Source organism: Puia sp. (genome assembly GCF_035546395.1).
Classification (GTDB): Bacteria; Bacteroidota; Bacteroidia; order Chitinophagales; family Chitinophagaceae; genus Puia.
The window spans coordinates 343,850-401,520 of record NZ_DASZXR010000006.1 but is presented as its reverse complement, the minus strand read 5'-3'; the positions used below and the strand labels follow the sequence as shown (position 1 = coordinate 401,520).

The window sequence follows — 57,671 nt, the reverse complement described above, 5'->3', positions numbered from 1 at the left end:
TCGTGGCCATCGACGGGGTTATGATGGAGGCCTTCCGCTGCGGCGGGTTTTGGCTTGAGATGGATGACGAACTGATGGCCGAACAGATCGAAGTCGACCCATTGGTCGCTGCTTCTGCCTTCTTCGCAGCCCAGAACGTCGCGATAAAATGCCCGGGTCTCGACGAGATCATAAACGGGGACTGCTACGTGGAAAGGAGTGATCTTTTTCATGTGGCCGAAAATACGATGGAATCCCCTATCTTAATGGGCAAATTTTAGCTATGACCAGGTGTTTTTTACCGGCATTGCTGCTTTGTATCGGACTTAGCGGCGTGGCGCAGAAGAGGATCGTTGTATATCAATCCGATTTCGGGCTGAAGGATGGGGCGGTGTCGGAGATGAAGGGGGTGGCGATGGGCGTTTCGCCCGATCTGAAGCTGTTCGATGTGACGCACGAGATCCCCGCCTATAATATCTGGGAGGCGGCTTACCGGTTGCAGCAGACGGTGCCTTACTGGCCGGCGGGAACGGTGTTTGTGTCGGTGGTGGACCCGGGTGTGGGAACATCGAGGAAGTCGGTGGTGTTGCTGACAAAGACCGGTCAATATATCGTGACGCCGGACAACGGCACGCTGACGTTGATCGCCGAATCGTTGGGTATTGCCGCGATCCGGGAGATCGATGAGGCGGTGAACCGGCGGCAGGATTCCAAAAAATCTTACACTTTTCATGGGCGCGATGTGTATTCGTATACGGGGGCGAGGTTGGCGGCGGGGGTGATCTCCTTTGAGCAGGTCGGGCCGATGCTGCCGAAGCAGGAAGTAGTGTCGATCGCCTATCAGCATGCGGTGATGGAGGGAACGGTGATCAGGGGGACGATCCCGGTGCTGGATGTTCAATTCGGGAATGTATGGACGAATATACCGGGCGAGCTGTTCCGGCAATTGGGGGTGAAATTCGGCGAGACGATCGAGGTGCGGGTGCTACATGGGGGTCGCGAAGTATACCGGGGGGATATGCCTTATTCGGCAACGTTTGGGGCGGTCGATCCGGGGAAACCCCTGGCTTATCTCAACAGCCTGCTGCAATTATCCTTTGCTTTGAACCAGGGCAATTTTGCGGCTAAACACGGGATCGGCAGTGGCGGGGACTGGACTGTGGAAGTCAGGAAGAAATCATAGATAAAGTTGGACCATGTGCCGCCAATAACGGGCTTTGTGGGATTCTCCGTCCCAGAGGTGGAGCGCGTTCCAGATACCTTTGTCCCAGAGAGCGTTGCTGATGGATTTGTTGTTGTCGAGAAAGACGTCTTTTTCGCCGACGACGAAGATGATCTCCATGGCTTTGAGCTGGCTGATCAATTCGGGATTGTTGAGGTTGGGGATGAATCGGCCGGGCATATTGAAGTAGATGTTCTCGTCGATATAGCCGTCGAAGAGATCGTCAAAATGCTCCATGGTGGTAGTGAGGTCATAGCGGCCGCTGAGACCGACCATTTTGTGAAAGAGGGTGGGATATTTAAAGGCGAGGTTGGCGGCGTGATAGGCGCCGAGGCTGCAGCCGGCGGCGACGAGTGTCGGATGGGAGTTCAGGCTTCTAACGAGCGGCAGGACTTCCTGCAGGAGGTATCTTTCATATTCGAGATGGCGGGTGATGCGTTGGGCGGGATGCAGGTCTTTTGAGTAGAAGCTTTCCCGGTCGATGCTGTCCAGGCAGAAGACCTGGAGAAAGCCCGATTCGATTTTTTTTCGCAGTGCGTCGATGACCTGCCAGTCCTCGTAGTCATAGAAGCGAGCCGTGCGGGTTGGGAAAAAAAGTACGGGGTCGCCGGCATGGCCGAAGACCAGCAGCTCCATGTCTCTTCCGAGATGGTTGCTGTTCCATTTGTAGTATTCTCTTTTCATGTGGTCCTCGCCGATAGGTATTGCCAAATGATCTCTTTCCATAAAGCATAGCCTTTGTCGTTGATGTGCAGTCCATCGGGGTCCAGAAATTCCCGTTTCGGATAGCCGGCGTTGTCGGTCATCCGGTTGTATATATTTATGAAGTACAGGTTGTTGGCCTGCCGTTTTATTTCTTCAGCGATGATCTTATTGGTATAGCGGATGCTATCGACGATGTTCCAGCGGGTGATGCTGGGCTTGATGGAGATGAATGCGAGGGGAATGTCGCCGAAGCGCTGGCGGGTGCGTGTCACCAGCTGTTGGAAGAAGATGAACACCTCTTCCGGATGACGCCCGTCACCGAGGTCGTTGTCACCGGCGTAGACGATGATCTGTTCGGGATTGAACGGGGAAACGAGGCGATCGAAGAACCAATCGCAGGCTGCGAGCGTGGAGCCGCCGAAACCCAGGTTCACGGGGTGGTAGCCTGCGAAGTCCTCGTTCAGGCTTTCCCAAAGCCGAATGGAGGAGCTGCCGTAGAAGAGCAGTTTGGGTTCGTAGGTGAGGGCTGCTCTTTCCTGTTCCAGTCTTTGCACTTCGTTTTCGTACCAGACCATAGAAGGGGTTTGCTTATCAAATATAAGCTATCGGGGCGAGAACCCTTTCCATGGGCGAATTGGTAAACTTAAGATAACAGGGATGCGGCGGATAGGGGACCGAGCAGGGATCGGCGCAGGCGGACCCTGAGACCGGCGATGATTGTCGTTGTCATAGAAAAATTTGATCGGTTTGAATGGACCGTATTTGTGTTGTTCCGTGGAGAAACTGTCTGCATAGGGGCCGAAGGGATGATCAACCGGTTTACGGGTGATGTCGGGCCAGTCTTTTGGGAAGGTTTTTTGCGGACGGGGACGGCTGTTGATAAAGGCGGCGACATCCCATGCCTCTTCATCAGACAGTGGCGGGGTATCTTTTGTACGATCGAAGGGCATATTCTCTTTTACATAGCCTGCCAGGCGGCTGAGCCGGTAGAGCCCGGCGCCGGTGTTGAAGCTGTTCTCGCCCCAAAGTGGCGGGTATGTATAACCGGTACTGTCGGCGTTTGGCGTGCCGGCGCCCTTGGCACCGTGACAGCGCTGACAGCTGGCCTGGTATATGGAGCGGCCTCTTTCCGGATCCGCGGCGCGGTTAAGGAAGGGAAGATCCCTAATGCCTGTGCCTTTGGGTTTTGTTCCTTTTGGGACGTTTTGCCCGAGCCATTTCATATAGGCGAGGATGGCGGCCATTTCCCGGCCGGCGGTGTCGAGGGGTTGACCGTTAAGACTTCTTTGGAGGCAGTCGTTGATCCGGCGGCATATGGTTTCCAATGACCCGCTGCGGTCCCGGTATTTCGGATAGGTGGAGAATACGCCGCCATAATTGTTCCCCCAATTCTTTGTGCCGGCTTCGAGGTGGCAGTTTTGGCAATTCATGCCGTTGGAGATAGCGGCTTTCTTTCCCTTAGGGCCGAGATAGCGGGAGGTATTGGCAATCAAATCCCGGCCGTACCGGATGAGCCTGCCTTCATCCGTGGCCGGGATCTGAGCCGTATCGGGCGGGTGCCAGACAAAGTCTTTTTTTACTCCGGTGTTACAGGAGCAGGCTATCACCAGAAGAATGGCGTACACCTTTGTCCCTATCGGCGACATATCCTAGCCGGCGAAGATGTAGTTGCAGCCGTGTTCCTGGGCGCGGCCGAGAGCCCATACGCCGGAGGGCATGGGCTGTACACCGGGGAGCAGGCCGGACAGCCAATCTTTTTTTACATCCGCGGGATCGGCTCCGGCTGCCAGGGCCGCGCTGTACACCGTTATTGCCATATCGCAAACGCAGAACATCACACCGCTGTCCTGCAGCTGATTGATGCCGATGTCCACGTTGCCGAGGCCGGGGATCGAGAAATCTCCGGTAGCGGGTTTCCAGAATGGGTTACGGGTGCTGGGGGCTTTTGTTTTCGGATCGTTGATCTTGAATACTTCGCCGAATTTATATTTTGACCAGATGCGATCTTCGAAGGCATAAGGGATGCCTTCGTGACGGAGGACCACCACGACATTCGTTTCCTTTTCGGGTGTGCCGGTGGCGGCATTGGTCAGCAGGAATACTTTGGGCCATGCGAAGGGCATAAGCTCATTTGGACGGGGTACGTCGAGGACCATGCGATGTTTGCCTTTGAGCTGGCTGAACCAGGCATCGGGGTCGGCGGAGGGGGAAGCGGGGTTGGTTGCCGGGGATGCGGACAGGGTGAAGGGGAGGTTCAGTGCTGTGAGGGCGGCGGCGCCGGCGGCTATTTTGCCGAGGAACTGGCGCCGGGGTGCATTCAATTCGGAAGGAGGGCGTTGCATAGATCGTTTTCCCGCAAAAATAGGGTGGCCCGGAGGGGCCGTCAATCGCATGATGATGCTGTTTACAGGATATTATCGCGGAGGGCTTTGGAGACGGCTTCGCGGCCGCAGTTGACATGGAGCTTGGAGTAGATGTTTCGGATGTGGCCGCGGACCGTGTCAAGGCTGATGTGGCATTGGCTGGCGATCATTTTATAGCTATAGCCTTTTACGAGGTATTTGAGCACTTCTTTTTCGCGTTCGGAGAGATGGTATTGAAGGCGGCCCGGGTTGGCGGGCCGGAAGAACTGAAGCACTTTCTTTGCGATGACGGGTGAGAGTGGGGCTCCGCCGTGGAGTACGTTCTCGATGGCTTCGAGCAGGTGGACGAAGGAGGTGTTCTTGAGGATATAGCCGTTGGCGCCGCCGCAGAGGCATTTGAACAGGCGATCGTCGTCTTCCAGCACGGTGTGCATGATGATGAAGGTCTCGGGCCGGTGTTCCTTTATAATGCGGAGGCCTTCGATGCCGTCCACTCCGGGCATGTCGATGTCCATGATCACCACGTCGGGTTGATGTTGCCGGACGACGTCCGCCGCCCGGGCGCAATTCTCATAGTCGCCGCAGACGGCGTACCCTTCTACGCCGCTTAGCAGTACGGTCAGCGTTTCGCGGAGCCGGGAGTTGTCTTCGAAGATGGCGATAGTGGTGGCCATAATGGGGGTTAAAATTAGCCGCGGAGGATCGATTGTCAATAGCATATTTATGCTATCCGGTATCCAGGATGATGGTGGTCCCTTGTTGGAAGCGGGATCGGACCTCCAGTTTCCAGCGGTGTTGGCGGGCGCGTTCGCGCATGTTCCGGAGGCCATTGCCGGTGGCATTGGCGACGGCGTCGAAGCCGGTGCCGTTATCGGCAATTTTCATGCACAGCGATCTTCCTGAGAGGTAGAATTGAACCATCGCGCGGGTGGCTTTTGAATGCCGGACCATATTGTTCAGGGCTTCCTTGAAGATCAGGTAGAAATCCCGGCGTTGCCGCATGGTCAGGCGGAGGCGTTCGACTTCGGGGATGATCTCGGCCCGGAGCTCGATCCTGTTTGCTTCGAGCAGGTTGGAGGCGTAGTGAAGCATCCTGGGCAGGGCTTCGCCCAGGGTATCGATCTCGGGGTTGATGCTCCAGACGATCTCACGCATGGATTCCGATACGAGCTGGCTGTCCTGGTAGATACGATCGAGGATGCTGCTGACGGCTTCTTCGTTGCTTAGCTGCCGCTGGGCCAGCAGGCTGCTGAGGGAAATATTTGTCAGGTTGGCGCCGACCTCGTCGTGGAGGTTGCGGGAGATCTCGCTGCGAATCTGGCGGGTGCGATCCGATTGTCTTTTTCGATAAATATAGAGGGCGATGATACCTGCTGCGGCGAGGCCTATGAGCAGGGCATAGAAGCCGGCCGTTTGAGCAAAGGGGGGATCGATGCGGAAGCTGATGGCGGCGATCGAAGGGGTTGCTGCTGTGTTTGCGGCTTTTTGGTTTGCTGCGACCTGGTTTGGCAGTGGGTTGCCGGCGGCGCGGACCTGGAAGGTATATCGTCCGGGGGGCAGATGACTGAAATTAATCTGACGTTGTTTGCCTGCCGACATCCAAACGGTATCGGCGCCGATGAGCCGGTAGAGGTAACGGGTGGAGGGGCCGTCGATGAGATCGACAGCGGCGTATTGGATGGAAATGTCGTTCTGCTGGGAGTGAAAGGCGAGGGGTTTGTCGCCCTCGGGGCGGCGGGGAGTCCCGTTGACCTGCATGGCCGTGATAACCATTCTTTTGGTGGTTTGGCCGGGGGAGATATTTGCGGGGTCGAAATAAAACCAGGCGCCGTGACCGCCGGCATACATTCGTTTCCCTGCACTATCGTAAAAGAAACTGCCTGTGGGATAGGTCACCGGGAGACCGTCTTTTGCCGTGTAGTTGGAGAAGGTTTCGGTGCGTGGATCGAAGCAGACGAGACCGCCTTCGGTCACCATCCAGAGTCGTTGCTGCCCGTCTTTGCGGATATCGGTTATGTGACAGTTGTTCAGCCCATGTTCGCGATCATAGTACGACACCGTTTTGCCGCGGGGATCGAATCTCAGGAGGCCCCCGGTGACATCACCCAGCCAGAGAACGGAATCGGCCTGGCAGCAGATGCCGCGGAGGGGGCCGGTGCGTTTTGGGTTGGTTGCAGGCAGGCCGACCTTTGTGAAATGCCGGGTTTTACGGTCCCAATGAACGAGGAGGGTGCTTGCGTCGTTTGTGAACCAGAGATCTTCGATCGCATCTTCTGTAACGTCTGTGGGATAGCGCAGCGGATAGCCATCGGCGGTATTGCCTGGGTACCAGGTGAAGTGATGGGTGCGTTGATCGTAGATGCAGCATCCTTTGCCTTTTCCAAGCCCCATCCATAACAGGCCATGGCTATCGAGGTATTGGGTGGTGATGGCGACGGAATCGAGTACCGGGGGTTTGTTTGCATAGCCGACCAGCCGGCCGGACTTACCTGTACCGGTCCTATACCAAAACAGACCGTTTTGGGTTCCCAGGAAAAGGGTGTCCTTGTTTTGCGGACTGACGTTCCAGACGAAGTTCGACCAGGTATCGTTACCGGTGCCGGTCAATTTGTGCTGGGTCTGGCGGCCGGTGGAAAGATCGATCCCGAAGAAGCCATCGCCGTATGTGCAGACCCAGAGAGTGTCGCCGAGGCGCTTGCAGGAAATCACTTCGTAGCGGGTGGGTCGTTGGGTTTGCCGATCGATGAGGCTTGTGCCGGTGAAATATTGACGGGAGGGTGAGATTTTTTGCAGGCCTTCCTTTGTCGTGGCCAGCCACCAGTTGCCCTGGTGATCCCGGAGGGCCGTTTGGTATTCGCTTTCCTCGAAGAGCAGGGGTGAGAGCGTTGTGAGGCGGGGAATGCCGGAGTTCCAGGTCAGGGGGATGATCAGCAGGCCGTAATTATGCAGGAGGAGCAGGATACGAAAGGAATCGATGGCCACCAATTGCTGGGACCAGGAGATGAAGGGATATTTGTTATAGGGAAAGAAGCAGCCACTTTCTTGCCGGCCCTGCTCATCGAGAATGAGCAGGCTATCCTTACCGGGTGGAATGGCCACCAGGTGCCGGTTGAATACCGGGAAGAGCCGGCCGGGTGGAAAGACGGCGGCGTCACCGACCGGCAGATAGGGTGGAGGATGCTGATAGCGAATAAGGCTATCGGAAGCCGAAGAGTAAAGCGCCCAGCCCGTATGGAGATAGAGCAGGACGTCCCCGTTGGAGAGCGGGATCATCTTTTCCACGAAGCTGAGCCTCTCTTTTGCCGCCGTGGATTCGGTGAACGGGGAGGGAATTATCTTTTTCAGCTGGTGGCGGGCATTGAAGATATAGATGCACGCGCTGGAGGCGGCCCAGCAGTTACCGCGAGCGTCGGCGACCAGTTGGGTGATGGTATTGTTGTAGAGATCGAGGGCGGGCTGGTGGTGGGAGTAGAAATTCCGGAAAGTGCCGGCGCCGGTGTTGAAGAAGCTGATGCCGGCCGAGGTGCCAACCGCAAGCTCGTTGCCTGGGAGTTTCAACAAGCAGTTGATGTAACTGTGAGGAAGGGAGTTCGTATCGGGTCCGTGCATGAAGTGGACCGTTTCCGTTCCGTCGAAGCGGTCGAGACCGTCGGGAGTGGCGATCCAGAGGAATCCATTGTCATCCTGGACGAGATCGGTGATAATGTTGCTGCTGAGGCCTTCGTTGATGGTCAGCTTTTCTACAAAATGAGGGATGCCCTGTGCGGTGGAGGCATTGGGAAGGGAAAAAAAGGTTAGCAGGCCGAGTACTATGATACGGCTACTTGTCATTGCTATAAAGGTAAACAATTAGGGGGCTAATCGAGGATTTCGGGGTGGCTGTTGATCCGATCGCTATGGAACTTGTTGATCCGGTCCAGCAGGCTGACGAGCAGGGCTTTTTCTTTTTTATCCAGGGCATCCAGGAAGGAGGTGTGAACGGGGGAGAGGCGGTGGTAGCCCTGTTCGAGAATCTTTCTCCCTTTGTCGGTGATACTGAGCAACGCGGAGCGGCGGTCGTCGGGGTCGGGTCTTTCGGCGATGAAGCCTTTTCCTGCGAGGCGTCGGGTGATCTCGACGCCGGTGGAGTTTTCGATCAGCAGTTCGCGGCAGAGTTCTTTCTTGTTGGGGTGGTCCATGATAGCGACGTGGACGACCGCGGAGAATTCCATGTCCTTTGTGAAGCCTAGATCTTTTATTATGGGTTTTGAAAAGAGGCGGAGGATGCGGTGGTTGCGGGCGATCAGGAGGGCGCCCCGGGCGGTGTCGTCGAGCGGTGTTGTTGTCTTAGGGGCTGGTTGTATGGGTGGCTGATTTTGGGACTGGGAGTGGTTTTCGGAATGGGCCGATGCTGGGTCGTTTGCCAGGACCCATTTTGCGAAACCTGTTACATCACCATCCGGGTGCTCGGTGGTGTATTTCTCCCAAGCTGATAATAAAGGGATTACAGATCTTGCCATGCCACTCATCGGTTGAAACGAATTTGATCCAAGTTACAAAAATAATTAAACAAAATTGTTTTAATTTATAACAAAGTTGTTTATTTTTGATTGAATAATTAGAACAAAATTGTTTTATATGGATCGGAGTCTTTTCTTTCTTCTTCTTTTTTTGTGTTTAGACTGGCGGTGGCGGGCTTTTCTCTGCGATCAGCTGGGATCCTTTATCGAGCGGATGATCGGATGAGCTATCTTGCTGAAAAATCGACGATGCGATATTTGTTTATCGGAATGCAGGCTATTTTTATCGGTGTGCCGGCTTTTTGTGGCCGGGCGATGGCCCAGGCTCCTGCTTTTGATTCGGGGTGGGTGGTTGCGGAGGGTGCGATCCAGCCGCAGCTGGTCTCTCATCAATTTGCTTTTACGGAAGGCGCGGCGGTGGATAAGGCGGGAAATGTGTTCTTTACCGATCAGCCGAATAATAAGATCTGGGAATATACCCTTGAGGGGGAGTTGGTGTTGTTCATGGACAGTGCGGGGCGGTCGAATGGGATGTATTTTGATCCTGGGGGACGGCTGGTGAGCTGTGCGGACGAGCAGGAGCAGTTGTGGGCGATCGGTCCGGACAGGCGAGTGAGAGTTTTGTTGCGGGATATCGGGGGCCGGCGGCTGAACGGCCCGAATGATCTTTGGATCGATGCGAAGGGGAATATTTTCTTTACGGACCCGTATTATCAGCGGCCTTATTGGAGCCGGACGCGTTCTGAGCTGGACGGAGAGAAGGTGTATTATCTGCCGCGTGGGGCAAAGCAGCCGGTGGCGGTCGTGGCTGATCTGAAGAAGCCGAATGGGATCGTAGGGACTCCGGACGGGAAAACGCTGTACGTGTCTGATCTTGGGGATGGGAAGACCTATGCGTATTCGATCGATCGCGGCCGGCTTTCGGACCGGCGGTTGTTTTGTATGCAAGGGTCCGATGGGATGACGCTGGACGAACGCGGGAATGTGTATCTGACGGGAAATGGGGTGACGGTGTATGATCGCCTGGGGAAAAAAATTGCGCATATTCCTGTTCCGGAGCAATGGACCGCGAATCTTTGTTTTGGGGGAAGGGATCGGAGGACTTTATTTATTACCGCTTCGCAGGGGTTATATCTGCTGCGGATGCGGGTGAAGGGAGTGGAATGAGCTTTTTTGGCCGGTTGTGCTGTGTGAACTGTTTAGTGGGCGACGAGGAACTGTTCGATCATTTCGCGGTAGGCTTGTAAGGAGTCGGGTTTGGCGACAACGTCCTGGGCTCCGAGCTCGAGGCATTCCTGGTAAAAATCCTTTACCTGGTAAGTAGAATAGACGATGGTCGAGATGTTCCGGTAACGTTCGCTTTCCTTTAGAAAAATAAGACTTTCCTTGCCTGTCATCTTGGGCATATTCTGGTCGAGGATGATCATGTCGGGCAAATCGTCGTCGGTGATTTTATCCAGCAGGGCCACCATCTCGAGTCCATTCTCGGCTGTGACGACCACGACTTCGGGGTCGATCCCCTGAATGACCTCCTCGAAGATCTGCCGGTCGTCGGCATCATCGTCCACCAGGACTATTTTCTTGTATTTCAACATATTCTTCATTTAACCCATCAATGATCGAGGGGTAATATGATATCAAATTGCGTTCCTTTCCCCTCGGTGCTATGGGCTGCGATGAGGCCGTTGTGCCGTTCGATGATCTTCTTTGTTATTGCCAATCCTATGCCCGTACCTTCAAACTTATCCTTTGAGTTCAGGCGTTGGAATAATTTGAAGACATCGTCCGAGAATTTCTCGTCAAATCCGATGCCGTTGTCGGCGAGAATAAGCCGGTAATATTTGCCTTTGGGATCATCGGGGCTGTCAAAAGACCGGTCCTGGATGCGCCGGACCTGGAGGGTGATCACGGGAGGAGTATCCGGACGGCTGAACTTCAGGGCATTGCTGAGCAGGTTATGCAGTACCTGGCGGAATTGTCCGGGGATGAGGTCGATTTCCGGAAGGGCGCCTGCGGTGATCGTTGCATGTTTTTCCCGGATGGCCACTTCGAAATCCTCGAGGGTTTCGGTGAACATGGTCTGCAGGTCCGTCCGCCGGAAAACGGGGACTTCCGCCGACAGTCGCGAATAGTTGAGGATATCGATGATGAGGGCCCGCATGCGTTCGGTGCTGCGGGTGATCTTTCCGAACCAGGTCTTTATGTCTTCCGGCAGTTGGCCGCTGAATCTATCCTGGATCGCTTTTGAGAACATGTGGATCTTTCTCAGGGGTTCCTGCAGGTCATGAGAAGCTATGGAAGCGAATTGCTGGAGGTCATGGTTGCTGGTTTCGAGCGCTTCGTTGAGCTCCTGCAATTGGGCCGTGCGTTCGGCGACCTCTTCCCGGGTGGTGATCAGCTCCAGGTAGCTTGCGCGCAATTTCTCTTCAGCCTGTTTGCGTTCCGTATTGTTGGTGAAGGTGGCTACGAATCCATCCATCATTTTTACGATAGTCACCTCGTACCATTTCCCTTCTTCGCTGAAATGGAGGAGGTCATGGTAGTTCCGGTCGCCATTGACCACTTCCTTGTATCTTATCATCAGATCGTTGACGAGAAGTTGTGGAAATTCATCGTTCAGACTTAGCCCCTTCAGGTCGTCGTTCGAACGGCGGACCATCGCATTAGCGGCGTAGTTGCTTGACAGGAGAGTGAAATCCACGATTTTGCCCTCGGGACCGCGTTTTGCCTGGAAGGCGAAGATGGCGCTGGGGCTGCTGTTGAATACCCCGCGGATGATATTGTTCAGGTCGGTGATCGTGGTGATATCGACGAAGGCGATGATGACGCCATCTTTCTTGCCATCGTGGGTGAGATAGGGCATGATCCGCATAAGCAGGTTCTTCCCGCTGTGGAGCTGGATCTCTTTTTCAATGGCGCGGCCGTGATTCAGGACGGATTGTACGTCGGAAAGCAGGGTTTCCGAACGGATGTTGTTCGAGATATGTGTGAGGGGACGGCCCAGATCGGTATCGATGAAATTGATCATTTTTACCGAGGCGGGATTGAATTTCCGAATGAGGAGCCTGGAGTCGAGGAAGACCTGGGCGATGTCGGTACTGCGGAAATAATTGTTGAGGTCGTCGTTGACCTCGAGCAGCTCTTTGATCTTTAGCTGGTGCTCGGTATTGAGCGTAATGAGCTCTTCATTAAGCGATTGCAGCTCTTCGTTGGAGCTTTGGAGCTCTTCGTTGGCGGAGAGGAGTTCTTCATTGGTGGACTGGAGCTCTTCGTTGGTGGATTCCAGGTCTTCGATCGCCAGTTGCAGATGGTTGCGGGCCTCCGTAAGCTCGGATTCCAGGGCCCGGACGTATTCTTCCTCGTGGCCCAGCAGTTCGTGGGCGGAATGGTTGTGCCCGTTGCCATTGTTGTGGCCATTGCCATTGTTGTGGCCGTTGCCGTGGTTATTGCCATTGCCATTACCGGGATGATCTTCGTGGACAGACTCCCGTAACATTATCATGGTATAGACATTGTCTGTGCCCTGGCCGCCGGGGCGGATGAAGATCTCCATGGAAGCGCTGCCTTCCTCCCTTTTAAAAATGATGTTCCGAAGGTGTATCTTTTCTCCTGTTCGCTCCGCTTTGCGGATCTCGGCGCTTAGAAGAACGGAGATGCCGGAAGGCACCATTCGCAGGATATTGAGGTGCAGCTGCCGGCGGGGAAGGGTCAGGAATTTCTCGTAGGGCCCGATGGTCTCCCTGATCTCGAAATTTTGGTCGATATAGAGCACTACGAAGTTGAGGTCCTCCATCAGCACCTGTCTGAAATCCTCCCAGAGAATGGCCTGGCCGCGGGTATCCCTTGGGGGGTTGGCCCCGTCGAGCTTCGCTTTCCGGGCGGTATAGCTTTCCAGAATGCTTTGCTGAAAATAGTAGCCGTGCTTCGACTCGGCCGTTTTCCGATAGATCTTCCAGCGGGCGCTGATCTCCTTTACGTCCTTTTTTATGATCGAGGAGTTCTCCGTGGGGCCGAGGAAGATGAATCCATCCTTTCCGGCAGCGAAGAGCAACAACGAGAATATGCGTTGTTGCATTGCCGGGCTGATATAGATCAGCATGTTGCGGCAGCTGATGAGATCGTTCTTAATGAACGGAGGGTCCTTTATAATGTTGTGCCGGGCGAAGACGATCTGCTTGCGGAGGCGAGGATTTATAATGTACGATCTGCCCGTTCGGGTGAAGTATTTGCGCAGCATCCGGGGTTCGATATCCTTTTCGATCGAGATGGGGTATTCCCCGATGGAGGCGAACTGGATGGCTTCCGGGTCGATATCCGATGCGAATATCTTTACCGTAAGGTTCTTCGAGGTAGCGTTCAATACTTCATCGACGATCATTGCGATGGTATAGGCTTCTTCACCGGTACTGCAGGCGGTGACCCAGATCTTTATCGTGTCGTCGTCTTCCTTGTCCTCGATGATGGCGGGGATGACCTTTGTTTTGAGAATTTCGAAGGCTTCCGGATCCCGGAAGAAGCGCGTGACGCCGATGAGGAAATCCTGACCCAGCTGTTTCACTTCTTCCTTGTTCTGCTGGAGGAAGCCGACATAGTTATCGGGATCCCGGAAGCTGCCCTGGAGCATGCGTTTGTTGATGCGGCGCATGATCGTCGGGGTCTTGTAAAATTGGAATTCTACGCCCGATTCCGCTCTGATCAGATCGAATACGGTCTTGAGGAACTGGTCGTCCTTTTTTTCGTTCCCGTACAAGATTGATGAGGGTGGGGAGATATGGTTGGCGATCTCCGCGTAGATGGCGGACGGGGGGAGGATAAAGTCTGCGCTACCCGCTGCAATTGCACTGTTGGGCATTCCATCGAATTTGGCGGTGGCGGGGTCCTGGACGATCACCAGGCCGCCTTCCCGTTTGATGGCTTCCGCGCCTTTTGTGCCGTCCGTTCCGGTGCCGGAAAGAATCACCGCGATTGCTTTTTCCCTTTTATCTTTTGCGAGAGAATCGAGAAAGACGTCCACCGCGTTGTTCGGCATTTTGTGATGCGCCTTTTCGGTCAACTGTAGCCGGCCTTTGCGGATGGTGATGAATTTTGTGTTTGGGATAACGTATACGCATTTTCGTTCGATCTCCTGGTCATCCGTGGCCTCAAAAACCTTCATATCCGTGTGCCGGGCCACCAGCTCGACCAACAGGCTTTTGTAATCCGGCGACAGGTGCTGGATGATGATGAACGAGCTATCGGGTGTACCGGGCATGCTGTCGAAGAGCTCATGGATGGCTTCGAGGCCGCCTGCCGAGGCTCCGATGGCGACGATATAGTGCCCGCCGCGTTCCGGATCATAATTGGAGTTAGAACTCATGTTTGTTGCATCCTTTTTTCTTTGATTTGTGGAAAGAATGGGGAACTTATTCCCCATTCTCGTCCGTTGCTCCCGGGCACGATGGTATCGCTTCAACGGAGCAGCAAATTACCCATTGAAAGAAAACAAAAACGCGGCCATTTTTTGGAGAGACCGGAGGAATGGTTACTACGGAGCTGTGGTCTTTTGCAGGCGGATGATGACGAGCTTGGAGACCGGCGTATTGCTTTTTTTTGCAACGCTGTCGATGGGCACCAGGACATTCGTTTCGGGATAATAAGTCGCCGCGCAATCGCGGGGGATCGGATAGGGGACAACGACGAAGCTTTTTGCCACGCGATGAGCGCTGTAAATGTCTACGACGTCGTTGGGCTTGAGATCCTGTCGCTGCATGTCCTCTTCGTTGAGGAAGATCACGCGTCTTTCGTTGAATATCCCGCGATAGCGATCGTTCAGGCCGTAGATGGTGGTGTTGAACTGATCATGGCTGCGGATCGTCATCATCATCAACTCCCCCGGCTGCAGGGCGATCGTTGAAGGGTTGGCAATATTGAATTGTGCTTTTTGATCGGGGGTGTTGAATTTCCCTTCTCTTGGTCCGTTCGGCAGGTAGAAGCCACCGGGCTTGCGTACCCGCTCGTTGTATCTTTCGAAACCCGGAATGGTGCGTTCGATGTCCGTGCGGATAGCGTCATAGTCCTGTTCGTAGACGTCCCAATTCACCTTTGTGTTCTTTATAGTCGCTTTGGCGAGCTTACAAACGATCGCCGGTTCGCTTAAAAGGAGGTCCGATATGGGGGTGAGCACCCCTTGTGAGGACTGGACCACGCCCATGGAATTTTCGCAGGTAACGAACTGTTCCCGGCCGCCGGTGAAGTCGCGATCGCTGCGGGCGAGACAGGGCAGGATAAGGGCTTCTTCCCCGTGGACGAGGTGGCTGCGGTTTAGTTTTGTCGATACGTGGGCGGTCAGGCGGCAGCGGCGAAGGGCGTCCGCGGTGTATTCGGTGTCGGGGGTGGCGGATAAAAAATTTCCGCCCATGGCGAAGAAGACGCTCGCCTTACCGTCGTGCATGGCTTTTATGGCGTTGACGACGTCATAGCCGTGTTTTCGCGGTGGCTGGAAATTGAAGACCTTTTCGATGGAGTCGAGGAACTTTTGCGTGGGTTGTTCCCAGATACCTACGGTCCGGTCGCCTTGTACGTTGCTGTGACCGCGGACGGGGCAGGTGCCGGCGCCGGGTTTGCCGATGCTACCTTTTAAAAGGAGGAGGTTGGCGATCTCTTTTATCGTGTCGACGGCGTTTGTGTGTTGCGTGAGACCCATGGCCCAGCAGATGATGATCTTCTTTTTGTGTTTTATGATCCCGGCTGCTTTTGCGATCTCTTCTTTTAAGATACCACAGGCGGCCGCGAGTTCGGGCAGGGAGGCCTTTTGGATGTGTTGGATGAATGCCTCGTAGCCGGCGGTATTCTTGTGTATGAATTCGAGGTCGAAGACGGTACCGGGGGCGTTTTGCTCTTCCTGCCAGAGAAGAAACTCGATGGCCTGGAGCAGGGCCATATCGCCATTGAGCTTTATGGGGAGATAGAGGTCCGTCAGGGGGGTGGCGATGCCAAGAATGCCTTTTAGCTGTTGTGGGTTGTTGAATGCCATCAGGCCGGTCTCGGGTAGCGGGTTGACGGAGATGATGGTAGCGCCGTTGTTTTTTGCTTTTTGCAGGGCCGTGAGCATGCGTGGGGCGTTGGTACCCGGGTTCTGGCCCATGATAACGATGACTTCCGCCTCGTGGAGGTCTTCGAGGGTTACCGAGCCCTTACCGAGGCCGAGGGATTCTCCGAGGGCGACTCCGCTTGATTCGTGGCACATATTGGAGCAGTCGGGGAGGTTGTTGGTGCCGTATTCACGGGCGAAGAGCTGATAGAGGAATGCGGCTTCGTTGCTTGTGCGGCCGGAGGTGTAAAAGACGGCGGCATCTTTTGAGGGCAAGGCGTTGAGGTGGTTGGCGATGTGTTTGAATGCGTCCTCCCAGGAAATTGGCATGTAGTGGGTCGCTCCCTTGGGTAGGTACATGGGCTGGGCGATGCGGCCTTTGCCACCGAGGTGGTAGTCCGTGAGCCGGGCAAGGGTGTTTATATCGTTGTCTTTGAAGAATTCGGGGGTCAGCTTTTTTGTCGTGGCTTCTTCGGCGACGGCCTTTGCGCCGTTCTCGCAGTATTCGGCTATGCCCGAGCGTTCGTCGTCGGGGTCGGGCCAGGCGCAGCTGGGGCAGTCGAAGCCGCCTTTCTGGTTCATGTGGGCGAGTGCTTTCAGACCGCGGGCGAGGCCGGCTTCGCCGATGGCGTGGCGGAAGCTGGAGACGATGGCGGAGAGGCCGACGGCATTATGGCGGATGTGACCGATGTGAAGGCCGGTGAGGCCGGTGGGATTTTCGGCGGAGGGCTGGGCGGCGGATGTGTTGTTGGCGGCTGCGTTTGCGGCGGCTTCATTTTCGCTCGAAGGAAGATTGTTCATGGTCTTGGCTTTATACGTGGATGCGGTGGGCGCCGGAGTAGATGTTGAACCGTTGTTGCCGGAGGAAACCTACCAGGGTGATACCGGTGTCTTCGGCTTGTTTTACGGCCAGGCTGGATGGAGGCCCTACGGCAACCACCATTTTTATACCGGCCATGGCGGCTTTTTGAATGAGCTCGAAGCAGGCGCGGCCGCTGAGCAGCAGGATCGTCTGTGATGCGGGGAGCCATTGCTGTTGCGCGGCATGGCCGATGAGCTTGTCGAGGGCGTTATGGCGGCCGATGTCTTCGCGGAGAGCCATGAGACGGCCCTGGTGATCGAAGAGACCTGCGGCATGGAGACCGCCGGTGGCGTCGAAGATGTCCTGGCTTTCGCGGAGGAGGTTTGGGAGAGGATAAAGGAGGGTGGCGGGGATGGTGAGTTCGGTATCCGCGGTTTTGGGGATATCGGCCCGGAGGCTGTCCAGGGAAGTTTTGCCACAGACGCCGCAGCTGGAGCTGGTGTAGGAATGGCGCTGGGTGCGGGATAGATCGGGTGTCGGGCCTTCCGGCAGGAGGATGGTGATGGTATTTGGGGTGGATCGGGTCAGGACGTCCTTTGCGGCCGTTTGGACGATGCCTTCGGTATACAGCCAGCCGAGGGCGAGCTCTTCGTCGTTGCCCGGGGTGCGCATGGTGACCGAGAGACTTTGCTCCTGCCTGCGACCGGCGGGACCGTATTGAATCCGGATTTCCAGAGGGTCTTCGATGGCGATGGGGTCGTTTGTCGCCTGGAGAGAGCTACCCGCTATTTTTTGCACCGGCAGCCGGGTGATGCCGGGGGAGGGAACTACTATTTCGGATGAGTCGGGCATATTCAAAATTACGTTAAATTAGGGGGATGAATAAACAGTCGATGTCAGCGGGTTGCCGCTACTGGGTACTATTTTCCTTATTCTCCGGAGTCGTTTTGCCTATGTTCGCTTCCGCGCAGAGTTTTTCTGCTGCGGACCGGCAGCGTTGCGAGCAGGAAGCGAAGCAGGTAACGATCGTCCGGGATAAATGGGGCGTTCCCCATGTCTATGGCAAAACGGATGCCGCCGCGGTATTTGGACTATTATATGTGGAATGCCAGGAAGATTTCCCCCGGGTGGAAAAGAACTATCTCGAGATGCTGGGACGTCAGTCGGAGGCTTATGGGGACAGCTATCTCTATACGGACATTATGATGCGGTTAATATATGACAGTGTGCAGGCGAAAGCGGATTATGAACATAGCCCGGTCTGGATGCACCAGTTGCTGGATGCCTTTGCCGATGGGGTGAATTACTATCTGTACAAAAATCCCGCAACCGTACCGTTGGTGTTGAAACATTTCGAGCCGTGGTATGCGTTGATGTTCACTGACGGCAGCGTCTCGGCGACCAGCCTGGGCGGGATCCGGATGGATGAGATCAAGAATTTCTACAGTCAGTCGCATGCAATTGCAAAGGCGGCGCTGCGTGCTGTAGCCCCGGATGTCGAAAGAATGGTTTTGGAGGATCGGGGAATTGGCGTTTCTACGGGCAAGGGAGAGGGAGGCGGGCATGAGCCGGATGATGGATCGAAGAACGAACCCCATGGCGAACTATCCGATGAGCAGGATCATGGTTCCAATGGTTTTGCACTTGCGGGGTTCCGGACCGCATCGGAGGCGACGGAGCTGTATATCAACCCGCATGTTCCCTTTTACTTCCGGATGGAATGCCAGCTGGTGAGTGAGGAAGGGCTGAACGCCTATGGGGCCGTCACGTGGGGGCAGTTCTTTATCTACCAGGGATTCAATGCACATTGCGGCTGGATGCATACGTCCAGCTATGCGGATGTGGCCGATGTTTATGCGGAGAAGGTGAAACAGGAGGGAGCCGGTTGGGTGTATGAATACGAGGGGCAGACGAAGCCTGTAAAGACCAAGGACCTTAGGGTATATTACAAGAAAGACGGTGCGGTGCAGGCTCTGCCGATCCAAGGCTATTTTACGGATCACGGGCCCGTGATGGCCAGCCGCGAGGGGAAATGGCTTAGCCTGAAGGAATACAACCGGAGCCTGAATGCGCTGGAAGAGGCGTGGCTGATCACCAAGGCCAATACCTTTGACGAGTACAAGAAGGCCATGGACCTCCGGGCCAATACGACCAACAATACTGTCTATGCGGATGACCAGGGGAATATCGCCTACTGGCATGGCAACTTTATGCCCAGGCGGGACTCCTCTTACGATTGGAGCCAGCCGGTGGATGGGAGTATTGCCGCCACCGAATGGAAGGGTCTACATGAGCTGGATGAGATCGTTCATGTTTACAATCCTGCGACGGGTTGGATCCAGAACTGCAATTCCACGCCTTACTCCCTGTCGGGCAACAGCAGTCCGGAGCGGAGGAAATATCCAGCATACATGGCGCCTGACGGCGAGAATTTCAGGGCCTTGAATGCGGTACGATTGCTGAGTGTCGCCAATAATTTCACATTGGACAGTCTTACGGCCAAGGGGTATGATCATTATCTGTCGGCGTTCGATGTCCTGCTGCCGTCGCTTTTTGCCGCTTATGCGGCGGCTCCGGACAGTATGCGTAAGGCGCTTCAGGAGCCTATGGCCGTGTTGCAGAAATGGGATCGCCGGTCGGGTGTTCGTTCCGTTGCCACCAACCTGGCTGTGGATTGGGGAACGCGGATGGCGCAGTATGCGCCGAGGCCGAGAACAGGAGAGGAGGCTTCTAACGCCGTTGGGAATGTCGAAATGGAAATAGAACGGAGTACCCCGGAGCAAAAGCTTGCCGAATTTGCCGCTGTTGTGAACGAGCTACGGAAGCAATATGGCAGCTGGAAGATCGAGTGGGGCGAGGTTTGCCGGTATCAGCGGCTGACGGGGAAGATCGTCGAGACCTATGATGACCGCAAGCCGAGTCTTCCGGTGGGACTGGTGTCTTCGGCGTTTGGGGAACTACCTTCTTTTGTGAGCCGGGTGATGCCAAATACCCGGAAGCGTTATGGCGTGTCGGGGAATAGTTTTATTGCTGCTGTTGAGTTTGGCAAGAGGGTGAAGGCCAGGACCATTGTCACCGGGGGTGAGAGTAGTGACCCGGCTTCGCCGCATTTTGGAGATCAGGCGGCGATGTATTTGAATGGGCAGTTTAAGGATGTGCTGTTTTATCCGGAGGAGGTGGAGGGGCACGTGGAGAAGAGGTATCATCCGGGGGAGGAATAGCAGGTGCAAAAATAAAGTGAAACAGGAAGTGATCTCAGCACGAAATTTGGGCGGTTTGTGGAAAATGTTATCTCATGAAATCACAAACGCAAGAAAAAACGGGGGGAGCTCCGGGTGGAGGGGCTCCTATTCTTTTGGAAGGGAGTTGGAGGGAGTTGCGGCCTGGCGCGCAGGTGTTGGGCGTGGCGGATCCCGATGAGTGGCTGGAGCTGACGATCAAGTTGAGGAGGAAGAAGGCGTTGCCGGAGCCGGGGAGCGGGGGCGGCGCCAAGGGGGTGAAGGTGTTCAGCAGGGCCGATCTGCAGGCGCAGTATGGGGCAGATCCGGCGGATATCGATAAGGTGAGGGCCGTGCTTACGGGGTTGGGGATGAAAATATTGAAAGAAGATGCGGCGGCGTGTACGGTTCGGGCAGGGGGAACGGTTGCCGTGGTGGAATCGATCTTCCAGGTACGGCTTTTCCATTATTCTCATCCGAGGGGAAATTACAGGGGCCGAAAGGGTAATATTCATGTGCCGGCCGAACTGGCGGGGATCATACTGGCGGTGTTCGGGCTAGACAACCGGAAGATGGTCAAGCGGCGACCGCTGCGACGGAGGACGGCCTCGCTAACGTTGGCGCGGCGTGCGGCGGCAAACCGGAGCTGGTTCTATCCGGCGGAGCTGGCGACGATCTATTCTTTCCCATCCGGCGATGGGTCGGGTCAGACGGTGGGGTTGCTGGAATTTGGCGGCGGATTTTTTGCGGATGATCTTGCTGCTTTCTGTCAGAATGCGAATGTTGCTGTCCCGAAAGTGAATTTGGTATCGGTGAACAATACGCCCACTAATCGGCGGGATGGGGCGGAGGGGGAAGTGATGCTCGACGTGGAAGTGGTCGCTGGGGTCTGTCCCAAGGCCACTATCGTGGTTTATTTCTCCACTTTTGATGAAGTGGGGTGGGTCAGTGCGGTCGACACGGCCATTCATGACGAACAGAATCCTATAAGCGTGCTCTCCATCAGCTGGGGTTATGCGGAGGATGCCCCCGGGGCCTGGACGGATGGCGCGCTCGACGCCATCAACGATTCATTGAAGGCGGCGGCGTTGCTTGGAGTGACGATCTGTGTCGCGGCGGGAGACGATGGTTCTGATGACGAGGTCGGTGATGGCCATGCGCATGTCGACTTTCCGTCCTCGAGTCCGTATGTTCTCGCGGTAGGCGGCACGACGCTGAAACGATCGGCCGCGGGCGTCATTACAGAAACGGCGTGGAAGGATGGGGACGGATTGCGAAAAGATAACGGCGGCAGCACCGGCGGAGGGGTGAGTACTTATTTTGACCGGCCTTCCTGGCAGACGGTGACCATCGACGCGGTAAACCCGGGATCGATCGAAGGGCGGATCGTGCCGGATGTTGCGGCGGACGCCAGCGCGAATACGGGATATTGGATGGTCGTGGATGGGCAGGGTGGGGCAAGCGGCGGCACCAGCGCTTCGGCGCCGCTTTGGGCTTCGCTGATCGCGCTGCTCAATGCCAGTCTAGGCAAACCGGTGGGCTATCTGAATCCGTTGTTGTACCAGGCAGGTGCGGACGGTAAGACGCTGGGGCAGTCCGGTTGCAGAGATATCATTTCGGGTAATAATTTTACGGCGTCGATCGGCGGGTATTTCGCCGGGCCGGGTTATGATGCGGTGACGGGATGGGGGGTGCCGGTTGGTACGGCGTTATTGAATGGGTTGAAATAATGAATTGAACTTATGGGTCCAGGGGATCATAGGGGTCCATATGCAGGGATTCCATTACGGGGTAATAGCTTACTTCGTGGATGCCAATCCGTTGCTTCTCCTTATAGGGCAAATAGCCGAGTTCGCGCAGGTTGCGCTGATCGAAGCGTCCCTGCGGGAGATCGATGTAATCAATCTGCGACTTTGTGCTAACGACAACGGAGGGCATCGTGATGGGGATGCCGTAGCGGATCATGAGGCGGTTGGCGTTACGAAGGTTGGTGGTGGTATGGCGGGCATGGGGTTCGATGATGATGGCGCTTTCAGGGATTCCCTGGGTAAGGAGGTATTTCTTCATTTCGAATGCCTCGGCGTAGGGGGTTTGGAAGGGATGAACGAAGCCGCCGCTGACGATGATAAAGGGGGCAAGCCCTTTGCGGTAGCGGTCAGCGGCCAGGTTGCAACGCATGCGGCCCATGGGGTCGAGGGCAACGGTAGTCAGTTCGGGGCCTTCACCCGGTACTACGATGGTCGCATATTTATATTTTGACCAATTCGTCAACTGGACAGCCGCGAAGGCTGCTTTGTTCTCGCCGGCTTCGAGGGGTTCGAATCGGGCGGCCTCATCCCGGTCATTGAGATCCATCAGCTGCAGGGCAATGAAAAGCGAGGGTTGATAGAAAAGGCTCATCGAGTCGGTCTTCTCGCTGAGGTAAGCAAACATCTCTTTTAGCGCCGCCCGGTAGTAGCGGCTATTGACGTCATAGGTGACGGAATCTATGGAGGGATACCTGAGTCTCTTCCCGAGGCCGTATTGGTCGATGATATAGTTGATACCGACGATGGTCTGGGACCAGATGTTCAAGAGAAAGGTTTCGTTGTTGCCGGCGGAAAAGCGTTGATAACAGTGCGAGGGTCGCAACTGGTGATCGATCAGGTCGTCGAACAGGGCTGTGTGTGCGTGGTAGAGGGCGAGCAGGGCCTTTGCGACTTCGGCGGAATCGGTGGCGGAGAAACGGAAGTCAGTTACCAGGGAGGGGGCCCAGCTACAGGTGTCGGTCGCGTGGGAGCGAAGGAGGGACTGGCGTGTTTTGCAAAGATCGTTCAAGGTTGGGTCGGCTGAGAGGAGATGTTGGACGGCCGGGGTCCGGGCGATGGCCGAGAACCAATAGAAATTCTTGTCGGCGACGGTGCGGGGCTGAGAATAGCTCCGGACGGCGAAGATCAGAAAAAACACTACAAAGAGCATGAACTTGTTGGAAGCGAGTATCATTTTTAGTGATTTTTTTAGTAGTCTACGAAAAGAACAAAAGAACTACCCACTCCGGAGGAATTAATAATTATTTCAACATTCCCTAATCCAACCATAACACCTTAAAAAAAGGGCGCGAATGAAAATGGGCAATCTTTGCAAAACTTATGAGACCTTTACTCCTGCTTCTCGTCTCCGGGCTTTGTGCGGCACCCGTGGCTTTTGACCGATCTGACCCGGGTAAGCCAGAGATGCAATTATCCCACTCACTTACCATCGATTCATTGGGGGCCTGCCAGGGTATTTCCTGGCAGAAGGGCAAGGCCTACCTGTATGGGGACAGGGAGGTCGGGATGATCCGGGAGTTCGATGTCTCGGGGGACTCTCTTCAATACACCGGTAAGGAATACCGGCTCACTCTCAATGATACGGATGTCATCAATCACCCCACGGGTCTTGCGATGCACGGGAAGGATCCCGTCTTTATGGGCAATAGCGTATTGCTCGACCGGGCGACCAATAAATGGAAGGCCATAATTTATTGTATCGACTGGCCGGGGCTACGACGTACCGGAACCCTGGACCGGGGGAATCTGAAGAATGTTATCGAGGATGATGCCTGTATCCAGGGCACGCGTCCGGAGTATGTGGAATACAACCATAAATGGTATGTAGCGACGGCGGACTATGGCAACCGGGCGAATGAGGTGCGGTTGTATGATCCTGCGGTTCTGGCACATGCCCAAAAGACGACCGATAAGGGAGTTTTGTACAAGAAATTCACCTGCGGCCCCTGGGTGCAGAACATGCAGTGGATCGCTTCGAAGGGGCTTCTGTTGCTGATCCAGAACCAGGTGGAAGGGCGCAAATGGCGGTTCACTTTCGTCGACCTGAACAAATCCCTGGAAACCGGTAAGGCAGAAGTGGTGACGATGATCGATACTATCGACCGGGGTGACGAGCTGGAGGGGTTTTCATTCCTTTCCACGCTTTCGAAAGGCGTAGCAGTGACTTCTTCCCGTAGGGGGAATGTCAATTTTATAGATATAAACTGGTAAGGCGACATGCAATCGGACCGGCGTAGCGATAAAGAGCTTTGGCGGCTTATTTCGCAGGAGGACGACAGAACTGCGTTTGAGCACCTGTACAGGCGTACCCTGCACGCCCTGTTGGGAGCCATCTATAAGTGGACGGATGATGCCGAAGAGGCGGAAGATATCCTGCAGGAGGTTTTTCTCGATCTGTGGGAGAAGCGGGCGGGGATCCAGATCAGGAATGAGATTTTTCCTTATCTGTACAGCATGGCCCGGTACAAGATCTTCGACCGGATCCGGGAGAAGCAATTGACCGAGAAGCAGATCAGGGCCTGGACGCTTGTCATGCAGGAAGAGGCGGTATCGACGGCCGCCTTTTTGGAAGAGGACCTGGCTAATCGGGAAGCGATCGTGTCGTCGGAGCTGGAGCAGTTGCCTGCACAAATGAAAAGAGTGTACCTGCTGAGTGCGGAGCACGGTAAGAGTATCCGTGAAATCTCAGAAGAACTACTTGTCAGTCCCTATACCGTAAAGAATCATCTTCAAAAGATCCGCAAGAGATTGCGGAACGCCGCCGTGCGGCTGTCGGCTTTTTTCCTCTAATGTTACGTCCATATTAATTCCCCTTTTTCAAGTAGTCCTTTCTTTTTGATCGGAAGACTTCAATACGTATGTATCAAGAATCAATCAAGGAGTTATTAGAGCGGTATATCAAGGGCACCTGTTCGGATGAAGAAGCGGCGCTGTTGGAAAAATGGTATGACCGGTTGACCTTCGAGAAAGATGCAACACGATTGCTATCGGAAGCCGACGAGCAGCGGCTTGTACAGGAGCTGTGGGAAAAGATTTCTTTCCGCGAAAGCCCTGAATTGGGAAAGGAGACGGCGAACCGGCTTCGAAACCGGAAGGTTTTGCGATATGCGGCCGTCTGGGCCGGGATGATCATGGTCTCAGGCGGGATCTGGATGCAGTGGAATAAAAAGGGGCTGCGCACCGGACCGAAGCGGCCCGCGGCATATACGACCATCTCTACCGGTTATCAGCAAGTGCAGAAGCTGCGGCTTCCCGACAGCTCGGTCGTCTGGCTCAATTCCGCAACCCATCTGTCCTTTCCTGCCGATTTTGTCACGAACCGGGAGGTCAGACTCAGCGGAGAAGCCTTTTTCGAAGTGCGGCATGATGCGGCTCATCCTTTTGTGGTGCTGGCCGGGAATATTTCCACCAAGGTGTTCGGCACATCCTTTAATATATCGGCCTATCCGGAGGCGGGCGAACTGCGCATTTCGCTGAAGAGCGGCAAGGTGGCGGTCGAATACGGCGATAAGGTGCAAAAGGTGTTGTTGCCCGGCGAGCTAATGATCTATGACAGGGAGTCGGGCAGCGGGCAGGTGTTGCAAGAGGCAATGGGAGATATGGATGTCTGGACCGTGGGCCGGATGGTATTCTACAAGACGCCGCTGAAGGAGGCGCTGGCGCAGATCGAGGCGCGATATGGATTGCATATTATTTATGACCATTCGATAACGAACAGGACCATCACGGCAAGATTCGATAATACAGCGCTGGAGAAAGTTCTACAGTCCCTTTCGTTCGGCTGGGACCTTCATTTTACCAGGGCCGGAGATACTTTACACGTCAGATAATCTTAAAACAACAACTCGTAACGGTATGACAAGAAAACTAAAACGCAGCTTTATGGGGTGTGGGCTGCTCCTGATGTTCCTGGCGTTGGGACAAAGAGGATGGGCCCAGACGATCAGGCTCGATCTGAAAAGAACGGATCTGAGTAAGGTCGTGGCGGCGCTGCAGCAGCAGGCGCCGACGGTGAATTTTACGTATAGCCAGGAAGTCCTGGAGAAAGTGAAGGTCGACAGGATCCAATTGAAATCCGCGAACCTGCAGGATGCGCTGGAAGTATTGCAGAAACAATATGGATTGCATTACCTGCTCGATGGAACGAACCTTACACTGAAATATGTGCCTGTGAATTCCAATACGGATGCGCCGATGGCCGGTGGCCGGAAGATCGAAGGCTTCGTGACCGATGAGAACGGTCAGCCTGTCCGCGCTGCCACGGTGAACATCAAGGGGACGCAGAACTCCGTGATCACCGACGACAACGGTCACTACTCCATTAGGGCCATGGCCGGGGAGCACCTGGAGATATCCTCTATCGGCTACAACACCCAGGATATGCTTGTAAAGGGCGTCAGTCCGCTGAATATCCGGATGCACCAGGGGCGTGACGCGTTGAACGAGGTGGTGTTCGTAGGTTATCAAAAGATGCGGAAAAGCGACTTTACCGGCGCTGTTGCGAGCGTAAAGGCCAGTGAGCTAAACGTATCGGCGCCCACAGTGGGCCAGGGGCTGGTGGGTAAGGTTGCCGGGGTGGTCGTATCGCAGACCGATGGATCGCCTTATGCCAGCCCGAAGATCCGGGTCCGGGGGGTAGGTTCTTTTAATGCCAGCACCGACCCGCTTTATGTCATCGACGGTTATCCTGCGGCCGCCGATCTTTATATCAACCCCAACGACATCGAGTCGATCGACATCCTGAAGGATGCCGCTTCGGCGGCGATCTATGGTTCGAGAGCTTCGGGCGGCGTGGTGCTGATCACGACGAAGCGTGGCCGGGCCGGTAAATCGAAGTTGGAGTATGATTACCAGTATGGGGTCAACCAACTGGCGCACAAGGTGAAGCTGCTCAATGCCAACCAGTTTGCGCAACTGGTGATCGACGGCCGTAACGACAGCTATAAGGACCTTGTCCAGAACCAGGGGCTTGTGTGGAATGACAATATGTATCTCGATGACAACGCCACGCGGGTTGCCCGGGTGGGTAATGGTTCGTCCGTGAGCATCCCCACCGAGCTGTATGACTTTACGACGGGTAAGGCCATTCCGCAGAAGATCAATACCGACTGGCAGGACGAGCTGTACCGGAATGCGCCGTTCAATCGTCATAACCTGGCTTTTTCGGGAGGTACGGAGAAGGTCCGGTATATGATCAGTGGGGATTACCAGAGCCAGGATGGGATCATGCTGAACACGAGCCAGCAGCGGGTGAACTTCCGCGCCAATATCGATGGCGACGTCAGTGACAAGCTGAAGGTGGGCGCCAGCCTGTCCTATACCGGCAATACCAATCATGAGACCCAGGAGGGCCGGTGGGACCACAGCCCGGCATTTGGGGCACTGATCTATATGCCGACATTCCCCGCCTATAACCCGGATGGCAGCATCGCGCAATATCTTGCAGACGCGGAGTCTGCGCAGTTTGGATACCAGTCGATCGAGAATCCCATCGCCACGGCCAAGCTGACCCAGATCAAGCGGCAGGGCAACCGGGCTACTTACAACGCTTTCGCGACGTATGAGCTGATCCCTCATCTTGTGTTCAAGACGAACCTGGGGTTGCAGACCTACAGCGAAAAATACGACTATTATCTTCCGACCTCGTTGAGCAGCGGGACCAACCCGCCTTTTTCGGCGCAATCAATCGCTGCCGCAAATGCCGTGGCGCAAACGGTGAACCAGAAGGACCAGCTGGCCGAGTTTACGCTCACCTATGACAGGCATTTCGGTCCTCACGCAATCAATGTCCTGGCCGGCTATACGGCGCAGCAGACCAGCAGCGATGTCTTTGGGATCACTGCCAAGGGCTTCCAGAACGACCTTGTTCCCGAGGTGACCGCGGGTACGCCGGGTCAGATCACTATCCTCAACGGAACGGGCAAGGGCACTTACACGCTGAATTCTTATCTCGCCCGTGTTCAATATAATTATGAGGGTAAATATTACCTGACCGGTTCGTTCCGGACGGATGGTTCTTCGCGGTTTGGTGAATCCAACAAGTGGGCGGTATTCCCCTCGGTCAGCGGTGGCTGGGTCATCTCGAAGGAGAATTTCTATCGCGGATGGCTGGAAGAGCATACGACCCTTCGTCTTCGAGCGAGCTGGGGTCTCAGTGGGAACAACAATATCGGGAACTACAACACGGTGCAGACCTTCAACAGTCCTTCGGGCGTCATCTTTGGGAACAACGTGATCTCACAGGCGTACCATGTGGATACGGTAAGGGATCGGAACCTGGAATGGGAGTCGACCTCGCAGTACAATCTAGGTCTGGACCTCGGACTGTTCCACGACAGGGTGCAGATCATCGCCAACTACTACGATAGCCGGAGCTACAACCTGCTGGTGCAAAACAATATCTCGGCGGTTTCGGGCGCGCCTTCGATCCTGACTAATCTGCGGAATTCGAGGATCAGGAACAGCGGTTTCGATATCCAGGTGGACGGCAAGGTGATCCAGAGCAAGAACGGCTTCAACTTCAATATGAGCGGGAATATTTCGATCAACCGGAATAAGGTGCTCAATCTTGGCGGGGCCAGCACGATCATCAGCATAGGCGGCGCCGAGCGGCAATACATTACGCATATCACGCAGACGGGACAGCCGATCGGGATGTTCTATGGATACAAGGTTGCCGGCATGGTCCGGGCCAAGGATACGGCCGGTATCAATGCCGATAACGCGGTGTATAAAGCGAACGGCCAGTCCTTTCCCAAGGGATATAAATTGCAGGGACCTCCCCGTTCGCTTGCGCAGACCAATCCGCTTCGCCCTGGTGACCTTTATTTCAAGGACGTCAACGGAGACGGGGTCGTAAACTCCAGCGATCTTGGAATCATCGGGACACCGTATCCGAAGTTTACTTATGGCTTTAGCCTGTCTGCCAGCTATAAGGCCGTCGACGCCAGCGCAGCGTTCACCGGCAGCTATGGCAACCAGGTACTGGACGGCCAGGACTATTACCTGTTCAATATGGAAGGTTCCGGTAACCAGTACGAAGAGGTCGCTCATCGCTACCGGTCGGAATCGGAGCCCGGCGACGGTCATGTGTATCGCGCTTCACGTGCGGGTACGCAGAGCAACAGCACCCGGCTTTCCACTTTCTATCTGCAGGACGGGAGCTTTTTGCGGTGCACCAATATTTCGATCGGGTATAACCTGCCGGATATCTCGGCGTTACACCGGATCGGGCTTAGCGGCATCCGTGTTTATGCAGGGATGAACAATGTGTTTACGATCACCAAGTATAAGGGTTATAACCCGGAAGTAGATTACAACTACAGCATTGGGAGCAGTACGGCCAACCTGACGCCGGGTGTTGATTATGGAGAATATCCGTTGGTAAGGTCCTATAATATGGGTGTTCACGTAACCTTCTGATCATTTTAAAAATAATAAAATGAAAAATAAATATTTCGAGATACTATTTATGGGATTGGTGGTGTTCTGCAGCTGCAAGAAGAGCTTCCTGGAGCAGACCAACCCGAATGCGGTGACGATTCCCGCGTTCTTTACCTCCGAGACCGATGTCCTGCTGGCGTTGAACGGCTGTTACTATGAAATGAAGAACAACAATGCGATGGGTGAGGAGAGCGACCTGTTTACGGACCAGCGGTCCGACGATACGGGTACGAACGATAACCAATCGAATGCCGGGGAGCCGTTCCAGTTCAACAATTTCTCGCTATTGCCGACGAACTCTTATCTCTACACCCATTGGAAGCAGATGTACCTGTCGATCGCGCAGTGCAATCTGCTGCTGGCCAATATCGATAAGGTGAAGTTCACCGACAGTCTGAAGCCCACCTATGCGGCGGAAGCGAAGTTCCTGCGGGCCTTACAGCTTTTCGATCTTGTGAGGGAGTTCGGGGATATCCCGATGACGACCGTGCCGTTGACCACGACCGCCCAGATCACTGCTGCTACCTTCCGGGTGCCGGCGGCGCAGGTGTACAACCAGATCGTTGGCGACCTGGTCGACGCCACTAAGAGCAATTTGCCGATCCGCCAGCCGGCGGGCAATCGCGGACATGCGTCGATGCAGGCGGTCAACTGCCTGCTGGGAACCGTTTACCTGACGAAGTTTGCGATGCTTGACGGTGGTAATAACGGGGCGGCGCCCAATTCCGATCTCGACAGCGCGGAGTATTACCTGAGTGCCTGCTGGAACGAGCGGACTTTTACGGATCTGACGACGATCCCTTATACCGACAATTTCGATGTCAACAAGAAGGCCAGTTGTCCCGAGCTGATCTTCCAGCTGGTATATCTGCAAGGGGATGTTACCTATTATTCCCATCTTGCGGCCGATGCCCAGGCAGCGAACGAGAAGATCAATACCAAGAAGGTGCAGAGCGGGGTGGGATACAATGTGACGCATGATCTTGTCAAGGAATATGAGCCTACCGACCTTCGGGACAGCTTTTCGATCCGCTACGACACGTTCAAGACTGTGAAGGACTGGTATGTGACCAAGTTCAGAGACACGAGTGCCGCTGCGGGCCCGAATGGTTATGGCGGGAATGATTTTCCCGTTATGCGGTATGCCGATGTGGTGTTGAAGCTGGCAGAGGTGAATCTATACCGGGGAAATACGGCGCAGGCGATCCAGTATCTGAATATGGTGCGTATGAGGGCCAAGATGCCCGACTACGCCACTTCGATGGCGGATCCCAGCTATAGCGCCAAGTTCCCGACGTTGAAGCTGGCCCTTCTTCATGAGAGGCGTAGCGAGCTGGCTTTTGAGCATTATCGCTGGTTCGACCTGCTGCGTTTCTTTAATATCAATGATCTCGTGACGTATATTCATAGCAAGAATGCGGCGGACTGGGGTCTGGCGAATATTGCGAACTTCAGTACGAAAGACGAATTCTATCCAATACCCTATAATGAGACCATCCTGGATCCGAAACGGATGTACCAGAATCCGGGATATTAGGTTTGCGACCGGTAGGAGGGCCTCCGGGGATTAAATTAGTGAAATTGAGCATGTGGCAAAAACCGCGATGATCGTCGCGGTTTTTCGTTATTTTTAGTCATGCATGAGCTAACTCGGAGAGAATTTCTGAAAAGGGCGGGATTTCCGGCGGTGATGGCGATGGGATTGATACCGGCGGCCCCGGTGCATCCGTTCCGGTTGGAGGGGAGCGGGAATGGGAAAGAGGTGGTGATCCTGGGAGCGGGGCTGGCTGGGTTGGCGGCGGCCTATGAGCTGACCAAGCTTGGGTATCGCTGTACGATCCTGGAGGCGAGGGAACGGGCCGGGGGGCGGTGCTGGAGTGTGCGCAGGGGATCGGTGAATGAGGAAACGGGGTTCGGGTCGCATGCGGCCGGCTTTGACGAGGGGCAATATTTCAATGCGGGGCCGTCGCGGATCCCGCATCATCACGGATTGACGTTGCATTATTGCAGGGAGCTGAACGTACCCATACAGGTTTATAATAATGTGAATGAGAATACTTATTACTATAGTGAGGGGAAGGGGCCATTGTCGAATAAGAAGATAAGGGTCAGGGAGGTGCACAATGATACAAGGGGCTGGATGGCGGAGCTGCTGGCCAAGGCGATGGATGGGGGAAAGGTGGATGCGGGAATGAGTAAGGAGGATGTGTTGAAGGTGATCGAATATCTGAGGGCTGAAGGCGGGTTGGATATCGACAAGCTTTACAAGGCATCGGCGAGACGGGGTTATATCGAATCTCCGGGACCGGGGGACCGGGAGGGGAAACTGGGTGAGCCGCTGACCCTGCTGGCGATGCTGCATTCGGGTTTGCTGGACCCCGACTTTTACAATGTCGCAGAGTACACCTATGAGTTGCAAGGAACACTTTTTCAGGCGGTTGGGGGGATGGACCGGATTGCCGCGGCCTTTGAGCAGAAGGTGAGGGCGATGATCCGTTACCAGGCTGAGGTGAAGGGCATCCGCAACCTGGAGCAGGGGGTGACTGTAACTTATACAGATAAGATGGGTGAAAAGGCTTTAAATGCCGATCTTTGTATCTGTACGATCCCCTTGCCGGTTTTGAGCAATATCGATCATAATTTTGGCTCCGATGCCAGCCGGGCGATCGACACCGTGGTGTATATGAATACCGGGAAGATCGGGCTGCAGTTCAGGCGCCGTTTCTGGGAAGAGGATGAGGGGATCTATGGGGGTATCACGCATACGAACAATCAGCTGACGCAGATATTCTATCCTTCCTATGATTATTTGAGTGGTAAGGGAATATTGATAGGATATTATAACTTTAATGAGAAGGCCGTAGCGACAGGCAATCTTTCCTATTCACAACGGGAGCAGCTGGCCCTTGAAAAGGGCAGCCTGATCCACCCGCAGTACCGGCAGGAGTTCGAGACCTCTTTTTCTGTAAGCTGGCATAAGACGAGATATAACCTTGGAGGGTGGGCGCTGTATTCGGCGGAGGAGCGGCGGAGTTTATATAAGGCTTTGTTACAGCCGGACAAGCAGGTGTATTTTGCCGGGGAGCATATGACGTATTTGAATGCGTGGATGGCGGGGGCGCTGGAGTCGGCGAGGAGTGTTGTGGCGGCGTTGCATAGCCGGGTGACGGGGCAGCGGTTTTCGTATCCGGTGCTTGGAAGTTGATCGTTAAAGTCTGACCTTCGGTGGAACCACCGAAGGTGGTTAAAGGTATTCAACCACCAAAAATAAACTGTTATGGGCAACTCAATCAGTCGTCGCACCCTTCTCAAGAGGGGCGCACTATTGGCCGGCGGTCTTCCTTTTGCCGCCAGCCTGCTGGACCAGGTACAAGCCAGCCCGGTGATCACTCATCCCGGAACTCTTTCCGCTCCTTATGCCGAAGCGTGGACGGAAAAAACGATTGCCCTGAGTGCGCCGGTGCCGCTGAAGGCACGGCTCTTTGCCAATGAAAATCCATTTGGTCCTTGTGACAAGGCCAAGAAGGCGATCATGGACGCCTGTCCGACCGCCTATCAGTATCCTTTCCGTTCGATGCCGGAGCTGACGAAGAAGATCGCCGATTTTGAAGGCATCAAGGAGGAGAACATCCTGCTGGCCTCGGGTTCGTCGCCGTTGCTGATGGCTGCGGCGCTGTATTACAGCAGGCCGGGCGGGAATGTCATTACCGGTGATCCCTCGTACGAGGATCTTCCTTCGAAGGCGGTCCGGATGGGGGAAAAGTGGGTGAAGGTGCCGCTTACGGCGGAATACAAGCTGGATCTAGATGCCATGGAAAAGGCGATCGATGCCAATACCGGTCTTGTTTATGTCTGTAACCCGAACAATCCTACGGGGACGGTGGTGGACGCTGCGAAACTGAAGGCTTTTGTGGAGCGGGTGTCCAAGCGGGTCCCTGTTTTTGTCGACGAGGCTTATATCGATTATCTGCCTGATCCGCAGGGTACGACGCTGATCCCCATGGCGAATTCGAATCCGAATATCATTGTTGCGCGGACCTTCTCGAAGTTGTATGGGTTTGCCGGGTTGCGGCTTGGGTATGTAGTGACGCAGCCTGAAATCATCAAGAGTCTGACCTTGCACACGGAGGCCTTCATGTCTATCTCGGCTACTACCCTTGCCGGGGCGATCGCCACTTACCAGGACCGGGAATATCTTGACGGCGCGTTGAAAAAGACCCTGGCTTCCAAGGAATATCTGTACGAAGTTTTGAAGAAGGAGGGCTACACCTATGTCCCTTCCAGCGCGAATTTTGTGCTTTTTCCTATCAAGATGGAGGGCAAGCAATTCACGGATGAGATGATGAAGCGGGGGGTGGGCGTGCGTTTCTGGAAGTTCAATAACCAGGAATGGTGCCGGGTGAGTATCGGCCGGATGGATGAGATGGAGGCGTTTGCCTCTGCATTTAAAGAAATCTCTTAAAATTGATTTGTTTGATGAAGAACATTCTATTGACGGCCGGCCTTCTTGTGGCCGGCCTTGTCGCTGTGCGTGCACAGGATTCGGCCTCGGGCCGCGCTTTGACGATGGCAGAATATGAGAAGGCTCCGTCTTTTCATGTCAAGGACCTGGATAAGGATACGTATGTCAAATTCGAGAACGCGTATATCCTGGATAAGAGCGGGTTTGGGAAGCCTTATTTTATAACAGGAGATGATGGGAAGAGAAAGCGGATGGATCTGTATAGGCTGATCCTGAAGGAGGGGCGTGTCGAATTGGGGACGATGATCTTTTATACGAACGAGAAGGGCCAGGGTTGGGTAGCTTGCATGCCCGGCTACAGGGCCGGCGCCGATGTATGGAAAAAGTATTTTGAAGATATCCATGCTATCGAGAAGGATGAGCCCAATTTTGTGCTTAAGCTGTCTTATGTTCTGTCGAAGGAATTAGGCTATCAGCTGTATCGCAATGCGGGAAAGGACGTGAGCCGCGAGGCGGGGACCTATGGCAATGACATCTGCTTCCCGGGGGACATGGAAGTGGCGATGGCCGGTGGCGGGAAGAAGCTGCTCAGCGAGGTGAAAGCGGGGGACGCGGTGGTGACGATGGATCCGGTGACGAACCGCGAGAAGACCGTCGTCGTGAAGGAATTGACGGTGCATGAAGCGAAGAATTATGCAATCACGCGATTGGTGCTCGTTGCGGTAAGAGAGAGGGGGGAGCGGGACCTTGTGTTTTCCTCGCGGGTATTGGAGGCGACGCCGAATCATCCGATGGTGGGGGGAAAGAAGGTTGGAGAGCTGAAGGTGGGAGATGCGGTGTTGTGTGCCGATGGGGTTTTTACCGTTTGGGAAAAGACGGAGGGCGCCGGCGGGGTGCAGCGAGTGTATAATATCGTAGCGGACGGGGAAAGCCCGCTGATGGTGAATGGGGTGATCGTGAAGCAGAAATAGATTATTTTCGTAGGATGCAAAAGCCTGTTTTGGTTATTAAGCTTGGTACGGCTGTGCTCACGAATGAAAAGGGAGAGATCAGTCAGGCCACTATCAGGAAAGTGGCGTCGGGGATTGCCGCGTTGAGCAGCCGGTACCGGGTCATCCTGGTGTCGAGCGGGGCGGTGGGCAGTGGCAGGGGATTTTTCAGCGGTTATAAGGGGACGCTGGCGGAGCGAAAGGCGGCCGCGGCGGTGGGAAATCCTATCCTGATCCGGCATTATCAAAAGCAATTTTCGGTATATAATATGCCTGTGGCGCAAGCCCTGTGCGAGCGGCAGCATTTCTCCAGCAGGCCGCGTTTTTTGCAGTTGAAAGAGACCTTCGAGGAGTTTTGGAAGAACGGCATTTTACCGGTGATGAATGAGAACGATCTTGTCAGCAATGTCGAGTTGAAATTCTCCGACAACGACGAGCTGGCGACGCTTACGGCGATCGGGTTCGATGCGGAGGCCTTGTTGCTTTGTACTTCCGTCGGCGGGTTCCTGGATGATGCGAAGAAGATCGTTCCTCTGGTGGAAAGGGTCGACGGGAAGATCATGAGTTTTGTGCAGGAGGGAAAGAGCAGTCTTGGATTGGGGGGCATGTTGTCGAAGCTGACCTTTACGCGGCTGGCGACATCGCTCGGCATCCGGGTCGTCATCTGCGGGCTCAAGGGGAAGAGTCCCTTTGCGGATGCGTTGGAGGGAAAGACCGGTACGAGCTTCCTTCCCAGGGTAGCCAATCTCAGGGCCCGGCAAAAGTGGCTGGCCAGCGGGTCGATCACACTGGGCAGTCTTTATCTGGACAAGGGGGCGGTACGTGCGCTCGAGCAGCGACATAGCCTGCTTACCGTCGGGATCCGGCAGCTGCAGGGAAAATTTGCCGAGGGTGAGGTGGTACAGTTAAAAGACGAAGAGGAGCAGATCATAGGGGTTGCCAAGGTGAAGCTCGGGGTTGCCGAGATCACCGCAAGGTTGAAAAATAAGAACACAATTGCCGCGCATGCGGATGACATCGTATTGTTTTGACATGAGCACAAGGAAAATAGAGCCGTTGATCCGAAAGACCCACCGGGCTGCGGTGGAGTTGAGAAGGGCCGGTGACCGGCAGGTGAAGTCCGCGTTGCGGCTGCTTGCGAAGAGCCTCGAAGAACAAAGCGCCGTGGTCCTTCGGGCCAATGCGAAGGATGTCGCGCGACAGGACCCTGACAACCCGCGAACGGACAGGCTGTTGTTGAATGAGAAGCGAATCCGGGCGATCGCCCAAAGTATCCGGAAGGTAAGCCGGCTGCCTGATCCGTCGGGAAAGTTATTGGACAGCAGGACGCTGGCCAATGGACTGAAGGTGGAGAAACGGGCCGTTCCGCTTGGGGTCGTGGGGGCTATCTATGAATCGCGACCCAATGTTACGTTCGATATAGCGGCACTTTGTCTGCGGAGCCGTAACGGCTGCCTGTTAAAGGGGAGCCAGGAGGCTGCCGAGACGAACCGGGCGGCCATTAGACTGATCAGGAAGGCATTGGAGGCATCGGGTATTCATCCCGATTGCGTGACCTTGCTGCCACCCGAGCGGGAGGTGGTGCAGGAATTGTTCACGGCTACGCGGTGGGTCGACGTGCTGATCCCCCGGGGCTCCGACGCGCTGATCCGTTATGTCCGTAGCAATAGTCTTGTCCCGGTGATCGAGACCGGCGCCGGGGTTTGTCATGTGTATGTGGAGTCGACTGCCGATCTGGAGAAGGCGGCGGCCATCGTCGTCAACGCCAAGGTGTCGCGGCCGTCCGTCTGCAATTCGATGGATACGCTTGTGGTGGACGCTGCTGTTGCAGGGGCGTTGGTGGAGCGGTTGCGTGGGCCGTTTGAGCAATATGGGGTGGAGGTGTTTGCGGATGCGGTGGGGGCAAAGGCGTTTGCCGGGTACCCTTTGCTGAAGCGGGCGAAGCCGGAGGACTATGACCGGGAGTGGCTTAGCCTGAAATGCGCGGTAAAGGTGGTGAGGAATATGGACGAGGCGCTGGATCATATTGCGCTGCATTCGACGAAACATTCGGAGGCTATCGTGTCGAAGGACAAGCGGCTTTGCGAGCGGTTCCTGGCGGATGTGGATGCGGCGGCGGTGTATGCGAATGCGTCGACGCGATTTACGGACGGAGAGGAGCTGGGGCTTGGGGCGGAGATCGGGATCTCCACACAGAAGCTGCATGCCCGCGGACCTTTTGCATTGGAGAAGTTGGTGACCGAGAAGTGGGTGATCCGGGGGACGGGGCAGGTAAGGGAATAGCGGCCCGGGGGGGGGGAGGCGCGCGCGGGGCGGGCCGGCTCCGGTGGTAGGGAAGAAATTTTATTAATTGTCAAAAAAACGATTAATTTAGGGTTCCTAAATAACTTGCATATGAATCCCACCAGGAACCTGCTTTTTTGCACACTGCTTTTCTTTTCCTTTTCGCTATCTGCACAAAATTCAGCCGGGCTTACGATCCGCGATACGGCGGGGCCGCAGATCAGCCGATTTATCTATGGGCATTTTTCCGAGGACCTGGGGCGATGTATCTATGACGGTTTCTGGACGGGAGATCATATCCGGATGGATGTCGTGGAAGCGTTGAAAAAGATCAAGGTGCCGGTGCTTCGGTGGCCGGGCGGATGTTTTGCGGATATGTATCATTGGCGGGATGCCATTGGTCCGCGCGAACAGCGCAAGCATACGGTGAATACCACCTGGGGCATGGTGACGGAAGACAACAGCTTCGGGACACATGAGTTTTTGCAGCTTTGCGACTTGCTGGGGTGTCAGCCGTATATTGCCGGGAATGTCGGTTCGGGTACGCCCGCAGAGATGGCTGACTGGTTGGAATACCTGAACTATAACGGCAAGAGCACGCTGGCCGATCTGCGCCGGCACAATGGGCGGGAGCAGCCCTGGAATGTTTCCTTCTGGGGAGTGGGCAACGAGAGCTGGGGTTGTGGCGGGAGTATGACGCCGGAATATTACTCGGGGGAGTACAACCGGTATTCGGAGTTCTGCCGGAACTATCCCGGGTCCAGCCTGAAGCTGATCGCCAGCGGCGCGAACGGCGACGATTACAATTGGACCGAAACGGTCATGAAGAATATCAGCCGGGGACGCACGTGGGGGATCTCAATGCATTATTATACCCTGGCGGGGAGCTGGCAACATAAGGGATCGGCTACGCAATTCTCGGAAGACGAATATTTCAGGGCTCTTGCGGCTTCTTTGCGGATGGATGAGATCGTCCGCCGACATTCGGCCATCATGGACAAATATGATCCCCATAAGCGGATGGCGCTTGTCGTCGATGAGTGGGGCATCTGGACGGATGTCGAGCCCGGCACGAACGGGGCGTTCCTTTACCAGCAAAACAGCCTGCGGGATGCGTTGATCGCGGGTACGACCCTGAACATCTTCAACAATCATGCGGATCGGGTTAAGATGGCCAATCTTGCGCAGACCGTGAACGTCTTGCAGGCGCTGGTGTTGACGGATAAGGACCGGATGCTGCTGACGCCGACCTATTGGGTCTTCGATCTTTACAAAGTACACCAGGACGCGCGATTGCTACCCGTGCAGTTCTATACCCCGGATTATGCGCATGGTTCCGAGAAGATCCCGGCGGTGAATGCGTCGGCGTCGCGGGACAGCGGCGGGGCAATCCATGTTTCTTTTGTCAACCTGGACCCGGCCAAAAAAATCACCGTGCGGGCGAATCTGCCGGGGATGACTTTCAAGACCGTGACCGGGCAGGTGCTGACCTCGGCGAAATTTACCGATGTCAATACGTTCGACGAGCCTAACCGGGTGAAGCCCGCGACGTTCAGCGGAGCCAGGAAGGAAGGCAACGATCTCGTCGTCGAATTGCCGGCAATGTCGGTTGTCGTTCTCGAATTGAAATAATGTCTATGCGAATCCTTTGCTGGCTGCCGCTGTTGTTCCTTGCTGCCGGTGTTTCTGCGCAGGTGGCACAACGGCCTCCGTTGGGCTGGAACAGCTACAACTGCTTTGGCAGCGCGGTGCATGAAGAAGAGGTCAGGGCTAATGCGGACTATATGGCGAAGAACCTGGCCCGGTATGGCTGGCAGTACATCGTTGTCGACTTTCTCTGGGCTTATGACAACCCGCCGGGGAGCCGGATAGGGAACCCTTTTCAGTACAGGCTCGGGGATGGGAGCTATGTTCCGTGGCTGGCCATGGACTCCTGGGGGCGGTTGCAGCCCCATGTCAATAAATTCCCGTCTGCTTTTGGCGACAAGGGGTTTAAGCCGCTTGCGGATTTTGTTCATTCCCTTGGATTGAAGTTTGGTATCCATGTGATGCGGGGTATTCCCCGGCAGGCCGTCTGGGCGCATAGCCCGGTGATGGGGGGCGGTGGCGTTGACGCGGCGGCTATCGCCGACACGAATTCGACCTGTCCGTGGATGAACCAGATGTATGGGCTAGATATGCGCAAGCCGGGAGCGCAGGCCTATCTCAATTCTCTGCTGGCGTTGTATGCCGGGTGGGGTGTCGATCTGATCAAGGTAGATGATATTTCACGGCCGTATAGTGCGGCAGAGATCGAGGGATACCGGAAGGCGATCGAAGCCTGCGGGCGGCCGATGGTCCTTAGTCTTTCGCCGGGGGAGACCCCACTTGCGGATTCCGCCCATGTCAAGCAATGGGGAAATATGTGGCGGATGGCGGATGATTTTTGGGACAGTTGGCCGGAGGTGCTGAAGATGTTTGGCTATGCCAAGAAATGGGCGGGAGTTGGGGGGGAGGGTCACTGGCCGGATTGCGATATGTTGCAGATCGGAAAGATCTCCAAGCGCGGGCCGGTGGGTCCGGAACGATACAGCCGGTTTACGGAGGATGAATTGATGACGCATATCAGTTTTTGGTGTCTTTACCGGTCGCCGCTGATGATCGGCGGGAACCTGCCGGAAAACAGGGCGTTGGAGGAAAGGCTGCTTGGAAACCCGGAGGTATTGGCGGTGAACCAGGAGGGCATGAATCCGCGTGAACTGGCACATGATGCGGGGCGGATGATCTGGGTTTCCGATGCGGGTGGGGGCGCCTTGTATGTGGGTGCGTTTAATATTGGGGACAGCGCGCGCGAGGTGTCGGTGGATCTTTATTTGTTGGGTATCCGGCGTGGAGTGGCGGTGCGGGATCTTTGGGCGCAGCGGGAGTTGGGAAGGTTTGGTAAGACGTATTCCCGAATGTTGCCGGCGCATGGTTGTATGTTGTTAAAAATAATTCCCTACCTTTAGGGCGTACTTTAGGGGTGCTCGTTTGCTCGGGCTGAGATGATACCCTCAAAACCTGATCCGGATAATACCGGCGAAGGGAAAAGGCGGACTTCTTCTTTTCTGCGATTCGCAGCACCTCGAATTTATATGTTCTTAACAGCCTTGGCTGAAGCCAGGGAGGGGGTATTTCTTATGCCGGAGGTGTCGATCAATCAACAAAAATTTCAGTTTCCTGAAAATGGCTGTCTGGCCGATGTCTTGCCGCTATTGCAGATCGTGCAATCGGATGGGATAGCTATTGCCGTTAACGAGGCCGTGATCCCGCGTTCTCAATGGGCGGGGTGGCGGCTGCGGGAGGCGGACCGGGTTTTTGTTATCCGGGCGACCCAGGGCGGGTAAAAAACTATTTTATGAAGACATCAGTAAGCCGGGAACCCTTTCCCGCGTCGAGAAAGATCTATGTACCGGGGACCGTGCATCCGCTGCGAGTCGCCATGCGGGAGATAGCCACCGGAGACGGGCCGGTCCAGGTTTATGACACCAGCGGTCCCTATACCGATCCGGCTGTCGATATCGATCTGGAGAGAGGTTTGTCGCGGATGCGGGAGGAGTGGATCCGTCCGAGGAGGGGAGAAGGGAATGTGACACAGATGCATTACGCGCGGAAGGGTATCATCACGCCCGAAATGGAATACATTGCGGTTCGTGAGGGTGGTGGGATCAGGCCTGAGTTTGTGCGTGACGAGGTGGCCAGGGGCAGGGCCGTGATACCGGCCAATATCAATCACCCCGAGAGCGAGCCGATGATCATCGGGCGGAATTTCCTGGTGAAGATCAATGCCAATATCGGGAATTCGGTCGTGAGCTCCAGTATCGAGGAGGAAGTGGAGAAAGCCGTGTGGGCCTGCCGATGGGGTGCGGATACGATCATGGACCTTTCCACTGGAAAGAATATCCATGAGACGAGAGAATGGATCCTGCGCAACTCGCCGGTGCCGGTAGGTACCGTGCCGATCTACCAGGCGCTGGAGAAGGTGGGAGGGAAGGCGGAGGAGCTGAACTGGGAAATTTACCGGGACACACTCATCGAGCAGGCTGAGCAGGGAGTGGACTATTTTACGATCCATGCGGGGGTATTGTTGCGTTATATCCCGCTTACCGCCCGGCGGATGACCGGTATCGTGTCGAGGGGCGGCTCGATCATGGCCAAGTGGTGCCTGGCGCATCACCGGGAGAGCTTTTTATATACCCATTTCGACGAGATCTGCGAGATCATGAAGGCGTATGATGTGTCCTTTTCGTTAGGAGATGGGTTGAGGCCGGGGTCGATCGCCGATGCGAATGACGCCGCGCAGTTTGCCGAGCTGGAGACGCTTGGCGAGTTGACTGCGAAGGCCTGGGCGCAGGATTGCCAGGTGATGATCGAGGGGCCGGGGCATATCCCGATGCACCTCATCAAGGAGAATATGGACAAGCAGCTGGCCGTGTGTGATGAAGCGCCGTTCTATACCCTGGGTCCGCTGACCACGGATATTGCGCCGGGGTACGACCATATTACGTCGGCGATCGGCGCCGCGATGATCGGGTGGTATGGGACCGCGATGCTTTGTTATGTGACCCCAAAGGAACATCTGGGTCTTCCCAATAAGAAGGATGTGAAGGACGGCGTCATTGCCTACAAGATTGCCGCGCATGCGGCGGATCTGGCGAAGGGGCACCCTGGGGCGAGGTATCGTGACGATGCGCTTAGCAAGGCCCGTTTCGAGTTCCGGTGGGAGGATCAATTCAATCTTTCGCTCGACCCGGATACGGCGCGAAGTTTTCATGACGAGACCTTGCCGGCCGAGGGAGCGAAGGTGGCGCATTTCTGTTCGATGTGCGGGCCGCATTTCTGCAGTATGAAATTATCGCAGGAAGTTCGGGCGGGGATGGATGAGAAGGCTGAGGAGTTCCGGGAAATGGGATCGGAGATGTATTTATGATGCGTACTGATTTTCTCATAGCGGTGTTGACCCTGCCGGGAAGCTTTCCCGGCGAGCCGGAGCGTCTCGAGGACTTGCTCGAGGCTGGGTTGGAGCGATTGCACCTGCGTAAGCCGGAAATGAGCTTGTTGGAGCTGGAGCGTCTTGTATCCCGGCTGGCGCCGCGATGGGCGTCGCGGCTGGTGTTGCATTACCAGCCGCAGTTGGCGCTGCGGTATGGGATACCGCAGGTGCATGGGCCGGTGAATATGGGTGAAGGTACGGGTTTGAGGGTGTCTACGTCCGTGCATAATTGGGCGGAGTTCGCGGCATTACCCGATGGGCTCGAGTATGCGTTTATCAGCCCCTTGTTTGACAGTATTTCAAAGCGGGGATATTTGGCAAATGCCGGGTTGCTGACCTTGCCGGGGGGGGTGTTGCCCTGCCGGCCGATCGGGCTTGGCGGGGTTGGAGTTGGAACGATCGGTGAACTGTTGGGAAACGGATGGACGGGGGCGGCGGTGTTGGGATGGATCTGGGAGGAGCCGGGGAAGGCGGCGGAACGATTTTTACAACTAAAGCGCGTGGTGCATGGATAGACCGAGGGTGTTGGTGGTGGCCGGATATGATCCCAGCGGCGGCGCCGGCGTGTTGGCGGATGTCAAGACGTTGGAATCGCATGGCGTATATGGATACGCGGTATGTACCGCAATCACCTGGCAGAACGAGCGGGTGGTCCGTCGGGTGGACTGGCTGCCGGAGAAGGATGTCCTCGAGCAGGTGGATGTCTGTTTTGAGGCGGCGGGTTTTGACTGGGTGAAGATCGGGATCATGCCGTCGATCGGGTTGGTGGGCAGGGTCGTGCGACATATCCGGCAGTGGAACCCCGGGGTTCGGGTGGTATGGGATCCGGTGATCCGAAGCAGCAGTGGGACTGACTTCTGGGTGAAGACGGAAGGATGGGAGGAGGTGGCCGCGCAATGTTTTGTGATGACGCCCAACTGGGAGGAGATGGGGTGGTTGGCTGCCGACGGGGAGGGGGTGAAGCGATGCGGCTGTCATTTGCTCCTGAAAGGCGGTCATCATCCCGAGCATCCCGGCAGGGATTACTTGTGGATGGAGGGTAAAATGGAGGTGTTGGAACCGGTGGATGGGGGAGCGGTGTACCCCAAGCATGGGTCGGGTTGTGTGCTGGCTTCCGCTTTGGCGGCAAACCTGGCCCTGGGGTATGCGTTGCCGGTGGCGGCTGTCCGGGCAAAGGGATATGTTCGAAATTTTTTAAGCAGTAATAAAAGTCTATTGGGATGGCACGATTGTATTTCCTGACGATGGACGATGCGCCGATGGGTCCTGTTCAGCAGGTAGAAGCGGCCTGCCGGGCCGGCATCCGGTGGATACAGCTTAGGATGAAGCTTGCATCGGATGAGGAGGTGCTGGATGCTGCCCTGGCCGCGAGGGATATCTGTAGTGAATGGGGATGTAAGCTGATCGTGAATGACCGGGTGGGGGTTGCTTTGGAGGCTGATGTCGATGGGGTTCACCTGGGGAAGCAGGATATGCCGGTGAGTGAGGCCCGCCGGCTGCTGGGGAAGGAGAAGATGATCGGCGGGACTGCCAACACCATTGAGGACATCCGGGAGCATTGGAAACACGGAGCGGATTATATCGGGCTTGGGCCTTATCGGTTCACGACGACGAAGAAGAATCTGAGCCCGATCCTTGGATTGGAGGGATACCGGCGGATCATGGGGCAGGTGAAGGCCGAGGGGATCGGGTTGCCGGTGGTGGCAATTGGTGGGATCAGGATGGAGGATGCGGCGGCGTTGTATGGGGCCGGAGTTCAGGGTATCGCCTTTTCTGGAATGCTAATAAAAATGATATGCTGACTATTGCGGACACGACCTTTCAGAGCCGGCTTTTTACCGGGACGGGGAAGTTTGGCTCGCTGACGGTGATGGAGGAGGCCTTACTGGCCAGTGGGAGCGAGCTGGTGACCGTGGCGTTGCGCAGGGTGGATACGCGGGCTGGCGACAGTGACCTGGTGCGTTACCTGCGGCATCCCCGGCTGCATTTGCTGCCCAATACATCGGGGGTGCGGAATGCACGGGAGGCCCTCTTTGCCGCGGAGCTGGCGCGGGAGGCGTTGGGGACGAACTGGCTCAAGCTCGAAGTCCATCCCGATCCGCGGTGGCTGATGCCTGATCCCGTCGAGACCCTGATCGCGGCGGAAGAGCTGGTCAAACGGGGGTTTGTGGTATTGCCCTATGTCCACGCCGATCCTGTGCTATGCAAGCGGCTGGAAGAAGTGGGTGTGGCGGCGGTGATGCCGTTGGGGTCGCCCATCGGGAGCAATAAGGGGTTGAAGACCGTGGACTTCCTTGAGATCATTATTGCGCAAAGCCGGGTGCCGGTGGTCATTGATGCCGGGATCGGGGCGCCTTCGGATGCGGCGAAGGCTATGGAGCTTGGCGCGGATGCGGTGCTGGTGAATACCGCCATTGCGGCCAGCGCCGACCCGGTGACAATGGGGCGGGCTTTTAAGCTGGCGGTCGAGAGTGGCCGGATGGCTTTTGAGGCTGGGTTGGCGGCGGGAGGCGGCGGGATGGGGCCGATGCGGGCTGAAGCCAGCAGTCCATTGACGGCATTTTTGGATGAATAGATCTTTATGTTTACTGGAGTATTCGATAAACATGATTGGGGTGCTGTCTGGCAGAGCATCTATGCCAAGACCGCGCGGGATGTGGAGCGGGCGCTGGGAAGGTCCGGTCGTGACCTGGACGACCTCAAGGCTTTGCTATCGCCTGCAGCGGCGCCTTACCTGGAAGAGATGGCGCAGCTGAGCCGGCGAATGACGGAAAAGCGTTTCGGCAAGGTGATCCAGCTGTATATCCCGCTGTATCTGTCGAACGAGTGTCAGAACATCTGCACGTATTGCGGGTTCAGCTATGACAACCGGATTGCCCGGCGGACCTTGAGCGCCGGGGAATTGCTTAGCGAGACGGCGGCCATCAAGGCGATGGGGTACGAGCATGTGTTGCTGGTGAGCGGGGAGGCTAATCAAACGGTTGGGGTGAACTATTTTGTAAAGGCATTGGATGTGGTGCGGCCGCATTTTGCGCAGGTGAGTATGGAGGTGCAGCCGCTGGAATGCGAGGAATATTCCTTGTTGATGAAGCATGGGTTGCACAGTGTTCTTGTGTATCAGGAGACGTATCACCGCGAGGATTACCGGCTGCATCATCCTAAGGGAAAGAAATCCAATTTCGAGTATCGGTTGGGGACGCCGGATCGACTTGGGAAGGCAGGCATTCATAAGATGGGGTTGGGGGTGCTTATCGGGTTGGAGGATTGGCGGACGGATGGCTGGTTTACGGGTTTGCATCTGCGGTATTTGGAGGGGCGGTATTGGCGGACGAAATATTCCCTTTCCTTTCCGAGGCTGAGGCCGCATGTGGGTGGGCTGGCGCCGAAGGTGGCGATGAGCGACCGGGAGCTGATCCAGCTGGTCTGCGCGTACCGGCTGGTGGATGAGGAGGTGGAGCTATCCTTGTCGACGCGGGAGAGCCCGGTTTTCCGGGATCATGCGGTGCGGATGGGGATCACCTCGATCAGTGCGGGGTCGAGGACGAATCCGGGGGGATATTCGGTAGACCCGGGGTCGCTGGAGCAGTTTGAGATCCATGATGACCGGAGTCCTGCGGAGATCGCCGCGATGATCCGGCGGCAGGGATATGATCCGGTATGGAAGGATTGGGATATGGCTTTGCAGTAAGTTAAAATCCGAGAAGACCGGGCCCCGAATTTGGGTTATTTTGGCAATATGCCAAAAAAACTACCGCTTATTGTGTTCTTTCTTGCCATTGCCGTGACCGGGTCGGCCAGGCCGCAATTCCGCTATACGCTGCTGGTGGAGCATCCCGAGCGGCACAGCTATCATGTTCTTTTCCGGATCGAGGGGATCGAGACCCCGGTGATCGATCTGAAGATGCCGGCCTGGATGCCGGGTTATTACCAGTTGTTGGATTATGCCGGCGGGCTAAGTGGATTCAGCGTAAAGGATGCGCATGGAGATACCGTTGCCTGGGAGCGGACGGACCGGCGCACCTGGCGGGTCGCGGTACCGGGGAAGGGAGGGGGCTTTACGATCGAGTATGATATTTATGCCAGCACCAATTTTGCGGCGCAATCGCTGCTTGATTCGGCGCATGGGTTTGTGGCGCCCACGGGGATGTTCCTTTATCCCGATGGGTATTTACGCCAGCCGGTGGAGCTGGCGGTGGAGCTGCGGAACGGATGGACGAAGATTGCGACGGGATTGGACGCCGTGGCGGGTGGCGAACATCTTTATTATGCACCCGATTTTGATGTACTGTACGACTGTCCCATCCTGATGGGGGAGCTGGAAGATCTGCCATCGTTTACCGTGCGGGGCGTTCCGCATTATTTTGCCGGGTACCGGATGGGAGAGTTCGATCGGGGCCGGTTCATGGCCGAATTGAAGAAGATCGTCGAGGCGGCCGTCGAGATGATCGGGGATATTCCTTACCGGCATTACACTTTTTTGGGGATGGGATCGGGTCGGGGCGGGATCGAGCATTTGAATTCCGCGGCGGTGCCATTTTCGGGGAACCAGCTGGCCACGGAGGGTGGCCGTAAGCGGGTGTTCAATTTCCTGGCGCACGAATATTTCCATCACTACAATGTAAAGCGGATCCGGCCGATCGCGCTTGGGCCTTTCGATTACCAGGGGCCCAATCGTACTCACGGGCTCTGGGTGTCCGAGGGGCTTTCCGTCTACTATGAGTATATGCTTGTGTTACGGGCGGGGCTGATGCAGGACAGCGATGTGTTGCATGATCTGCGGAATAATATCGCGGCCTATGAGAATAAGCCCGGGCATCTGCGGCAATCGCTTGCGCAGGCCAGCTGGGACAGCTGGAACTACGGACCGTTGGGGGGAGGTGCGGATTCGACCATCTCTTACTATGACAAGGGGCCGGCGGTAGGGCTGTTGCTTGACCTGGCCATCCGGCATGCTTCCGCCAACCGGAGCGGGCTGGACGAGGTGATGCGGAGGCTGTACCGGGAGTTCTATCAGGCGAAGGGACGTGGGTGGACGGATGCGGAGTTCCGGTGGGTATGCGAGTCGGTGGCGGGTGAGCCGTTGCCCGAGATATTCGATTATGTCTATACGACGAAGGAGCCGGATTATGCGAAATATCTCGCTTATGGCGGGCTTGGGATCGATTCAGGGTGGCGCATCTTTTTGTTGCCGGATGCGTCGCCGCAAGCGGTGGCGATACGGGAAAGTTTATTGAAATGAAAGGGGGGCCTGGCGGCCCCCCTTTATTATGGGAGTGAAATTGTGAGTGTCGTCGTTGTGACGCGGACGAAGTAGATGCCTGGTGGCAGTTGGGATAATTGGGTCCTGCCGTTGGACAGGTTACCGGCGCGGAGAAGGCGGCCGGCCGCGTCATAGAGTGCGTATGGCTCGTCGCTGCCTTGTTGAAGCCAAACGCCGGCGGACGATCTACCGGTAATGTACCAGATGAGCCTGGCTGTGGTCGGGAAGTTGACCGAGCGGACGAGGCTATAGTCGAACTTTCCGTCCTGGTCCACTTGTTTCAGCCGGTAGAAGTTGTTGTTTGGCATCGGTTGGGGGTCGGTGTAAGCGTAGTTTTGCAGTGTCTGGCTGTTACCTGCAGCCTCTACCGAACCGATGGCCGTGTAGTTCTTGCCGTCGGAGCTTCTTTCGATGACGAATTCGCGGCTATTCTGTTCCGTTGCCGTCTGCCATTGGAGGACCGTCTCGTTGCCCGAGCGGGTGGCGGAGAAGCCGGCGATGGTCACCGGCAGAGGTACGGAGAGAAGGGCATGGGTTGTGAAATTCGAAGATGTACCGTTTAGCGCAAAGTTCATCAGGGCGCCGTCATTGGCGTTTGCCGTGTTATCGAAGGCCGTCGTGAGGCCGCCGTCATCGGCGTCGGAGGCGCCCTGGTCAAAAGTATACTGGGCGATCAGGCCGGTTTCGGTGCCGGTGAGGGTAGATTTCCAATTGGCGCTGATCTGGGCGGCGTTGCGCTGGGTGCTCCAGATGCGGACCTCGTCGATGCCCCCGGAGAAGGGTTTGTCGTCGCCGCCGGAGGTGTTTTTTGCCATCCCGAAGGTCAGCGGTTGGCCGGATGCGGCGCCCAGGGAGCCGTTGATGGTGCCTTGAAAGGCTCCGTTGACATAGACGGTGGTGGTGCTGCCGCCATCGTAAACGAAGGCAAGGTGGGTCCAGTTATTCGGACCGGTGGGGACAGCGTAATCGAGGACATTCGGACTGGCGCCGCCGTTGTCCAGGCCGATCTGGGTTGCGGAAAGATGGAAGCTATAACGGACCCCGCCTGCGCCGCGGTTACCGACGATCGTTGCCCATCCGCTCGAAGGGAGCGTAGTGGGGTTGACATAGAACTCGACCGTTCCACCGGAGGTAAGATCGTATTGGTTGCCCGTGAGAGCGGGGATATCCACCTGGTCATCGACGCCGTCGAATACCAGGGCGTTGTTGCCGTATTGGATGGGTGATCCGGCCCAGGAGTTGGCGCCGCCGGTGTCGCCGCTGATCACGCCGTCCTGGCTGCTGCCCGTGGTAGCGGCCGAGTTGGTGACGGCGGTGCTGCTGCCATCATTCATTTCGTAGTAGGCGATGAGGTTGTTGTCGCTGAAGTTCGGCGTGCCGAACATATCCGACCTGACCTGGGGCTGGGTGCGGGAGGTCTTCCATGCTTTCACCTCGTCGATCCTTCCGATGAAGGGTTGGGTAATATCGACCTGCACTCCTATGCGGAAGGGCTGTTCGTCGTTGAAGAAGAAGCCGTCCACCGTTGCCACGTTATGGCCGTCGAGATAGAGTTGGGCGTTGCCCCCGCCGCCGGTGCTGTAAGTAAGCGCTATATGGGTCCATCGGTCCTTTGGAATTTGGATGCCGGTGCTCGGGAACCAGCCGGGATCGCCCACCTGAATCGTTCCGTCGCCCAGGTAGCCGATGGAAAATTCGAATCCGGCCGCGCCTTCTGACGCCATTTGGTGGACGGCACCGTCGACTGCGGTGTTTGGAACGTAGGCCCAGAATTCGAGCGTGAAGTCGCCGATAGGGTTTATGACGTCGACGCCTGCCGTGACGTAATTGGAACCGGTGAAATTCAGGGATGAATTTTGGGAGAGTGCGTTCAGGGAAATGCAAAGCGATGCCAGGAGAAAAGGGTAAATTTTTCTCATAGGAAACGGATTTAAATTTAGGGTCAAGATAGTTAAAAAAGGCGATCGGTGAAAGGCGCATGGCGGAAATAACCCCCCTCTAGGGGTTATTCCTGACTGTAAAACGCAACCCTGTTCTACAAAGAATTTCCATTTTTGCAAGGAAGGATTAATTTACAGGCAGATGGCGAAGAACCTACCAAATCTGGATGGTTTTCTGAACATTTCCGCGGCGCAACGGGACGAGTTCAGGGACAACGGGCATCTGCTCGTGCGGAGTGTATTGTCCTCCACAGATGTGGCAATTTTTCGACAGCAGATTGTGGACGCGGTGAAGAGGCAGAGCCGGGAGAAGAAAAAATTGCCGGATAAGGGTATTTATGGGCGTGCATTCGGGCAGATGGTGAACCTGTGGCGGACGGATGAGGGCGTAAGACAATTCGTGCTATCGAAGCGGTTGGCGAAAGTGGCGGCCGATCTGCTGGGGGTGGCCAATGTGCGGATCTATCATGATCATGCGTTGTTCAAGGAAGCGGGTGGGAAGGCTACCTACTGGCACCAGGATCAATATTACTGGCCGCTGGATTCGGCCGATACGGTGACGATGGCGATGGCGTTGACGGATCAGAGCCTCGAGATGGGGATGTTCATCTTTGCGACGGGATCGCACCGGCAGGGCACGATCATTGACCCCAAGCTTTCTTCCGAGCCCGATGGTACCTACCGCAAGTATATTCGGGAGGGGCGTTTTCCGTTGAGCCGGGCGGCAGGAATGCGGGCGGGGGATGCGACCTGGCATTATGGAAATACGGTGCATCATACGGCTGCGAATTTTTCCGACCGGCGAAGGGAGATGATGACTATTACGTATATGGCGGATGGGGCCAGGGTGGCGCAGCCGATCCATCCTGCCCAGGTGAATGAGCTGAACAATTGGCTCAACGGGCTGCCGCCGGGAAGGCTGGCGGCTTCGGAGTTAAACCCTTTAATTTTATAAGATATTATGCTATACGGACATCGCATTTGCCGGGCGACGATGTTTTTTTTAAGCGGCCTGATTGTCGTGAATGGAGTAGCGCAGGGCGGGCGGTACCTTGTGGCTACGGGTGAATATCATTGTTACATTCTCGATCAATCGACGCACCGGTTGTATTCGGTGATGACGGGAAGGGCCGAAGAGGTGGAGGGGTTGCCGCAGGGAAAGATCAGGACTGCGTCTTCGGGCGCGCACCATGCGCTGGCGGTGGATGAGGATGGGGCTGTTTGGGCCTGGGGGACTAATCAGAATGGAGAATGCGGAAATGGCAGGATCGGGGAGGATGTAGTGGCACCCCGGCGGATCGAGCGGGACAGTATGGGGGCTCCGTTCAGAGGGGTTGTTGCGGTTGTCGGAGGCGGTGGGGATGGGGGGTGGACGAGTGCTGCACTCAAGGCGGACGGCACCGTATGGGTGTGGGGAAATACCAGGCATGGGATCAGGGGAAACGGGGGTGAAGGTGGGGATAATCCTTTGCCAGTTAAGGTGGTGTTCCCGAAAGGGACTGTTATCGTCAAGTTGCTGGTGTATGAAATAGGGATCGCATTGGATAAGAATGGGAGGGTGTGGACCTGGGGGGGAGGGGGGCAATACGGGGTGGAGTACCAGTTGGCGAGAGGCAAGAAGGTGGTGGATGCCTATCGGCCTGAAATGATCCCGCTTCCGGGGCGGGCGAAGGATATAGCGGGAGGGAGTAAATGGAACTATGCTTTGCTTGAGGATCAATCCCTATATGGTTGGGGGCAATACACCTCGTACCTTGGACTTGGGGAGGGGGGATTCAGCCGACAGCCGGCGCCGCAATTAAGGCCTCAGCGTTTGGATGAGAAGTTGAAGTTGCCGCAGCCGATCCGATGTATCTGTACGAATTCTGTAGCGACGTATGTGATCCTGAAGGACAGTACGATTTGGGCCTGGGGTGATAATTCGATGGGTGCGATAGGGATTGGTGAGGAGCTTGATTTTGCCCATTACCGCCGGGGAGATGGTCATGCCGCGCCTTATGCCTGGGATTGGGGTGCGGGTCAGTTGCTGGTGCAGAAGCCGGTACACCTAGCACGGGGTTTGCATTCATTTACGGGTATGTGGACGGCCAATAGTCTTGTATACTACGTATATGCGGAAGACAGGCAGGGACAACTTTATTCGTGGGGTCGGAACAAGGGGGGGATGCTAGGGAATGGGGTTGTGGAATCGGACAGGGAACGGGGGCAGATCGGCGCAGAATATCCGAATTCGTGGGATGTCACGCTGGTGACGCCTGTGAATCCATTCGAACGTAAGCGTGTTTACAGGGCTACTTCCCCCCACTGCATGGAGCACCCGGAGAGTAAAGCCTGCAACCTTTACCGTACTCCGGACGGGTTCGAGCCGAAGGCGGTGGCGAAGGTGAAGGAGGTTGGGACGGTTTCCGGGCAGGCGGTGTTGGACGGAAGCGGGAGCCATGACAATTTGATGGACAGTTCGCGGGGGATCATTCGGTTTTTGTGGAAGCAGGTGAGCGGGCCGTCGCGTGCGACGATCGTTTTGCCCTCGATGGCGAGTCCGGTCGTCGTGGCTCCTGTTGCCGGGGAATATGGTTTCCGGCTTGTGGTGACGGATAATGGGTGGAAACAGGATAGTACAACGATAAGGGTAAGGCTGCCGGGATCGTAAATATACGATAGGTAAGTTGCGACCAAAAATACCCGGAATGTGGGATTTTTTACTTGAAAAAATTACGCACCTTTGCAATGTCAGGTAAAAATATTCGACGATTAGTTTGCAGATTAGAAAAGTATCGCTTATTTTTACGTCAATATTAGCACCTGCCATTTCACTGCCTCTGAATGTAGGCGCGTAACTCTTACAGTATAGCCGTCGTTTCCCAATCCTTGAAATCCCCACTTGTTGCCATCTTGAAAGGGACTGATAATCCACATCGCTATTTCGTAAAGCCTGCTTCTGATATTGAAGTATTTTAATTACGCCAATACCTCGTGTCAGCCGACTTAATTCCATTGCCATCCTAGAAAAGTTAAGTGTCTACTTAATTGGAGCCGTTAATAACACCCTAAAACACCTTGGTGATGAAAAAACTTATTTTGGCAATTGATGACAGCAAGGCTATTCGTTTCCTCCTCCAGACGGTATTTGGAAGGGAATACCAGATCGTAACCGTTCCGGATGGTTACTCCGCCTTGTACTTTCTTAATCATCGTAATCTTCCCGATCTAATTATTGCTGACCCGCGGTTACCGGATATGCCGGACTGGGAGCTGATCAGACAGATCAGCACGAGTGGCATGTACGGTCAGATCCCCGTGGTGGTCTTATCGAGCCTTGACCGGCATGAGACTGAGATGCAGTGCCGGGACCTGGGGGTCGTGGCATGCTTTATGAAGCCATTTAATCCGGTTGAGATGCTGGAATCAGTAAAGCTGTTAATGAATGAAGGTATCGGCGCCTCCGTAATGGCCGTCTAGACCGAGTTGTCCAAAATCCTGTTCAATAGCCGATATCGATTGAATTGCCGTATTTATGAAATCGTCAACCTTTATTATGAACCCTTCAGTTTTTCCAAAATTTGCGCAGAGTAAGGTGGATGTAGTTCGAAAGGGCTTCAAGCATTATTATGTTTTGAATGCTGAGGACTCGCTTGGCCATGGCCAGCCCCAATACAGCGGATTCATGTATGTCGGAACGGATGCGGGAAATATTTCCCGGCTGGCTTCTGTGCATGAGTATGGCAGTGTGTGGGCGACATGCGGTGATGCGCAATCGAATCTTTTACGGGCATCGGATCAGGCGCGTTCAGTGCTTCCGGAATTCATCGTTTGTGAATCCAGCATGAAGGTGAGAGAGATCAGGAGGCTGCGCGAGGCGTTGTATTCGAATCCTCTTTTGCGTTGTATCCCGCTATTGGTGGATGGGACTGCGTTGAGTCCTGCCGATCTCAAGACGATCAAGCTGGTAGGCCGGCCGGACGAGATCATTTCGCTTAAGGGAATGACCGAGCAGGAGTTTCAGGGGAAGATCCGGTTTCTCCGCAGCTTCAAGGCGAACGTGGCGGTGAGGAAGGCTCCGGAGATAGAGGAATACCGTGCGGTCAACACGGATCTTGGGTTGATGTTCAAGCGGGCATTTGATATTTTTGTGGCAGGTATAGCGTTGCTTTTGCTCAGTCCGCTGATGGCGTTGATCGCATTGGCGGTGTATATCGAGTCGGGCGGCCCTGTTTTCTATGTCGCCAAAAGGGCGGGGCGGGGATACAAGGTCTTTGATTTCTACAAATTCAGGACAATGGTTGTTGATGCGGATAAGAAGCTGCGTGATCTGGCGCATCAGAACCAATATTCAGCAAATGGCAGCGGCCCGGTGTTCTTTAAAGTGAGCAATGATCCGCGGATCACCAGGGTCGGCAGTTTGCTCCGGAATACGAGCCTGGATGAGTTGCCGCAGCTGTTCAATGTACTGAAGGGTGACATGTCGCTGGTAGGTAATCGTCCTTTGCCGTTATATGAGGCGGAGAATCTGACCACGGATGACTATGCCGCGAGGTTCATGGCGCCGGCCGGTATCACCGGATTATGGCAGATCAAGAAGAGAGGGACGAAGGACATGTCGGTCGAAGAAAGGATCAGCATCGATATCGATTATGCGAACAAGTGCAGTTTCTCGACCGATCTATGGATCATGGCCAAGACTCCCACGGCACTTTTGCAAAAGGAGAATGTATAGCAACCCTCCATTCATGGATCCTTCGTTGCCTATTATTTCGATCATCGCGGTCAACTTCAATAACAGTGCGGTCACGGTTGAGTTCCTCCGGTCGATTCGCGAGCACAATACTTACGAGAACATCGAGGTGATCATCGTTGACAATGGTTCGGCAGAGGATCCTTCGGAAGCCTGCAGGGAGGTGTATCCTGAGGTTAGAATGCTCCTGACGGGGAAGAATCTGGGTTTTGCCGGTGGTAATAACGCGGGCATCCGGGTAGCCCGAGGGAGTTATTTCTTTATGGTGAACAACGACACGGAGTTCACTGCGGGGCTGTTGGAGGGGTTGATGGAGGTGTTTCGGGTTCATCGGGACGCCGGTGTGGTGTGTCCCAAATTCCACTATTATTTTCGTAAGGGGACTATCGAGTATGCGGGGTATGGGGCCATGAATGTCTTTACGGGCAGGAATGGGATGATCGGCTGCGGTGAGCGGGATGAGGGACAATATGACCAGATGCGGGAGACGAATTTTGCCCATGGGGGCGCCATGTTGGTATCCCGGGAAGTTGTGCAGCGGGTGGGTACCATGTATGAACCTTTTTTTCTTTATTATGAGGAATTGGACTGGTCGGCCCGGATCAGAAAGATGGGTTATAAGATCTATTATCAGCCGGCGTCGCTTATCTATCATAAGGAGTCCATGACGACGGGTAAGGCGAGTCCGCTAAAGACCTTTTATCTTACCCGTAACCGGATCTTATTCATGCGTCGCAATACCCGGTTGCCTGTTTTCCTCGTTTTTGCCAGTTATTTCATATTTTTCACTATGCCCAAGAACACGATCGTCTATTTGTTTCGGGGTAACAGGGAGCATTTGCGAAGTTTCTGGAGGGGTATCCTGTGGCAATTCAATCCTTCGATCGGTTTCAATGGGCATGCCAAAAAGCCATGAACAGAAAGATCCGAGTTTTAGAATGTATCCGGCAGGGACAGATCGGCGGGGGGGAGACCCATTTGCTGAGTCTTACCGGTGAGTTGGACAAGTCTCTTTTCGAGCCGGTGGTGCTTAGTTTTACGGATGGTCCGATGATCGAGCGGCTCAAGGGAATGGGGATAGAGACGCATGTGATCTATACGGAGAGGCCGTTCGACGTCACGAAGTGGGGGCGGGTGAAGAGATTGATCGAAAATTTACGGCCGGATCTCGTGCATGCTCACGGCACGCGGGCGAGTTCGAATGTATTGTGGGCGGCGCGGTCGTTGGGGATACCGGTGATCTATACGGTGCATGGCTGGTCTTTCCATAAGGATCAGTCCTTTTTAGTGCGGCAGATGCGGACTTTTGGGGAGCGGTATATTACGCGCAGGACGGATCTTAATATTGCCGTGTCGCGTGCGAACGGTGAGGCGGGCAAGCGGGCGATCCCAGGGTTTGAGTACAAACTGGTATTGAACGGGATTGACCGGGACAGGTTTTCGCCATTGCGGAGAAGTAAGGATGTTCGGGCCGAGTTAGGTATCGGCGCCGACGCGGTGGTGGTGCTTTTCCTTGCCCGGTTTACCGTTCAGAAGCAGCCTATAGCGGCGATCGAGGCGTTTCGCCTGGCGCTGCCGGAGGTGCAGAACCTGCGGCTGGTGATGGTTGGGGATGGGGATCTGAAGGAGCAGGGGGTAATGCTCGTGGAGCAGTATGGGTTGCAGGACAAGGTGACCTTCACTTCATTCAGGCAGGATGTTCCGGATGTCCTTGCGGCAGCGGATATTTTTGTTCTTCCTTCTTTGTGGGAGGGGTTGCCGATCGGTTTACTGGAGGCTATGGCCATGGGGAAGGCAGTGATCGCATCTGATGTCGACGGGACGGCCGAAGTGATTCGTGACCGTGTGAATGGGAGGTTGGTTTCTACAGAGGAGCTTGTGCCGGCTTTATCGCGGGTGCTGATCGAATTGGCGAATGATCCTGTGGAGCGGAGAAAAATGGGAGAGAGGGCGATGGAGTCGATCAACGAAAAGTACAATGTTGAGGCAATGACGGAGCAGATCGAAGGGATCTACCTGGAGATAGCGGCAAAAAAAGCTGTATTGTAACGTATTGTATTATAATAAATTATGGCCTGCCAGGGGGAACTGGCAGGCCTTTTACGTCTTATACGATCTTAAGGGCATGGCCGGGGCGAACAACTTCGAGAACCGGAGCCTGGGTGAGTTCGCGGTCATCGAGGGTCTGTTGCAGGACGGCAGCCAGGCTTTTGTAGTTGGGGTCGAGCAGAAAGGTTTTGTGATCGCCGGGTATGTTGTGGATGCGGATCCCTTTTTCGGCGTAGGGTTTCCAGCCGAGATAGATCGGGTCGTCCAGGAAATATAGGCGGGTAGTGACGCGGAACAGGTCGATGGTTCCATTGAAGGGTTGCATGCGGTATTGGTAGAGGGCCCTATAGTGGGACTCGTTGATCCGGTTGGCATAGGGGGACAGTTGTTCTTCTTCTGTCGGGAGCGGTTTTACCCATCCTATGGCTTCGAAGATGCCCCTGATGCGACTCTTGAAGGAGTACGTCTGGTACGCGAGGGTGGCACTGGGGCTTTTGACAAAGGAGTTTGCGATGAAGCGAAGTTTCGGCAGCTGGCGCATGATCTTCCTCTTCCATCGGACGGACCGGGTCACGAGGTGATCGGAGTTGTCGGCGTTGGTGTCGAAAATAGCCAGGGTACTGATCTGTTTTCCCATTGCGGTGAGTTGCCGGGCCATTTCGAAAACGACGATGCCGCCGAAGGAATAGCCGGCGAGGTTGTAGGGGCCTGTCGGGTTATGTTCGAGGATCTCGGCAATATAGTGAGCGGCGATGTCTTCGATGGAATCGAAGGGGTCTTCTCCGTTGAGGCCGTGGGCCTGCAGGCCATAGACCGGTTGGTTTGGCGACAGGGATTTGGCCAGGGAGTTGAATACGAGGACGGTGAGGCCGGAGCCGTGAACGATATAGAGGGGTGGTTTGTTACCTTCCGGTTTGATCGGAACGAGGCAATTCCATTTGACGGCCACTTCTTCTTTTTCGAGGAGCTGAGCGACTTTGCGGACGGTTGGCGCCGAGAATAGTGTGGTGATCGGCAGGCGATTGCCGGTTTGTTCATCCAGGCGTTTCATCACCTGGATCGCGATGAGTGAGTGGCCGCCCAGTTCGAAGAAGTCGTCGTCGAGGCCGATGTTGGTGCGTCGCAGGGCTTCTGCGAAGATCGCGGCAATGGTCTTTTGAAGGTCGGTATGTGGTTGGTTGTCGGATTGGGCGGTGGTGTTGCCCAGGTCGGGGTCCGGCAGGGCGCGTTTGTCGGCTTTTCCGTTGGCGGTAAGCGGGATTGATTGAAGGTGGACCCATTGGCGTGGGACCATATAGTCAGGAAGTTGGGAGTTCATCCAGGCGGAGATTGCGGTCTTATCGAAGGGGCCTTCGGGTACGATGTAGCCGATGAGCCGTTTGTCGCCTTTTTGATCGTCGCGTGCGATGACGACGCAATCTTTTACGCCGGCAAATTGGCTGAGAATGGATTCTATTTCGCCCAGTTCGATGCGGTAGCCGCGAATCTTTACCTGGTCGTCGATGCGGCCGAGGTATTCCACGTTGCCGTCGGGTAGCCAGCGGGCGAGGTCGCCGGTGCGATACATTCTGGCGCCTGGTGTAGGTTCGAAGGGGTCGTCGAGGAATCGTTCGGCGGTGAGTTCCGGCCTTTTGAGGTAGCCGCGGCCGACGCCGGCGCCGCCGACGAACAATTCCCCGGTTTCGCCGGGGCGGCAAAGTTTGCCGTGGGTATTGAGTATATAGGCGCTGCGGTTGCTGAGGGGGCGTCCGATGGGAATGGGGACGGGAATTTCGCCGGACGTCATGGTATAGGTGAGCGAGAAAGTAGTGTTCTCTGTTGGGCCGTAACCATTGAT

General features: G+C 55.4%; 45 protein-coding genes and 1 riboswitch (2 of these 46 running past the window's edge). Of the genes, 30 read left to right on the top strand and 15 right to left on the bottom strand.

The genetic code is table 11. The features are described 5' to 3' along the window. Window positions 1–212, bottom strand: the start of a protein-coding gene (locus VHE34_RS07945) for a VOC family protein (RefSeq protein WP_325586482.1). Its footprint begins 217 nt before the window's first position; only the first 212 of its 429 coding nucleotides appear in the window; the start codon lies at window positions 210–212; its stop codon lies beyond the left edge, outside the window. A gap of 50 nt (window positions 213–262) precedes the next feature. On the opposite strand from VHE34_RS07945, the gene VHE34_RS07940 reads away from it, so the two are divergent. Continuing rightward, window positions 263–1,162 (top strand): S-adenosyl-l-methionine hydroxide adenosyltransferase family protein, encoded by a 900-nt coding sequence (locus tag VHE34_RS07940; RefSeq protein ID WP_325586480.1) that lies wholly within the window; start codon window positions 263–265, stop codon window positions 1,160–1,162. On the opposite strand, the gene VHE34_RS07935 is transcribed toward VHE34_RS07940, so the two are convergent. The 7 genes from VHE34_RS07935 to VHE34_RS07905 all read right to left on the bottom strand — a co-directional run bounded on the left by VHE34_RS07935 (window position 1,157) and on the right by VHE34_RS07905 (window position 8,768). Next, the gene (locus tag VHE34_RS07935) at window positions 1,157–1,885 is read right to left on the bottom strand and encodes an esterase family protein (RefSeq protein ID WP_325586478.1); all 729 of its coding nucleotides are present in this window, start codon (window positions 1,883–1,885) and stop codon (window positions 1,157–1,159) included. The genes VHE34_RS07940 and VHE34_RS07935 overlap by 6 nt on opposite strands. Continuing rightward, complete coding sequence (locus VHE34_RS07930) at window positions 1,882–2,481, bottom strand: GDSL-type esterase/lipase family protein (protein ID WP_325586476.1); 600 nt, start codon at window positions 2,479–2,481, stop codon at window positions 1,882–1,884. The genes VHE34_RS07935 and VHE34_RS07930 overlap by 4 nt, the downstream gene beginning before the upstream one ends. A gap of 27 nt (window positions 2,482–2,508) precedes the next feature. Then, complete coding sequence (locus VHE34_RS07925) at window positions 2,509–3,552, bottom strand: c-type cytochrome (protein WP_325586474.1); 1,044 nt, start codon at window positions 3,550–3,552, stop codon at window positions 2,509–2,511. A gap of 3 nt (window positions 3,553–3,555) precedes the next feature. After that, window positions 3,556–4,248 carry a twin-arginine translocation signal domain-containing protein gene (locus tag VHE34_RS07920; RefSeq protein ID WP_325586472.1) on the bottom strand — a complete coding sequence of 231 codons (693 nt, stop codon included), beginning with the start codon at window positions 4,246–4,248 and terminating at the stop codon, window positions 3,556–3,558. Between the two features lie 62 nt (window positions 4,249–4,310). Further along, the gene (locus VHE34_RS07915) at window positions 4,311–4,943 is read right to left on the bottom strand and encodes a response regulator transcription factor (RefSeq protein WP_325586470.1); all 633 of its coding nucleotides are present in this window, start codon (window positions 4,941–4,943) and stop codon (window positions 4,311–4,313) included. A gap of 52 nt (window positions 4,944–4,995) precedes the next feature. Then, complete coding sequence (locus tag VHE34_RS07910; protein WP_325586468.1) at window positions 4,996–8,100, bottom strand: sensor histidine kinase; 3,105 nt, start codon at window positions 8,098–8,100, stop codon at window positions 4,996–4,998. A 26-nt stretch (window positions 8,101–8,126) separates the two neighbouring features. Continuing rightward, window positions 8,127–8,768 carry a MarR family winged helix-turn-helix transcriptional regulator gene (locus VHE34_RS07905; RefSeq protein WP_325586466.1) on the bottom strand — a complete coding sequence of 214 codons (642 nt, stop codon included), beginning with the start codon at window positions 8,766–8,768 and terminating at the stop codon, window positions 8,127–8,129. A 249-nt stretch (window positions 8,769–9,017) separates the two neighbouring features. Here VHE34_RS07905 and VHE34_RS07900 point away from each other — a divergent pair, with 249 nt between their 5' ends. Beyond that, a complete protein-coding gene (locus VHE34_RS07900) occupies window positions 9,018–9,935 on the top strand; it encodes an SMP-30/gluconolactonase/LRE family protein (protein WP_325586464.1) in 918 nt (305 codons plus the stop codon). A gap of 32 nt (window positions 9,936–9,967) precedes the next feature. Here the strand turns inward: VHE34_RS07900 and VHE34_RS07895 are convergent, their stop codons facing one another. The 4 genes from VHE34_RS07895 to fdhD all read right to left on the bottom strand — a co-directional run bounded on the left by VHE34_RS07895 (window position 9,968) and on the right by fdhD (window position 17,491). After that, window positions 9,968–10,363 (bottom strand): response regulator, encoded by a 396-nt coding sequence (locus VHE34_RS07895; RefSeq protein ID WP_325586462.1) that lies wholly within the window; start codon window positions 10,361–10,363, stop codon window positions 9,968–9,970. Between the two features lie 17 nt (window positions 10,364–10,380). Next, window positions 10,381–14,124: a chemotaxis protein CheB gene (locus tag VHE34_RS07890; RefSeq protein WP_325586460.1), complete on the bottom strand. Its 3,744-nt coding sequence runs from the start codon at window positions 14,122–14,124 to the stop codon at window positions 10,381–10,383. A gap of 168 nt (window positions 14,125–14,292) precedes the next feature. Beyond that, window positions 14,293–16,638, bottom strand: coding sequence for an FdhF/YdeP family oxidoreductase (locus VHE34_RS07885; RefSeq protein ID WP_325586458.1), 2,346 nt, complete (start codon window positions 16,636–16,638; stop codon window positions 14,293–14,295). Between the two features lie 10 nt (window positions 16,639–16,648). Beyond that, window positions 16,649–17,491, bottom strand: a complete 843-nt coding sequence (gene fdhD / locus VHE34_RS07880) for a formate dehydrogenase accessory sulfurtransferase FdhD (protein ID WP_325586456.1) — start codon at window positions 17,489–17,491, stop codon at window positions 16,649–16,651. 26 nt (window positions 17,492–17,517) lie between these two features. On the opposite strand from fdhD, the gene VHE34_RS07875 reads away from it, so the two are divergent. Together VHE34_RS07875 and VHE34_RS07870 are read left to right on the top strand one after the other, a co-directional pair. After that, window positions 17,518–19,860, top strand: coding sequence for a penicillin acylase family protein (locus VHE34_RS07875; RefSeq protein WP_325586454.1), 2,343 nt, complete (start codon window positions 17,518–17,520; stop codon window positions 19,858–19,860). A 74-nt stretch (window positions 19,861–19,934) separates the two neighbouring features. Further along, window positions 19,935–21,587: a S53 family peptidase gene (locus VHE34_RS07870; protein ID WP_325586452.1), complete on the top strand. Its 1,653-nt coding sequence runs from the start codon at window positions 19,935–19,937 to the stop codon at window positions 21,585–21,587. A gap of 10 nt (window positions 21,588–21,597) precedes the next feature. Here the strand turns inward: VHE34_RS07870 and VHE34_RS07865 are convergent, their stop codons facing one another. After that, window positions 21,598–22,839: a YdcF family protein gene (locus VHE34_RS07865; RefSeq protein WP_325586450.1), complete on the bottom strand. Its 1,242-nt coding sequence runs from the start codon at window positions 22,837–22,839 to the stop codon at window positions 21,598–21,600. 146 nt (window positions 22,840–22,985) lie between these two features. On the opposite strand from VHE34_RS07865, the gene VHE34_RS07860 reads away from it, so the two are divergent. The 20 genes from VHE34_RS07860 to VHE34_RS07765 all read left to right on the top strand — a co-directional run bounded on the left by VHE34_RS07860 (window position 22,986) and on the right by VHE34_RS07765 (window position 47,092). Continuing rightward, window positions 22,986–23,876, top strand: a complete 891-nt coding sequence (locus tag VHE34_RS07860; protein ID WP_325586448.1) for a hypothetical protein — start codon at window positions 22,986–22,988, stop codon at window positions 23,874–23,876. Between the two features lie 6 nt (window positions 23,877–23,882). Then, window positions 23,883–24,455: an RNA polymerase sigma factor gene (locus VHE34_RS07855; protein ID WP_325586446.1), complete on the top strand. Its 573-nt coding sequence runs from the start codon at window positions 23,883–23,885 to the stop codon at window positions 24,453–24,455. Between the two features lie 68 nt (window positions 24,456–24,523). Then, on the top strand, window positions 24,524–25,495 hold the full coding sequence (locus VHE34_RS07850; RefSeq protein ID WP_325586441.1) for a FecR family protein: 972 nt from the start codon (window positions 24,524–24,526) through the stop codon (window positions 25,493–25,495). A 25-nt stretch (window positions 25,496–25,520) separates the two neighbouring features. After that, on the top strand, window positions 25,521–29,087 hold the full coding sequence (locus tag VHE34_RS07845) for a TonB-dependent receptor (RefSeq protein ID WP_325586439.1): 3,567 nt from the start codon (window positions 25,521–25,523) through the stop codon (window positions 29,085–29,087). A 19-nt stretch (window positions 29,088–29,106) separates the two neighbouring features. Beyond that, on the top strand, window positions 29,107–30,645 hold the full coding sequence (locus VHE34_RS07840; RefSeq protein ID WP_325586437.1) for a RagB/SusD family nutrient uptake outer membrane protein: 1,539 nt from the start codon (window positions 29,107–29,109) through the stop codon (window positions 30,643–30,645). Between the two features lie 99 nt (window positions 30,646–30,744). Further along, window positions 30,745–32,313 (top strand): flavin monoamine oxidase family protein, encoded by a 1,569-nt coding sequence (locus tag VHE34_RS07835; RefSeq protein ID WP_325586435.1) that lies wholly within the window; start codon window positions 30,745–30,747, stop codon window positions 32,311–32,313. A gap of 72 nt (window positions 32,314–32,385) precedes the next feature. After that, window positions 32,386–33,570: a histidinol-phosphate transaminase gene (locus VHE34_RS07830; protein ID WP_325586433.1), complete on the top strand. Its 1,185-nt coding sequence runs from the start codon at window positions 32,386–32,388 to the stop codon at window positions 33,568–33,570. A gap of 14 nt (window positions 33,571–33,584) precedes the next feature. Continuing rightward, entirely contained in the window at window positions 33,585–34,541 is a 957-nt protein-coding gene (locus VHE34_RS07825) for a Hint domain-containing protein (RefSeq protein WP_325586431.1), read from the top strand. A 29-nt stretch (window positions 34,542–34,570) separates the two neighbouring features. After that, complete coding sequence (gene proB, locus VHE34_RS07820) at window positions 34,571–35,590, top strand: glutamate 5-kinase (RefSeq protein WP_325586429.1); 1,020 nt, start codon at window positions 34,571–34,573, stop codon at window positions 35,588–35,590. 1 nt (window position 35,591) lies between these two features. Then, a complete protein-coding gene (locus VHE34_RS07815) occupies window positions 35,592–36,842 on the top strand; it encodes a glutamate-5-semialdehyde dehydrogenase (protein WP_325586427.1) in 1,251 nt (416 codons plus the stop codon). A gap of 111 nt (window positions 36,843–36,953) precedes the next feature. Next, the gene (locus VHE34_RS07810) at window positions 36,954–38,474 is read left to right on the top strand and encodes an alpha-N-arabinofuranosidase (RefSeq protein ID WP_325586425.1); all 1,521 of its coding nucleotides are present in this window, start codon (window positions 36,954–36,956) and stop codon (window positions 38,472–38,474) included. 5 nt (window positions 38,475–38,479) lie between these two features. Next, window positions 38,480–39,829 (top strand): glycoside hydrolase family 27 protein, encoded by a 1,350-nt coding sequence (locus VHE34_RS07805; RefSeq protein ID WP_325586423.1) that lies wholly within the window; start codon window positions 38,480–38,482, stop codon window positions 39,827–39,829. Continuing rightward, a riboswitch (TPP riboswitch) is annotated at window positions 39,830–39,925 on the top strand. A 30-nt stretch (window positions 39,926–39,955) separates the two neighbouring features. Continuing rightward, on the top strand, window positions 39,956–40,207 hold the full coding sequence (gene thiS, locus VHE34_RS07800) for a sulfur carrier protein ThiS (RefSeq protein ID WP_325586421.1): 252 nt from the start codon (window positions 39,956–39,958) through the stop codon (window positions 40,205–40,207). An 11-nt stretch (window positions 40,208–40,218) separates the two neighbouring features. Then, window positions 40,219–41,790 (top strand): phosphomethylpyrimidine synthase ThiC, encoded by a 1,572-nt coding sequence (gene thiC, locus VHE34_RS07795; RefSeq protein WP_325586419.1) that lies wholly within the window; start codon window positions 40,219–40,221, stop codon window positions 41,788–41,790. Beyond that, window positions 41,787–42,368, top strand: a complete 582-nt coding sequence (locus VHE34_RS07790; protein ID WP_325586417.1) for a thiamine phosphate synthase — start codon at window positions 41,787–41,789, stop codon at window positions 42,366–42,368. The genes thiC and VHE34_RS07790 overlap by 4 nt, the downstream gene beginning before the upstream one ends. After that, on the top strand, window positions 42,361–43,095 hold the full coding sequence (locus VHE34_RS07785) for a bifunctional hydroxymethylpyrimidine kinase/phosphomethylpyrimidine kinase (protein ID WP_325586415.1): 735 nt from the start codon (window positions 42,361–42,363) through the stop codon (window positions 43,093–43,095). The genes VHE34_RS07790 and VHE34_RS07785 overlap by 8 nt, the downstream gene beginning before the upstream one ends. Next, window positions 43,074–43,655 (top strand): thiamine phosphate synthase, encoded by a 582-nt coding sequence (locus VHE34_RS07780; RefSeq protein ID WP_325586413.1) that lies wholly within the window; start codon window positions 43,074–43,076, stop codon window positions 43,653–43,655. Before VHE34_RS07785 ends, VHE34_RS07780 begins: the two co-directional genes overlap by 22 nt. Then, on the top strand, window positions 43,649–44,428 hold the full coding sequence (locus VHE34_RS07775) for a thiazole synthase (RefSeq protein ID WP_325586411.1): 780 nt from the start codon (window positions 43,649–43,651) through the stop codon (window positions 44,426–44,428). Before VHE34_RS07780 ends, VHE34_RS07775 begins: the two co-directional genes overlap by 7 nt. A 6-nt stretch (window positions 44,429–44,434) precedes the next feature. Beyond that, on the top strand, window positions 44,435–45,541 hold the full coding sequence (thiH, locus tag VHE34_RS07770; protein ID WP_325586409.1) for a 2-iminoacetate synthase ThiH: 1,107 nt from the start codon (window positions 44,435–44,437) through the stop codon (window positions 45,539–45,541). 48 nt (window positions 45,542–45,589) lie between these two features. Then, window positions 45,590–47,092 (top strand): hypothetical protein, encoded by a 1,503-nt coding sequence (locus VHE34_RS07765; RefSeq protein ID WP_325586407.1) that lies wholly within the window; start codon window positions 45,590–45,592, stop codon window positions 47,090–47,092. Between the two features lie 26 nt (window positions 47,093–47,118). Here VHE34_RS07765 and VHE34_RS07760 read toward each other — a convergent pair whose 3' ends face one another. Then, window positions 47,119–49,032 carry a LamG-like jellyroll fold domain-containing protein gene (locus VHE34_RS07760; protein ID WP_325586405.1) on the bottom strand — a complete coding sequence of 638 codons (1,914 nt, stop codon included), beginning with the start codon at window positions 49,030–49,032 and terminating at the stop codon, window positions 47,119–47,121. A 163-nt stretch (window positions 49,033–49,195) separates the two neighbouring features. Between VHE34_RS07760 and VHE34_RS07755 the strand changes: the two genes are divergently transcribed. From VHE34_RS07755 to VHE34_RS07730, 6 genes are all read left to right on the top strand, one after another. Further along, window positions 49,196–50,008 carry a phytanoyl-CoA dioxygenase family protein gene (locus VHE34_RS07755; RefSeq protein ID WP_325586403.1) on the top strand — a complete coding sequence of 271 codons (813 nt, stop codon included), beginning with the start codon at window positions 49,196–49,198 and terminating at the stop codon, window positions 50,006–50,008. 6 nt (window positions 50,009–50,014) lie between these two features. Then, entirely contained in the window at window positions 50,015–51,703 is a 1,689-nt protein-coding gene (locus VHE34_RS07750) for an RCC1 domain-containing protein (protein WP_325586401.1), read from the top strand. A 413-nt stretch (window positions 51,704–52,116) separates the two neighbouring features. Further along, entirely contained in the window at window positions 52,117–52,512 is a 396-nt protein-coding gene (locus VHE34_RS07745) for a response regulator (RefSeq protein ID WP_325586399.1), read from the top strand. A 76-nt stretch (window positions 52,513–52,588) separates the two neighbouring features. Continuing rightward, window positions 52,589–53,767: a sugar transferase gene (locus tag VHE34_RS07740; protein ID WP_325586397.1), complete on the top strand. Its 1,179-nt coding sequence runs from the start codon at window positions 52,589–52,591 to the stop codon at window positions 53,765–53,767. A gap of 13 nt (window positions 53,768–53,780) precedes the next feature. Then, window positions 53,781–54,701 (top strand): glycosyltransferase family 2 protein, encoded by a 921-nt coding sequence (locus tag VHE34_RS07735; RefSeq protein ID WP_325586395.1) that lies wholly within the window; start codon window positions 53,781–53,783, stop codon window positions 54,699–54,701. Next, on the top strand, window positions 54,698–55,834 hold the full coding sequence (locus tag VHE34_RS07730) for a glycosyltransferase family 4 protein (protein WP_325586393.1): 1,137 nt from the start codon (window positions 54,698–54,700) through the stop codon (window positions 55,832–55,834). The genes VHE34_RS07735 and VHE34_RS07730 overlap by 4 nt, the downstream gene beginning before the upstream one ends. A gap of 58 nt (window positions 55,835–55,892) precedes the next feature. Here the strand turns inward: VHE34_RS07730 and VHE34_RS07725 are convergent, their stop codons facing one another. Next, window positions 55,893–57,671: the end of an amino acid adenylation domain-containing protein gene (locus VHE34_RS07725; RefSeq protein ID WP_325586391.1), read on the bottom strand. 2,286 nt of this gene lie beyond the right edge of the window; the window shows 1,779 of its 4,065 coding nt (coding positions 2,287–4,065); its start codon lies beyond the right edge, outside the window; it ends in the stop codon at window positions 55,893–55,895.

Bases quoted from the DNA above. Each gene is read 5' to 3' on its own strand.
- VHE34_RS07940 (WP_325586480.1), top strand. From the start codon at position 263: ATGACCAGGTGTTTTTTACCGGCATTGCTGCTTTGTATCGGACTTAGC.
- VHE34_RS07935 (WP_325586478.1), bottom strand. From the start codon at position 1,885: ATGAAAAGAGAATACTACAAATGGAACAGCAACCATCTCGGAAGAGAC.
- VHE34_RS07930 (WP_325586476.1), bottom strand. From the start codon at position 2,481: ATGGTCTGGTACGAAAACGAAGTGCAAAGACTGGAACAGGAAAGAGCA.
- VHE34_RS07925 (WP_325586474.1), bottom strand. From the start codon at position 3,552: ATGTCGCCGATAGGGACAAAGGTGTACGCCATTCTTCTGGTGATAGCC.
- VHE34_RS07920 (WP_325586472.1), bottom strand. From the start codon at position 4,248: ATGCAACGCCCTCCTTCCGAATTGAATGCACCCCGGCGCCAGTTCCTC.
- VHE34_RS07915 (WP_325586470.1), bottom strand. From the start codon at position 4,943: ATGGCCACCACTATCGCCATCTTCGAAGACAACTCCCGGCTCCGCGAA.
- VHE34_RS07910 (WP_325586468.1), bottom strand. From the start codon at position 8,100: ATGACAAGTAGCCGTATCATAGTACTCGGCCTGCTAACCTTTTTTTCC.
- VHE34_RS07905 (WP_325586466.1), bottom strand. From the start codon at position 8,768: ATGGCAAGATCTGTAATCCCTTTATTATCAGCTTGGGAGAAATACACC.
- VHE34_RS07900 (WP_325586464.1), top strand. From the start codon at position 9,018: ATGCGATATTTGTTTATCGGAATGCAGGCTATTTTTATCGGTGTGCCG.
- VHE34_RS07895 (WP_325586462.1), bottom strand. From the start codon at position 10,363: ATGTTGAAATACAAGAAAATAGTCCTGGTGGACGATGATGCCGACGAC.
- VHE34_RS07890 (WP_325586460.1), bottom strand. From the start codon at position 14,124: ATGAGTTCTAACTCCAATTATGATCCGGAACGCGGCGGGCACTATATC.
- VHE34_RS07885 (WP_325586458.1), bottom strand. From the start codon at position 16,638: ATGAACAATCTTCCTTCGAGCGAAAATGAAGCCGCCGCAAACGCAGCC.
- fdhD (WP_325586456.1), bottom strand. From the start codon at position 17,491: ATGCCCGACTCATCCGAAATAGTAGTTCCCTCCCCCGGCATCACCCGG.
- VHE34_RS07875 (WP_325586454.1), top strand. From the start codon at position 17,518: ATGAATAAACAGTCGATGTCAGCGGGTTGCCGCTACTGGGTACTATTT.
- VHE34_RS07870 (WP_325586452.1), top strand. From the start codon at position 19,935: ATGAAATCACAAACGCAAGAAAAAACGGGGGGAGCTCCGGGTGGAGGG.
- VHE34_RS07865 (WP_325586450.1), bottom strand. From the start codon at position 22,839: ATGATACTCGCTTCCAACAAGTTCATGCTCTTTGTAGTGTTTTTTCTG.
- VHE34_RS07860 (WP_325586448.1), top strand. From the start codon at position 22,986: ATGAGACCTTTACTCCTGCTTCTCGTCTCCGGGCTTTGTGCGGCACCC.
- VHE34_RS07855 (WP_325586446.1), top strand. From the start codon at position 23,883: ATGCAATCGGACCGGCGTAGCGATAAAGAGCTTTGGCGGCTTATTTCG.
- VHE34_RS07850 (WP_325586441.1), top strand. From the start codon at position 24,524: ATGTATCAAGAATCAATCAAGGAGTTATTAGAGCGGTATATCAAGGGC.
- VHE34_RS07845 (WP_325586439.1), top strand. From the start codon at position 25,521: ATGACAAGAAAACTAAAACGCAGCTTTATGGGGTGTGGGCTGCTCCTG.
- VHE34_RS07840 (WP_325586437.1), top strand. From the start codon at position 29,107: ATGAAAAATAAATATTTCGAGATACTATTTATGGGATTGGTGGTGTTC.
- VHE34_RS07835 (WP_325586435.1), top strand. From the start codon at position 30,745: ATGCATGAGCTAACTCGGAGAGAATTTCTGAAAAGGGCGGGATTTCCG.
- VHE34_RS07830 (WP_325586433.1), top strand. From the start codon at position 32,386: ATGGGCAACTCAATCAGTCGTCGCACCCTTCTCAAGAGGGGCGCACTA.
- VHE34_RS07825 (WP_325586431.1), top strand. From the start codon at position 33,585: ATGAAGAACATTCTATTGACGGCCGGCCTTCTTGTGGCCGGCCTTGTC.
- VHE34_RS07815 (WP_325586427.1), top strand. From the start codon at position 35,592: ATGAGCACAAGGAAAATAGAGCCGTTGATCCGAAAGACCCACCGGGCT.
- VHE34_RS07810 (WP_325586425.1), top strand. From the start codon at position 36,954: ATGAATCCCACCAGGAACCTGCTTTTTTGCACACTGCTTTTCTTTTCC.
- VHE34_RS07805 (WP_325586423.1), top strand. From the start codon at position 38,480: ATGCGAATCCTTTGCTGGCTGCCGCTGTTGTTCCTTGCTGCCGGTGTT.
- thiS (WP_325586421.1), top strand. From the start codon at position 39,956: ATGTTCTTAACAGCCTTGGCTGAAGCCAGGGAGGGGGTATTTCTTATG.
- thiC (WP_325586419.1), top strand. From the start codon at position 40,219: ATGAAGACATCAGTAAGCCGGGAACCCTTTCCCGCGTCGAGAAAGATC.
- VHE34_RS07790 (WP_325586417.1), top strand. From the start codon at position 41,787: ATGATGCGTACTGATTTTCTCATAGCGGTGTTGACCCTGCCGGGAAGC.
- VHE34_RS07785 (WP_325586415.1), top strand. From the start codon at position 42,361: ATGGATAGACCGAGGGTGTTGGTGGTGGCCGGATATGATCCCAGCGGC.
- VHE34_RS07780 (WP_325586413.1), top strand. From the start codon at position 43,074: ATGGCACGATTGTATTTCCTGACGATGGACGATGCGCCGATGGGTCCT.
- VHE34_RS07775 (WP_325586411.1), top strand. From the start codon at position 43,649: ATGCTGACTATTGCGGACACGACCTTTCAGAGCCGGCTTTTTACCGGG.
- thiH (WP_325586409.1), top strand. From the start codon at position 44,435: ATGTTTACTGGAGTATTCGATAAACATGATTGGGGTGCTGTCTGGCAG.
- VHE34_RS07765 (WP_325586407.1), top strand. From the start codon at position 45,590: ATGCCAAAAAAACTACCGCTTATTGTGTTCTTTCTTGCCATTGCCGTG.
- VHE34_RS07760 (WP_325586405.1), bottom strand. From the start codon at position 49,032: ATGAGAAAAATTTACCCTTTTCTCCTGGCATCGCTTTGCATTTCCCTG.
- VHE34_RS07755 (WP_325586403.1), top strand. From the start codon at position 49,196: ATGGCGAAGAACCTACCAAATCTGGATGGTTTTCTGAACATTTCCGCG.
- VHE34_RS07750 (WP_325586401.1), top strand. From the start codon at position 50,015: ATGCTATACGGACATCGCATTTGCCGGGCGACGATGTTTTTTTTAAGC.
- VHE34_RS07745 (WP_325586399.1), top strand. From the start codon at position 52,117: ATGAAAAAACTTATTTTGGCAATTGATGACAGCAAGGCTATTCGTTTC.
- VHE34_RS07740 (WP_325586397.1), top strand. From the start codon at position 52,589: ATGAACCCTTCAGTTTTTCCAAAATTTGCGCAGAGTAAGGTGGATGTA.
- VHE34_RS07735 (WP_325586395.1), top strand. From the start codon at position 53,781: ATGGATCCTTCGTTGCCTATTATTTCGATCATCGCGGTCAACTTCAAT.
- VHE34_RS07730 (WP_325586393.1), top strand. From the start codon at position 54,698: ATGAACAGAAAGATCCGAGTTTTAGAATGTATCCGGCAGGGACAGATC.